39 protein-coding genes, 1 tRNA gene and 1 pseudogene are annotated in these 43,419 nt (G+C 69.5%); 15 read left to right on the top strand and 26 right to left on the bottom strand.

Annotation, left to right across the window (positions count from 1 at the left end):
* Nucleotides 1-155: 155 nt before the first annotated feature.
* The 3 genes from AB0395_RS37675 to AB0395_RS37665 form a co-directional block, all read right to left on the bottom strand.
* On the bottom strand, nucleotides 156-1,946 hold the full coding sequence (locus AB0395_RS37675) for a DUF4082 domain-containing protein (protein WP_366289561.1): 1,791 nt from the start codon (nucleotides 1,944-1,946) through the stop codon (nucleotides 156-158).
* 301 nt (nucleotides 1,947-2,247) lie between these two features.
* Nucleotides 2,248-3,132: a right-handed parallel beta-helix repeat-containing protein gene (locus AB0395_RS37670; protein ID WP_366289558.1), complete on the bottom strand. Its 885-nt coding sequence runs from the start codon at nucleotides 3,130-3,132 to the stop codon at nucleotides 2,248-2,250.
* Between the two features lie 6 nt (nucleotides 3,133-3,138).
* Nucleotides 3,139-3,714 (bottom strand): dTDP-4-dehydrorhamnose 3,5-epimerase family protein, encoded by a 576-nt coding sequence (locus tag AB0395_RS37665; RefSeq protein ID WP_366289555.1) that lies wholly within the window; start codon nucleotides 3,712-3,714, stop codon nucleotides 3,139-3,141.
* A gap of 35 nt (nucleotides 3,715-3,749) precedes the next feature.
* On the opposite strand from AB0395_RS37665, the gene AB0395_RS37660 reads away from it, so the two are divergent.
* Nucleotides 3,750-4,655, top strand: a complete 906-nt coding sequence (locus AB0395_RS37660; protein WP_366289552.1) for a glycosyltransferase family 2 protein — start codon at nucleotides 3,750-3,752, stop codon at nucleotides 4,653-4,655.
* A 58-nt stretch (nucleotides 4,656-4,713) separates the two neighbouring features.
* On the opposite strand, the gene AB0395_RS37655 is transcribed toward AB0395_RS37660, so the two are convergent.
* The 11 genes from AB0395_RS37655 to AB0395_RS37605 form a co-directional block, all read right to left on the bottom strand.
* Nucleotides 4,714-5,493 carry a methyltransferase domain-containing protein gene (locus AB0395_RS37655; RefSeq protein ID WP_366289549.1) on the bottom strand — a complete coding sequence of 260 codons (780 nt, stop codon included), beginning with the start codon at nucleotides 5,491-5,493 and terminating at the stop codon, nucleotides 4,714-4,716.
* Nucleotides 5,494-5,536: 43 nt separating this feature from the next.
* Nucleotides 5,537-6,724: a glycosyltransferase family 4 protein gene (locus AB0395_RS37650; protein ID WP_366289546.1), complete on the bottom strand. Its 1,188-nt coding sequence runs from the start codon at nucleotides 6,722-6,724 to the stop codon at nucleotides 5,537-5,539.
* The gene (locus AB0395_RS37645; protein WP_366289543.1) at nucleotides 6,705-8,021 is read right to left on the bottom strand and encodes a nucleotide sugar dehydrogenase; all 1,317 of its coding nucleotides are present in this window, start codon (nucleotides 8,019-8,021) and stop codon (nucleotides 6,705-6,707) included. Before AB0395_RS37645 ends, AB0395_RS37650 begins: the two co-directional genes overlap by 20 nt.
* Nucleotides 8,022-8,171: 150 nt before the next feature.
* A complete protein-coding gene (locus AB0395_RS37640) occupies nucleotides 8,172-9,296 on the bottom strand; it encodes a GNAT family N-acetyltransferase (RefSeq protein ID WP_366289541.1) in 1,125 nt (374 codons plus the stop codon).
* Nucleotides 9,297-9,320: 24 nt separating this feature from the next.
* On the bottom strand, nucleotides 9,321-10,244 hold the full coding sequence (locus AB0395_RS37635; protein ID WP_366289538.1) for a glycosyltransferase family 2 protein: 924 nt from the start codon (nucleotides 10,242-10,244) through the stop codon (nucleotides 9,321-9,323).
* Nucleotides 10,245-10,371: 127 nt separating this feature from the next.
* A complete protein-coding gene (locus AB0395_RS37630; protein WP_366289535.1) occupies nucleotides 10,372-11,037 on the bottom strand; it encodes a polysaccharide deacetylase family protein in 666 nt (221 codons plus the stop codon).
* A 93-nt stretch (nucleotides 11,038-11,130) separates the two neighbouring features.
* The gene (locus tag AB0395_RS37625; protein WP_366289532.1) at nucleotides 11,131-12,093 is read right to left on the bottom strand and encodes an SDR family NAD(P)-dependent oxidoreductase; all 963 of its coding nucleotides are present in this window, start codon (nucleotides 12,091-12,093) and stop codon (nucleotides 11,131-11,133) included.
* A 263-nt stretch (nucleotides 12,094-12,356) separates the two neighbouring features.
* On the bottom strand, nucleotides 12,357-13,403 hold the full coding sequence (locus tag AB0395_RS37620; RefSeq protein WP_366289529.1) for a 2-oxoacid:ferredoxin oxidoreductase subunit beta: 1,047 nt from the start codon (nucleotides 13,401-13,403) through the stop codon (nucleotides 12,357-12,359).
* On the bottom strand, nucleotides 13,396-15,249 hold the full coding sequence (locus AB0395_RS37615) for a 2-oxoacid:acceptor oxidoreductase subunit alpha (protein ID WP_366289526.1): 1,854 nt from the start codon (nucleotides 15,247-15,249) through the stop codon (nucleotides 13,396-13,398). The genes AB0395_RS37620 and AB0395_RS37615 overlap by 8 nt, the downstream gene beginning before the upstream one ends.
* A 214-nt stretch (nucleotides 15,250-15,463) precedes the next feature.
* Nucleotides 15,464-15,553, bottom strand: a complete 90-nt coding sequence (locus tag AB0395_RS37610) for a putative leader peptide (RefSeq protein ID WP_366289523.1) — start codon at nucleotides 15,551-15,553, stop codon at nucleotides 15,464-15,466.
* Between the two features lie 69 nt (nucleotides 15,554-15,622).
* Nucleotides 15,623-17,044 carry a polysaccharide deacetylase family protein gene (locus AB0395_RS37605; protein WP_366289520.1) on the bottom strand — a complete coding sequence of 474 codons (1,422 nt, stop codon included), beginning with the start codon at nucleotides 17,042-17,044 and terminating at the stop codon, nucleotides 15,623-15,625.
* A 339-nt stretch (nucleotides 17,045-17,383) separates the two neighbouring features.
* On the opposite strand from AB0395_RS37605, the gene AB0395_RS37600 reads away from it, so the two are divergent.
* The 5 genes from AB0395_RS37600 (at nucleotide 17,384) to AB0395_RS37580 (ending at nucleotide 20,838) form a co-directional block, all read left to right on the top strand.
* Nucleotides 17,384-17,755, top strand: coding sequence for an NADH-quinone oxidoreductase subunit A (locus AB0395_RS37600; protein WP_366289517.1), 372 nt, complete (start codon nucleotides 17,384-17,386; stop codon nucleotides 17,753-17,755).
* A 113-nt stretch (nucleotides 17,756-17,868) separates the two neighbouring features.
* Nucleotides 17,869-18,309: an NADH-quinone oxidoreductase subunit B family protein gene (locus tag AB0395_RS37595; RefSeq protein ID WP_344915582.1), complete on the top strand. Its 441-nt coding sequence runs from the start codon at nucleotides 17,869-17,871 to the stop codon at nucleotides 18,307-18,309.
* Nucleotides 18,302-18,868, top strand: a complete 567-nt coding sequence (locus AB0395_RS37590; RefSeq protein WP_366289514.1) for an NADH-quinone oxidoreductase subunit C — start codon at nucleotides 18,302-18,304, stop codon at nucleotides 18,866-18,868. The genes AB0395_RS37595 and AB0395_RS37590 overlap by 8 nt, the downstream gene beginning before the upstream one ends.
* 53 nt (nucleotides 18,869-18,921) lie before the next feature.
* Complete coding sequence (nuoH, locus tag AB0395_RS37585; RefSeq protein ID WP_366289511.1) at nucleotides 18,922-19,875, top strand: NADH-quinone oxidoreductase subunit NuoH; 954 nt, start codon at nucleotides 18,922-18,924, stop codon at nucleotides 19,873-19,875.
* Between the two features lie 24 nt (nucleotides 19,876-19,899).
* Complete coding sequence (locus AB0395_RS37580; protein ID WP_366289508.1) at nucleotides 19,900-20,838, top strand: hypothetical protein; 939 nt, start codon at nucleotides 19,900-19,902, stop codon at nucleotides 20,836-20,838.
* Nucleotides 20,839-21,042: 204 nt separating this feature from the next.
* On the opposite strand, the gene AB0395_RS37575 is transcribed toward AB0395_RS37580, so the two are convergent.
* Nucleotides 21,043-22,371, bottom strand: coding sequence for a serine/threonine-protein kinase (locus tag AB0395_RS37575; RefSeq protein WP_366289506.1), 1,329 nt, complete (start codon nucleotides 22,369-22,371; stop codon nucleotides 21,043-21,045).
* Between the two features lie 271 nt (nucleotides 22,372-22,642).
* Here AB0395_RS37575 and AB0395_RS37570 point away from each other — a divergent pair, with 271 nt between their 5' ends.
* The 7 genes and pseudogenes from AB0395_RS37570 (at nucleotide 22,643) to htpX (ending at nucleotide 31,338) form a co-directional block, all read left to right on the top strand.
* The gene (locus AB0395_RS37570) at nucleotides 22,643-23,842 is read left to right on the top strand and encodes a 4Fe-4S binding protein (RefSeq protein ID WP_366289503.1); all 1,200 of its coding nucleotides are present in this window, start codon (nucleotides 22,643-22,645) and stop codon (nucleotides 23,840-23,842) included.
* Complete coding sequence (locus AB0395_RS37565; RefSeq protein WP_366289500.1) at nucleotides 23,839-24,375, top strand: NADH-quinone oxidoreductase subunit J; 537 nt, start codon at nucleotides 23,839-23,841, stop codon at nucleotides 24,373-24,375. Before AB0395_RS37570 ends, AB0395_RS37565 begins: the two co-directional genes overlap by 4 nt.
* A gap of 1 nt (nucleotide 24,376) precedes the next feature.
* Nucleotides 24,377-24,661, top strand: a pseudogene (nuoK, locus tag AB0395_RS37560) (NADH-quinone oxidoreductase subunit NuoK); the annotation flags it as partial.
* A 278-nt stretch (nucleotides 24,662-24,939) separates the two neighbouring features.
* Complete coding sequence (locus AB0395_RS37555) at nucleotides 24,940-26,877, top strand: NADH-quinone oxidoreductase subunit L (RefSeq protein ID WP_366289498.1); 1,938 nt, start codon at nucleotides 24,940-24,942, stop codon at nucleotides 26,875-26,877.
* A 64-nt stretch (nucleotides 26,878-26,941) separates the two neighbouring features.
* Nucleotides 26,942-28,726, top strand: coding sequence for an NADH-quinone oxidoreductase subunit M (locus AB0395_RS37550; RefSeq protein WP_366289496.1), 1,785 nt, complete (start codon nucleotides 26,942-26,944; stop codon nucleotides 28,724-28,726).
* Nucleotides 28,723-30,411: an NADH-quinone oxidoreductase subunit N gene (locus AB0395_RS37545; RefSeq protein WP_366289493.1), complete on the top strand. Its 1,689-nt coding sequence runs from the start codon at nucleotides 28,723-28,725 to the stop codon at nucleotides 30,409-30,411. Before AB0395_RS37550 ends, AB0395_RS37545 begins: the two co-directional genes overlap by 4 nt.
* A gap of 75 nt (nucleotides 30,412-30,486) precedes the next feature.
* Nucleotides 30,487-31,338, top strand: coding sequence for a zinc metalloprotease HtpX (gene htpX, locus AB0395_RS37540; RefSeq protein WP_366289490.1), 852 nt, complete (start codon nucleotides 30,487-30,489; stop codon nucleotides 31,336-31,338).
* Between the two features lie 38 nt (nucleotides 31,339-31,376).
* On the opposite strand, the gene AB0395_RS37535 is transcribed toward htpX, so the two are convergent.
* Complete coding sequence (locus tag AB0395_RS37535; RefSeq protein WP_366289487.1) at nucleotides 31,377-32,648, bottom strand: MFS transporter; 1,272 nt, start codon at nucleotides 32,646-32,648, stop codon at nucleotides 31,377-31,379.
* 13 nt (nucleotides 32,649-32,661) lie between these two features.
* Entirely contained in the window at nucleotides 32,662-33,384 is a 723-nt protein-coding gene (locus tag AB0395_RS37530; RefSeq protein ID WP_366289485.1) for a tyrosine-protein phosphatase, read from the bottom strand.
* Between the two features lie 132 nt (nucleotides 33,385-33,516).
* Here AB0395_RS37530 and AB0395_RS37525 point away from each other — a divergent pair, with 132 nt between their 5' ends.
* Complete coding sequence (locus tag AB0395_RS37525) at nucleotides 33,517-34,224, top strand: GntR family transcriptional regulator (RefSeq protein ID WP_366289482.1); 708 nt, start codon at nucleotides 33,517-33,519, stop codon at nucleotides 34,222-34,224.
* On the opposite strand, the gene AB0395_RS37520 is transcribed toward AB0395_RS37525, so the two are convergent.
* The 4 genes from AB0395_RS37520 to AB0395_RS37505 all read right to left on the bottom strand — a co-directional run bounded on the left by AB0395_RS37520 (nucleotide 34,208) and on the right by AB0395_RS37505 (nucleotide 38,276).
* On the bottom strand, nucleotides 34,208-35,044 hold the full coding sequence (locus tag AB0395_RS37520; RefSeq protein ID WP_366289480.1) for a metallophosphoesterase: 837 nt from the start codon (nucleotides 35,042-35,044) through the stop codon (nucleotides 34,208-34,210). The two genes, AB0395_RS37525 and AB0395_RS37520, sit on opposite strands and share 17 nt — an antisense overlap.
* Nucleotides 35,045-35,541: 497 nt before the next feature.
* On the bottom strand, nucleotides 35,542-36,117 hold the full coding sequence (locus AB0395_RS37515) for a pyridoxamine 5'-phosphate oxidase family protein (protein ID WP_366289478.1): 576 nt from the start codon (nucleotides 36,115-36,117) through the stop codon (nucleotides 35,542-35,544).
* 20 nt (nucleotides 36,118-36,137) lie between these two features.
* Nucleotides 36,138-37,145, bottom strand: coding sequence for a hypothetical protein (locus AB0395_RS37510; RefSeq protein ID WP_366289476.1), 1,008 nt, complete (start codon nucleotides 37,143-37,145; stop codon nucleotides 36,138-36,140).
* Between the two features lie 636 nt (nucleotides 37,146-37,781).
* Nucleotides 37,782-38,276: a YajQ family cyclic di-GMP-binding protein gene (locus AB0395_RS37505; RefSeq protein WP_366289473.1), complete on the bottom strand. Its 495-nt coding sequence runs from the start codon at nucleotides 38,274-38,276 to the stop codon at nucleotides 37,782-37,784.
* A 421-nt stretch (nucleotides 38,277-38,697) separates the two neighbouring features.
* Here AB0395_RS37505 and AB0395_RS37500 point away from each other — a divergent pair.
* Nucleotides 38,698-38,779: transfer RNA gene (locus AB0395_RS37500), tRNA-Tyr, on the top strand.
* Nucleotides 38,780-38,902: 123 nt separating this feature from the next.
* Here the strand turns inward: AB0395_RS37500 and AB0395_RS37495 are convergent.
* From AB0395_RS37495 to AB0395_RS37475, 5 genes are all read right to left on the bottom strand, one after another.
* Nucleotides 38,903-40,279, bottom strand: a complete 1,377-nt coding sequence (locus tag AB0395_RS37495; RefSeq protein ID WP_366289564.1) for a tyrosine-type recombinase/integrase — start codon at nucleotides 40,277-40,279, stop codon at nucleotides 38,903-38,905.
* Nucleotides 40,279-40,470 carry a helix-turn-helix domain-containing protein gene (locus AB0395_RS37490; RefSeq protein WP_366289470.1) on the bottom strand — a complete coding sequence of 64 codons (192 nt, stop codon included), beginning with the start codon at nucleotides 40,468-40,470 and terminating at the stop codon, nucleotides 40,279-40,281. Before AB0395_RS37490 ends, AB0395_RS37495 begins: the two co-directional genes overlap by 1 nt.
* 157 nt (nucleotides 40,471-40,627) lie before the next feature.
* On the bottom strand, nucleotides 40,628-41,851 hold the full coding sequence (locus AB0395_RS37485) for a DUF3631 domain-containing protein (RefSeq protein WP_366289468.1): 1,224 nt from the start codon (nucleotides 41,849-41,851) through the stop codon (nucleotides 40,628-40,630).
* On the bottom strand, nucleotides 41,848-42,759 hold the full coding sequence (locus tag AB0395_RS37480; protein ID WP_366289466.1) for a bifunctional DNA primase/polymerase: 912 nt from the start codon (nucleotides 42,757-42,759) through the stop codon (nucleotides 41,848-41,850). The genes AB0395_RS37485 and AB0395_RS37480 overlap by 4 nt, the downstream gene beginning before the upstream one ends.
* Nucleotides 42,756-43,061: a hypothetical protein gene (locus tag AB0395_RS37475; RefSeq protein WP_366289464.1), complete on the bottom strand. Its 306-nt coding sequence runs from the start codon at nucleotides 43,059-43,061 to the stop codon at nucleotides 42,756-42,758. Before AB0395_RS37475 ends, AB0395_RS37480 begins: the two co-directional genes overlap by 4 nt.
* Nucleotides 43,062-43,419: the final 358 nt, after the last annotated feature.

The raw sequence follows: 43,419 nt of genomic DNA, 5'->3' as shown, positions 1-43,419 counted from the left end.
GCGGTCACCTCGATCGAGGTCGACCCGGTCGTGGGCGGGCGCGGCCCCCCCCCGCCGACCCCCCCCCGCGCCCCAACGCCCCCCCGGGGGGGGGGGGGGTTTCCCCCCCCCCCCCCCGCCGGATCATCGTCTTCTTCAGCCCCTGAGGGCCTGTGTCACTTCGCGCAGGGCAATGGGCCGACGGTCGAGGTGACGTTGTAGTTCCTGTCGATCGTCACGATCGAGTTGTCCGACCAGTCGATCTTGTCGCAGTCGGCCTCGACCGGCTCGTACTCCCAGGTCTTGTCGACGATCTTGTTTCCCCGTACGACCAGGCTGCCGCGCGCGTTCTTCAGCTGGATGCTGTAGGTGCCGCCCATGACGAGGTTGTTGGTCACGGAGACGTCCACGATCTGCGGGTCGGTCAGGAAGATCGGGGCGGTGATGTCCTCGACGCCGCGCTGGTCGACGGTGTTGTGGTCGAAGGTCAGCCCCCTGCCGGTGTAGTAGGTCTGGATGCCGTCCGAGTGGTCGCCCGGGTTCGAGCACAGGTCGACGAACGAGTCCCGGATGACGATGTCGTCGCCCGAGGCCCGGAAGCCGTCGCCGTGGTTCCTGATGAGCACGCGTTCGGCCGTGAACTTGCTCTCCCCGATGCCGGGCAGGCTCTGGCACCTGTCCGCGACACCGACGGTCGAGTCATAGATCTTGAAGCTGTAGGTGTTGGGGCCCAGCTCATTGATGACGAGCCCGTCGATCTGGCTGTTCTTGACCGTCACGTTGTTGGCGGTGATCAGCAGGTCGCCGGGGATGTGCACGGCGTTCAGCACGGCTCCCGGGGTGGTGACCCGGTAGGCGCCGTCGTCGTTCAGCCGCTTTTCCGTCAGCTTCGTGCCGGGCGGGACGCCGGTGCAGGCGGGAGTCGGGAAGTCGACGCAGGTACGGCCTCCGGGGCCGGGGTTGTCCGTCGGCTCAGGGGACAGCGTCGGCTCGGGGGTCGGGGTGTGGGTGCGGGTCGGAGTCGGGGTCGGGGTGTGGGTCCTGGTGGGACGCGGGGTCGGCCAGCGGGTCCACGTGGGGGTGGGACGCGAGGTCGGCCAGCGGGTCCACGTGGGAGTGGGACGCGAGGTCGGCCAGCGACTCCCCGTGGGAGTGGGACGCGGGGTCGGGCTGACCGTCACGGTTGAGCCCGTGGTCGGGCTGATCGTCACCGTGGGATCGGTGCTCGGGCTCGGGCTGCCGGTCGAGGTGGGGTTGATCGTCCCGCTCGGACCCGTGGTCGGGGTCGGGAGACCGGTCTGGCTCGCGGTCACGGTCACGGTCGGCCGGGGTGAGTGCGTGCCGCCCGGCCTCGGCCGGCGGTTGCCCCAGCTGAAGACGACGTCGACCCAGTAGTTGTAGCCCTTGGGGTTGGACTGCTTGGGGAAGGCGTTGCCGCCGTACCCGAACACTCCGGAGTTCCGCGACGTCGTGCTCAGCGGACCGGACCTGGTGGGGACGGAGCCCTGGGTGCCCACGTACGTGCCGTTCGTGGAGTGGTAGGAGACCGTGTAGATCTGCTTCGCCTCAAGGCGCACCGGTGAGGAGAAGCTGGCTTCCTGCCAGCCGGAGGGGCTCTCTCCCGCGAACGTGACCTGCGCGAGGCGGTGTCCCTTCGCGTCCCAGAGGCTGCCGGTGTGCTTGCCCTTCTCGCCGGGGGCCTTGTAGAAGCGCACTCCCGTCACCGAGCCGCTCTTGGCGGCGGTGAAACGCGTGCCCAGCTCGACAGGGGCGCGGTCGGCGTGCGTCGAGGCTTTGACCTCGGTGCTCGACGACCAGAAGCTGGTCTCCTGCGGCTTCTCCGGTTCCTCCTGGGCCACGGGCTTGGCCTCCGCCACGGGCTTGATGGTGACATCGCCGCTGTTGCGGGTGATGACCCAGACAGCCGGGACGGATATCGCCACCAGGGCGACGATCAGGATCGCCACCAGGCCGGGCCGTGATCGCTTACGACGGGGTAAGTCGCTCTGGGGTTCCCCACCCCGGCGTGGGGGGTGTGTACTGGCCATTTCTCTGACCTCCGCGCCGACTCAGAGCCGGCTCGACAACATGTCTGTTTGGTCCTCGTACAGGGGCCATTGTTGCGACTGAGGTCACAGATACGCATTACTTTCCGACTATTACTCTAAGTGTTATGGCATATCGGTCTGATGACCGTGCGAAGATCCAGTTCTTCGTGTAGGGGGTGCGGTCGCCGGGTCCGCCGCCCTCCCGAAGACCGCGAGCGGCTCAGCCTACGCAGTTCAGCGGGCCGACGGTCGAGGTGACGCGGTAGTTCTCGTCAATCGTGACCAGCGTGTTGTCCGCCCAGTCGATCTTTCCGCAGTCGGAATCAACCGGCCCGTAAACCCAGGACTTGTCGACCAGTTTGTTGCCTCGCATGACAAGTTTTCCCCGTCCGTTCCTCAGCTGGATGCTGTAGGTGCCCCCCATGACGAGGTTGTTGGTGACGACGGCGTTCTCGATCCGCGGGTCGGTCAGGAAGATCGGCGCGGTGATGTCCTTGACGCCGCGCTGGTCGACGGTGTTGTGGTTGAAGATCAGTCCCTTGCCGCCGCCGTAGGTCTGGATGCCATCCGAGTGGTCGTCGGGGTTCGAGCACAGGCGGACGAACGAGTCGTGGATCACGACGTTGTCGCCCCCGACCCTGAAGCCGTCGCCGTGGTTGCGGATGTGGAGCCGGATGGCGGTGTACTTGTCCTGCCCGACGCCGGGGAGGGACTGGCAGCCGGTCGCCGGGCCGATGGTCGAGTCGGCGATGGTGTACCGGAAGGTCCTCGGGCCGAGCGCGTTGATGACGAGCCCGTCGATCTGGCTGTTCCTGATCGTCACGTCGTCGGCGGCGACGAGCAGGTCACCGGCGATGTGCACGCCGTCCAGCACGTCCCCCGGCTTGGTGACGCGGTAGGCGCCCGCCTCGGTCAGGGGCGTTTCGACCAGCTTCGTGCCCGGCGGCACGCCGGTGCAGGCAGGGGTCGGGTTGCCGGGGCAGCGGACGGCGACGCGGCTGGGCGAGACGCTGGGCGTCGGTGTGATGGCCCCCGAGGGGCTGCACGCCGTCAGGAACGCGAGCGCGACGGCTGCCAGGACACCAAGCGGGATGAGCCGTCGCATCGTCGTTCACTCCGTCACGCTAGGGGCCACGTCCAGGCCGATGAGCCGCCGCTGCAATTGTGCCCACGATCCTGCGGAAAGGTCTCGCTCACTGATCGAAGAGACCGGAAGCGGCCAGTGAATACCTAGTTTGGGATCGTCGTAACGGACCGACAGGTCTTCGTCGGGGTCGTGCTCCCTGTCGATGCGGTAGCAGACGTCTGTCTGCTCGGTCAGGGCCTGGAAACCGTGCAGCATGCCCGGCGGTACGTAGAGGGTGACGAACGCCTCGTCGTCGAGCAGCACCGAGATCTGCTGGCCGAAGGTGGGCGAGTCGGGGCGGGCGTCGACGAGGACGTCGTGCACCGCTCCACGGGCGCAGCGCACCAGCTTCGCCTCACCCCGGCCCGAGCGGCCGTGCATCCCGCGGATCGTTCCGCGCCGCGAGCGGGACTGGCTGTCCTGCACGAAGCGCGCCGGGTCCAGTCCGGCCTTCTCCGCCGTCGCGGTGTCGAAGGTCCGGGTGAACAATCCCCGGTCGTCACGGTGCGGCGTCGGTATGAACAACAACACCCCGTCGATGGCGGTTCGTTCTACTCTCATGCTGTGATTCCTTTCAAGAGGTGGAAGGCGGGCCGGTGAGCGGCACCACCGATGAGGACGTCCCGCGGCGGCCGGAGCCGTCCGGCGAGCGGTACCCCGTGGTCAGTGTCGTCGTGCCCGCGCACAACGAGGAGGCGGTCCTCGCGGGCAACCTCGACCGGCTGCTCGCGGGCACCGAGCCCGGTGAGTTCGATGTGATCGTGGTCCCCAACGCGTGCTCCGACCGCACCGCCGAGGTCGCGAGGCGGCCGGGTGTGCGCGTCCTGGAGACGCCGGTGCCGGGCAAGGCCAACGCGCTGCGTCTCGGCGACGAGATCTGCGCGACCTTTCCCCGGGTGTACCTGGACGCCGACGTCGAGCTGAGCGCGGAGTCCGTGCGCGCGCTCGTCGCCGCCGTTGCCCGTCCCGGCGTGCTCGCCTGCGCTCCCGTGCCGGTGTGGGACATGGAGGGGGTGAGCTGGGTCGCCAGGCGCATGCACAAGGTCCACAACGAGCTGGTCGCCCCATTCAGGGCACTGGCCGGGGTCGGCGTCTACGTCCTCACCGAGGAGGGACACGCCAAGGTCTTCCCCATACCGGACGTGCTGTCCGACGACGGCTGGGCGCACGGCAGCTTCGCGGTCCACGAGCGGGTGGTCGTGCCGCAGGCCCAGTCGCTGGTTCGTCCGGCGAGGACCGTCTCCGCGCACCTCAACCGGCGAGTGCGGGTGCGCCTCGGTAACCGCCAGCTCGCGGCCCTCGGCCGCTCCGCCCCCGAGGGCCGCCTGCGCCTCGGCTCTCTTGGAGCGCTCCTGAGCGGCGGGAAGGTGAACCTCCTCGATGCGGGCTGCTATCTCGCCGTCCTGCTCATGGACCGGACCCTGACCCGGCTGCGCACCTCGCGGGGCGCCCAGGTCCAGTGGGGCACGGACGCCAGCAGCCGGTCCGAGGCGGGCGGATAGCCGGCGCGGGCCCGCCGTACGGCCGGGCCCGGCGGCCCGGCCCCGGTGGTCGAGCCCGTCAGGCACCGGCCCGCTCGGTGATCGTGTATATCCTGATCGAACCGAAGGGGCCGTCCTGCGGGCTCTTGCGTCCTCGGGTGACCGTCCGGAGATGGCGGAAGCGGCCGGTGCTCGTCAGGAACTCGTCCTCCGTGGGGTTGAAGTAGATCACCGTGACCCGCCGCGGGTTCCGGTCCACGGTGGCGATCAGCTTCCTCATCACGGCCGCGAAGGTCTCGCCCCTGAAGGGGTTGTTGAGGAACACGACCGTGACGTCCTCGGGGATCTCGTAGTCGAGCACGTCCGACTGGACGAGCTCGACGTCCTTGCAGCGCAGGCGCAGGCGGGTGCCCGCGACGTTCTGCCGCGCGATCTCGCTGAGCTGGGCGGACAGCTCGACCCCGATCACCTTCCTGAAGGGGTAGCGCCACGCCGCCTCGAGCACCATGCGCCCCATGCCGGAGCCGAGGTCGACGAACACGTCGTTCTCGCCGACGTCCTCGCGGGGAAGTGTGCGCCGCAGGGTCTGCCAGTTCGCCGCCGAGTAGTAGACCCGTTCGTCGTTGGCGAGCCCGAACTCCTCGAGGCTCACGACGTCGGAGGTCCGCACGCCGTACCTGCGTTCGAAGATCAGCCGTACGGCGCCGCGGCGCAGCCACAGGTAGGGGCGTCGCAGTCCTCCCGCGACTCCGCCGAGGGCGGTGGCTCCCGCCTCGACGGCGACCTCGAGGACGTCGGCGGCGGCCTCCATGAAGGAGGTCATCTCGCCGGTGGTGACGCTCAGCAGAAGCTCGCTCATCGCGATCGTTCCCTTCTCGTTGGAACGCCGGGGATTTTCGACATCAGGAAACGGCGGCTTCGTACGCGGCCAGAAGCGCCTTCTTCGACTGCTCCCAGGACAGCGGGCCGCTGACACGGGCCTTGCCGATCTCTCCCATCCGCCTGCGCTCCTCGGGATCGTCGAGCAGGAGGGCGATCAGCTTGGCGAACTCGGACTCGTCGTTCGCGGGGGCGTAGAGCGCGGCGTCCCCCGCCGAGACCCTGGCCTCCCGCAGGTCGAAGGAGACGATCGGGCGGGACATCGCCATGTACTCCATGATCTTGTTCATGGTGGACACGTCGTTGAGGGGGTTGAGCGGGTCCGGCGCCAGGCACACGTCCGCCGCGGACAGGTAGCGCACCAGATCCTCGTCCGAGACCCGCCCGGTGAACTCGACGCGGTCGGACAGGCCGAGCTTGTGGGAGAGCGCGACCATGTCGTCGAAGGTGTCGCCGCCGCCGAGGAACACCGCGTGCCAATCTGTGCGGTCCAGCTCGTCGCGGAGCTTGGCCAGTGACCGCAGCGCGTAGTCCACGCCGTCCTGCGGGCCCATCACGCCCAGGTAGCACAGCAGGTGCGGCTTGCCCTTCTTGAACTCCTCCTCGACGGGGACCTGGCGGAAGCGCTCGACCGCGGGCGCGCTGCGCACCACGAACACCTCCTCGGGCCGCTTGCCGCCCCTGCTGACCGCGACGTCGCGGTAGCTCTCGTTGGTGGCGATCACCACGTCGGCCGCCCGGTAGGTGAGCCGTTCGAGCCTGCACACCGCCCGGTAGAGAAAGTCCTCACCCCGGTCGAAACGGGACAGGTAGAGCTCGGGCACCAGGTCGTGCTGGTCGAACACGAACCGGGCACCGCGCCGCTTGAGCTTCTTCGCGACGAGGTACAGCAGGTCCGGCGGGTTGCACGCGTGCACCACGTCGACACGGCCGACCCGCTTCGCCAGTCTGAAGGTGTGCCACAGCGCGGAGCCGTACTCCTGGACGTAGCCGAGCGGGCCGCCGGTCGCCGCGCGCAGGGGATAACGGTGGATCTTCACCCCCTCTATCTCGACGTACGGCTCGGTGTCCCGCTTCGTGCCGCGGGGACAGATGACGTGCACGTCCCATCCGGCGTCGCGCAGCGTGGTGCTCTCCTGCCACACCCGTCTGTCGAACGGGACGGAGAGGTTCTCAACGAGGATGAGTGCTTTACCAGCCAAGGCCCACATATCCAGGGTGTGCCCGGCGCGTTTCGGCGTCGGGAAGGCGGACGAGGTCGATGATCGTACGGTCTCCCGCTCCTTCGAGCGCGCTCAGCACCGCGGGGTCCTTGCAACCGACGACGCAGACGTCGGCGTGTGCGAGCACGTCGTCGACGGAGTTGGTCAGCAGGTCGCCCAGGTGCGGCAGCCTGCTCTCGATGTAGTCCCTGTTGGCGCCCATGAGACGGGACAGGGAGACGTTCGCGTCGTAGATGCGCAGGTCGTAGCCCTTGCCGAGAAGGCGTTCCGCCAGCTCGACCAGCGGGCTCTCCCGCAGGTCGTCCGTGCCCGGCTTGAAGGAGAGCCCGAACAGCCCGATCTTGCGGCTGCCCGAGGCGGCCACGAGGTCGAAGGCGCGTCGCAGGTGGTCGTCGTTCGAGGGCAGGACGTGCGACAGCAGCGGCACGGAGACGTCGGCCCGCCTGGCCGCGTAGACCAGGCCGCGCAGGTCCTTGGGCAGGCACGAGCCGCCGAAGGCGAAACCGGGGCGCAGGTAGGCCGTGCTGATGTTGAGCTTGCGGTCGGCGAGGAAGACGTCCATGACCCGGTGGGAGTCGAGGCCGAGCGCCTGGCAGATCGCGCCGATCTCGTTGGCGAAGCTGATCTTCAGGCCGTGGAAGGCGTTGTCCGCGTACTTCGTCATCTCGGCGACCGCGACGGGAACCCGGAAGACCTCGCCGGGAAGCCCCTCGTACAGCGCGGCGACCGCGTCGCCGCTCGCGGCGTCGAACTCGCCGATGACGGTCTTCGGCGGCTCGAAGAAGTCACGCACGCTCGTTCCCTCGCGCAGGAACTCCGGGTTGACCGCGACGCCGAAGTCGATTCCGGCCCGATATCCGGACGCCTTCTCGAGGATCGGGACGAGCAGGTCGGCGCAGGTGCCGGGCAGCATGGTGCTGCGGAAGACGACCGTGTGCCGCCCGCTCTTGGCCGTCAGGGCCTGGCCGATCTCCTCGGCGACCCGCTCCAGGTAGACGGTGGACAGGCTGCCGTTCTGGGCCGACGGCGTGCCCACGCAGACCAGCGAGATCTCGGTCATGCCGACGGCCTCCGCGACGTCGGTGGTCGCCCGTAGCTTGCCGCTCCGTACCACCTCCGCGGTCAGCTCGCCGATCCGTTCCTCGACGACCGGTGCCTGTCCACGGGAGATGAGGTCGACCTTCACGGGGTTGACGTCGACACCGATCACCTCGTGCCCGCTGGCCGCGAGACAGGCCGCGGAGACGCAACCGACATAGCCGAGCCCGAACACGCTGATTCTCATTTGTGCGCTGCCTCCATCGCGTCATGTGCCGACCGGTCGCGAGGCAGGAGGCGTTTTTCCCAAGCCTCGCCCGACTCACCCGACGGCCGGATGTTTTTTGCGGTCATTACGTTTTCGAGAAGTGTTCGCCGCAGGGAATCCCGGATGCGGTCAACGGTTCAAGTTCCGGAACCCTCGGACGATCTTTCGCAGGCCGGGGCCGAGCGCGGACGACTTCGCCGTCTCGACCACGGAGTCGCGAGCCCTCCGCAGTGCCTGCCGGGCCGAGCTACGCGTCACTATCCCCTGGCATACCAGTGTTTCGCCGGTTTTCGCACGCCTTTTGTACTCGTCGTCACCCCGTCCGAGGTCGATGCGTGTGATTCCGAGCGCCGGAGCGGCGCAGACGAGCTCGCGCAGCAGCATCCAGCCGGGTGCGAGGCTCGAGAAAGCGGGGTCGTAGACCGGGAACCACCAGTGCAGCACCGCGCCGGAACGTATCCCGAAGTGCGCCGCCAGCAGGTGCGGGCCCGCGTGCAGCGTGGACAGCACGCCTCCGAAGGAGGAGTCACGGGTGTGCAGCAGCCGGGTCATCAGGTCATGGCGGTCGGGCGTGGCGAAGTAGTCCTTGGCGCCGGTGGCGGCGTACTGCGCGCGTTTGAGCTCGATCACCTGGGCCAGGGCCTCCTGGTCGAGGCTGTCGGCGACGAACCGCACCGCGCCGTGGGTCCGCTCGGCCTTGGCGGCGCGGCGGCGGGCCTGGCCCATGTTGTCCTTGCCGCTGCGCGACGCGCGTCCCAGGTATCCGTCAAGGCCGCCGGAGACGTCGAGGAACGGCGAGGGACGCCGCGAGACGATCCACGGCTCGAAGTCCGCGCAGTCCTCGATGAGATGGTCGAACTCGAAGCTGCGGACGCCGCCGGTGAGCAGGTCCAGCGGGGAGAGACGGGAGCCGGGGGCGAGTACGGGCCCCTGGAAGTCCGCGGCGGGCCAGCCCGCGGGCCTGATCAGCGACCGCTCGCGGTGGTGGGGCAGGAATGCTCTGACCTCACCCGCGCTGTCCCTGCCCACGGCTACCCGTACCTCGCGCCCGCTGGCGTGTACGGCCGCGGCGAACCCGGGATGGAAATAGGGGCTGTCCAGTGCCGGGTTGGCCGCCCGCAGCAGGTGCCAGGCCTCCAGTTCCTCCGCGGTGAGCGCGTCGATCCCGGCCGTCCGCACCGTGTGCACCGTCGCGGGCTTGGCGAAGCCCGCCGTTTCCCGCCCGTCGGGAGCCGTGCTCGCGGACATGCTCATCGTTGTCTCTCCTCGGTGCCCGGGTCAGTCCGCGAGCTTCTTGATGCGGCGTGAAGGGCGCAGGAGCGCTACGAGCGAGGCCTTGGAGACGCGGCGCCCCATGAGCGCGCGAAGCGCCTCGCCGAGAACGACCGCGAGGTAGTAGGCGAGGGAGGCCGGAGCACTCCTGCGCCTGCGGAAGAGCGTCACCTTGTTCACGATGAGCAGGGAGGCCAGCATGGGGTTGATCGCGGAGTCGCCGCCGATGTGCTCGACCACCGATGACGGCTCGTACCAGGTCGCCCAGCCCTGGTCCCGGGCACGCAACGAGAACTCGGTCTCCTCGCTGTAGAGCAGGAACGACTCGTCCCACGCGCCGATCTTCCTGATGACGTCGGTCGAGATGAGCAGGGCCGCGCCGGTTGCCCAGGCCACCTCGCCCGCCTTCTCGTACTCCCGCGGATCGGTGACCATCTCGCCCAGGGTGCCGATCCGGCCCGCGAGGTTCCCGCCGATCACCGCCTCGACCAGGGCCCTGCCCACGGCGGGCATCCTGCGCAGCGAGGGTTGCAGGCTGCCGTCCGGGTTGACCAGGAGCGGCGCGCTGATGCCGTACCCGGGCCGCTGCAGCGCCTCCGCGAGCGGCAGGAGAGCGCCGGGGCGCAGCCTGCAGTCGGGGTTGACCACGAAGACGGCGTCGAGGTCGTCGATGTCCATGACCTCGATACCCGCGTTGATCGCCGCGGCGTAACCGGCGTTGCGCCCGAGCTGGACGATCTGCACGGGAAGGTCCGTGACCTCTCCGACGATCTTGAGGGAGTCGTCCTTCGAGGCGTTGTCGGCCACGACCACGTGCGCGAGATGGACGCCTCGGGCGCCGTCACGGAGAGAACGCAGACAGCCTTCGAGTACCTCCGCACTGTTGTACGTGACGATCACTATGGCGATCCGGGGGGTACCAGGCGTCATATATGGGTCATCGTTATCCGGCATGGTGCCGTTACTACGTTCCAAAGCGCGCTCCCAGCATGATCAGACACCTGCTCCGCCCGCCGGGCGCCCGCTCGCTCGCTTTGGCGGCGGGGCGCCCGGCGGCTCAGCCGCGGACGCGCTTGAACGTCCGCGAGGCGATTCGGCGGGCGCGAAGCGGCAGCGGCGGGGTCCCGTCCATGACCCGGTTGGCCCAGGTGGCGTCGATGTCGTGGCGCAGGCTGTTGCGGGGCTGGAGCCAGGAGCCGGGCTTGGCCCGGCCTCCGTCGCTGGTGTAGGCACGTGTCACCTTCGCCTGCCTCAGCCTGCCGAGCACGTGCCTGTCGTAGGAGCCGAACGGGATGGCGACCCTCGACACCGGTTGCCCGGTGAGCTCACCCAGGAACCGGTTGGCGTCGACGATCTCCTGGACCGCCTGCTCCGTGTCCATCTTCCGCCAGTCGCGGTGCGCCCAGCCGTGTGAGCCGATCCGCATACCCGCCGACAGCAACTGCCGTACCCCGCTCTCCTCCAGCCTTCCCGGCTGGCCGAGCAGCCCGGCCAGCACGAAGAACTCCGCGGTGAGCCCGCGTTCGAGCAGCCGGGGGAGGGCGATCTCCAGGTCCGACGCGTTGCCGTCGTCGAAGGTGATGCGGACGTCCTGACGGCCGACCACGGCGTCGAGCACCTGCTCGAACTGTTCGACGCTGACCCAGGTCGTGTCCTCGCCGGGGTCGAGTTCACGGTTGGTCGGGCCGATGCCGTGTACCGTGAGGTTGACGACCGAATGCACCAACTTCCTCGTTTCTGATCCAGCACCCTGATCGTGGAGCGGTGCTATCTGATGTCCGGTCTCTGGTGAGATATCGGGTTTCCGGATGGACCGTTACAGATGTTCCGCGTACCAGCCGACGGTCTGTCTGAGACCCTCTTCGAGCTCGATGGCGGGGCGCCAGCCGAGTGCCTCACCGGTCGGGGCGATGTCGGCGATTCGGGCACTGTCCAGCGGGCGGTCGGCGATCGCGCCGTATCGGGGGCGCAGCGGGCTGTCGGCGACCCGCACGATGAGTTCGACGGTCTCGCGGATGGACGTGCGCGTCCCGGTGCCCACGTCGAGGCTCAGGCCCGCGGCTCCCGGGCTCCTGCCCGCGGCGAGGAACGCGGCGACCACGTCGTCCACGTGGATCCAGTCGATCAGACGCGTTCCGCTGCCGATCTCGGGCTCCTCGCCCCGCAGCAGCGAGAGCGTGACGTAGGGGACCAGCCTCTTGAGGTTCATGTCGCCGGGCCCGTAGACCATTCCGACGCGCAGGGTGGTCGCGTGCACGTCCCACAGCTGGTGGAACATCCGCGCGTAGCCGTTGGCCGCCCACTTGGCGACCGCGTACGGCGAGGACGGGGCCCGCTCGCCCTCGTCCGGCCTGAGCTCCTCGAGCGAGCCGGCCAGCACCACCCGGGTCTCCCGGCTCTCCTCGGCGACCGCCGTCAGGAGGTTGACCACGCTGGCGAGATTGCTGTCCAGCATCGTTCGCACGAGCCGGGGGGCCCTGGTGCCCGCCACCTCGCTGGCGAGGTGGAAGACGACGGCGGGGCGGAGGGAGGCGACGAGCTTCTCGACCGCCTCCGCGTCTCCGACGTCGGCGACGTGCCAGGTCTCCGGCCCGTCCGTGTCCTGCCGGGGGGTGCGGCTGACGGCGTGCACCCGCGCGCCCAGCGCGCTCAGGCGCCGCACCAGGTGGACCCCGATGAATCCGGTCGCGCCTGTCACCAGGACGTGCGACCCGCGGTACTGGCTGAGATCTTCCTGCTCAGAGGTGAGACGGTCTCCGGATGCCGGCACCGTAAGCATGGGCGTTCTCCTCGTATGGGACGAGTTCCGTCGGATGCTTTTTCATAAGACCCTGCCAGACGGGGTGTGTCGCCGCGTGGCGGTGGCACGATTTGCGGTCCCCCGTTTTTCATGAATTGTCTGACCAACAAATGTCGGCGACATCAACTTTCCCTGCAAAGTAACCCGGATTCCGGGAAAAGCAAACGGGACCGCTCAAAACGAGCGGTCCCGTCATTGTTCCTCACGATCGACCGGTCCAGGGTGGAGGCCGGTCGTGCCGGTCAGCCGATGCGCCAGGTGTCTCCGGAGAGCAGCAGGTCGTCCAGGTCGCCGGGGCCGCTCCTGCCGACGGCCTCGGTCAGCTGATCGGCCATCAGCTCGTCGTACGAGGGGCGGTCCACGTTGCGGAAGACGCCGATCGGGACGTGCTCGAATGCGGGCTCGTCGAGGCGGGACAGCGCGAAGGCCAGCGACGGGTCGGCGCGGCGCGCGTCGTGGACGAGGATCTCCTCCTCGCTCACCTCGGAGCGCGGGACCACCTCGATGCCGCCGTCGGCCGCGCGCCGTACCGCCTTCGAGGCGGAGACGATCGGCCGGCCGTGCTCCAGGCGCAGCGTGATGTCGTCACGCTGCTCCGGGTCCTTCAGCTGCTCGAAGGCGTTGTCGTTGAAGATGTTGCAGTTCTGGTAGATCTCGACCAGCGAGGTGCCCCGGTGCTCGGCGGCCTCGCGCAGCACCGACTGCAGGTGCTTGCGGTCGGAGTCGATGGTCCTGGCCACGAAGGAGGCCTCGGCGCCGATGGCCAGCGAGATCGGGTTGAACGGCTTGTCCAGCGAGCCCATCGGGGTGGACTTGGTGATCTTGCCGACCTCGGAGGTCGGGGAGTACTGGCCCTTGGTCAGACCGTAGATCCTGTTGTTGAACAGCAGGATGTTCAGGTTGACGTTGCGGCGCAGCGCGTGGATCAGGTGGTTGCCGCCGATGGACAGCGCGTCGCCGTCACCGGTGATCACCCACACCGACAGGTCGGGCCTCGAGGAGGCCAGGCCGGTCGCGATCGCCGGGGCGCGGCCGTGGATCGAGTGGAACCCGTAGGTGTTCATGTAGTACGGGAACCGGGACGAGCAGCCGATGCCGGAGACGAACACCATGTTCTCGCGCTTGAGGCCCAGCTCGGGAACGAACGACTGGACCGCCGCCAGGATGGCGTAGTCACCGCATCCGGGGCACCAGCGGACCTCCTGGTCGGACTTGAAGTCCTTCATGCCCAGCTTGACGTCGGACTTCGGCACCAGGGACAGGCCCCTGCCGTTCTGGATCTCACTCACTGTCGATCACGTCCTGGATCACGCCGGCCAGTTCCTCGGCCTTGAACGGAAGCCCGCGCACGCGGTTGTAGCTGATGATGTCGACCAGGAAGCGGGCGCGGAGCAGCAGCGCGAGCTGGCCGAGGTTGATCTCGGGGAGCAGCACCTTGTCGTAGGAGCGCAGGACCTCGCCGGTGTTGACGGGCAGCGGGTTGAGGTGCCGCAGATGGGCCTGGGCGACCTTGCCCCCCGACTTCCTGATCCGCCGTACGGCAGCCGCGATCGGGCCGTAGGTCGAGCCCCAGCCGATGACCAGCACCCGCGCGTCGCCGTCAGGGTCGTCGACCTCGAGCGGCGGGATGTCCCGGGCGATCCCATCGATCTTGGCCTGGCGGAGCCTGACCATCTTGTCGTGGTTGCCGGGGTCGTAGGAGATGTTGCCGGTGCCGTCGGCCTTCTCGATGCCGCCGATCCGGTGCTCCAGACCCGCGGTGCCCGGGATGGCCCAGGGGCGGGCGAGGGTCTCGGCGTCACGACTGAACGGCAGGAAGGTCACGCCGTCCTCGCCGTTCGGCGCGGTGGCGAACTCGGTGGAGATGTCCGGCAGCTCGGCCGCGCTGGGCACCTTCCACGGCTCGGAGCCGTTCGCCAGGTAGCCGTCGGACAGCAGCATGACCGGCGTGCGGTACTTCACCGCGAGGCGGGTGGCCTCGATCGCCGCGTCGAAGCAGTCGGACGGGGTCGCGGGCGCGACGATGGGCAGCGGCGACTCGCCGTTGCGGCCGTACATGGCCATGAGGAGGTCGGTCTGCTCGGTCTTGGTCGGCATGCCGGTGCTCGGTCCGGCGCGCTGCACGTCGACCACGATCAGCGGCAGCTCGGTGGTCACCGCGAGGCCGACGGTCTCCGCCTTCAGCGCGACGCCGGGGCCCGAGGTCGTGGTGACGCCGAGCGCTCCGCCGAACGCGGCCCCGAGTGCCGCGCCGACGCCGGCGATCTCGTCCTCCGCCTGGAAGGTACGGATGCCGAACCGCTTGTGCTTGGACAGCTCGTGCAGGATGTCGCTGGCCGGGGTGATCGGGTAGGACCCGAGGAACAGCGGCAGTTTCGACTGCACGGAGGCGGCGATCAGACCGTAGGCGAGCGCCTGGTTGCCGGAGATGTTGCGGTAGACGCCCGGGGGCAGCTTGGCGGGCTTGACCTCGTAGGAGACCGAGAAGGACTCGGTGGTCTCGCCGTAGTTCCAGCCGGCCTGGAAGGCCGCGATGTTGGCCTTCGCGATGTCGGGCCTCTTGGCGAACTTGTTCTCGAGGAACTTGATCGTCGTCTCGGTCGGCCGGTGGTAGAGCCAGCTCAGCAGACCGAGGGCGAACATGTTCTTCGAGCGCTCCGCGTCCTTCTTGGACAGGTCGAAGCCCTCGAGCGCCCTGACCGTCAGCGAGGTCAGCGGAACCTGGTGGACACGCCACTCGGCGAGCGAGTCGTCCTCGAGCGGGCTGACGTCGTAGCCGACCTTCTGCAGGTTGCGCTTGGTGAACTCGTCGGTGTTGGCGATGATGTCGGCCCCGCGCGGCAGGTCACCGAGGTTGGCCTTCAGCGCGGCGGGGTTCATCGCGACCAGGACGTTCGGCGCGTCACCCGGGGTGAGGATGTCGTGGTCGGCGAAGTGAAGCTGGAAGCTCGACACACCCGGCAGGGTTCCTGCGGGGGCGCGGATCTCCGCGGGGAAGTTGGGAAGGGTCGACAGGTCGTTGCCGAACTCAGCCGTTCCCGACGTGAAGCGATCACCGGTCAGCTGCATGCCGTCGCCGGAGTCTCCGGCAAACCGGATGATGACGCGGTCGAGTTGCTGAACCTGCTTGGTCACAGCTCAGTCCTCCTCGACGCGAAAGGGCGCCGTTGATGGTGGCACGTTCTCAGTTCCATGCTAGATCCCTCGGAGTAACGCGGTGTGTTTTCGCGTTCCACTCGGCGGAGGAGTGTGACATATGTCGCAGATCCTCGGCAGCCGCTGAGTTGGAGGTCGACTCGGGCGTTGCGCGTTGGCGGTGGGGCCGGATGGGACACGGCCCGCGCGGGGGTCACGATCGCGAACGGTTGGCCCGACACAGCCCAGCGGCGAGCCGGCACAGATCCACGTGCAGGCGGCCGAAGAGGACGGTTAGGGTCACGATGCCTAACTATATGCGTCGCATGGAAAACAGCCTCATCACCTCTGGCTATGTACTCATAGCCTCCGGCTATGGCGTGGTGGGCCGCTGCAGGGGCGCCTGGGTGTCGCCGGAGGACTTCGGGCCGCCGAGATCGTTCCAGCCCGTCGAGTCGCCGGAATTGTAGGTGCCGCCGGGCAGCATCCCCAGCGAGCCGTACAGCTCGGGGACGGTGACGAAGGTGTATCCCTTCTCCCGCAGCCGCCGCAGGATCTCGGGCGTCGCGTCGACGGTCGGGCGATAGACGTCGTGCATGAGGATGATCGCGCCGGGCTTCGCCTCCGCGACGACCCTCTTCGCGATGACCTTGGGGTCGGCGGTGCGCAGGTCCCTGCTGTCGGCGCTCCAGCGGACCACCGCGAGGCCGCGCCCGGCCGCGATGGAGGCGATCCTGTCGTCGGTCGCGCCGTACGGCGGGCGCAGCAGGGCGGGGACCTGCCCGATCGTCTGGGTGATCGCGTACTGGGCGCGGTTGAGCTGGTCGGTGATCCTGTTGTCGGTGAGGGCCGTCAGGTCCCGGTGGGACCAGGTGTGGTTGGCCACCAGGTGCCCCTCCCGCATCATCCGCTTGAGCGGCTCGGGACGGGCGGAGGCGTTGGCGCCGAGACTGAAGAAGGTGGCCCTGGCGTGATCCGCGCCGAGGAGGTCCAGCAGCCGCCCGGTGTCCGGGCCGGGCCCGTCGTCGTAGGTGAGCGCGACGCACTTGGCCTTCGCGCAGTCCACGCTGCCGGTCTGGGAGCTCGCCGCGGGGGGCTTGGCGGTGCCCGCCTCCGCGATGAACTCCTTCCACAGCTTGGATCCCGGCTCGCTCGTCGTCTTCAGGGCGGCCCGCTGGGCCCGCGCCCCGGTCGCGGACAGCAGGGGCTCGGCCTCGGAGGCCGGGACCGCGACCGCGACCCGGCCGAGGGACGCCGCCCCCACCTGGTTGTCGTCGAACTCGACGACGAGGTCGCCGCGCGGGTTGAAGCCCAGGGAGTCGAAGAGCCCGGGATCGGCCTTGACCGTGCGCGAACTCGTCTCGCGCCGCGGGCCTGCCAGCCGGTCCCTGACGATCGAGGCCAGCTCCTCGAGCGCGGGACGGTCCTTGAGCAGGGCCGCCGAGTCCAGAACGCGGCTGTCGGTGCGGTCATACCAGACGGTGGTCCTGGACTCGGACCAGCCGGCGCCGACGGATTCGCCGATGCGCAGCCGTACGCCGATCACCTGGTCGGACGCCGCGGCGAGCTGCCAGTCGATGTTGAACTCGCGGTGGGGGAGGTCGGCGTCCCGCGAGGCGTCGCGCCCGAAGCGGTCGAGCTGCTCCTTCACCGTCTTGAGGAGCTTCTCGTTGAGGCGGGGCGCGTCGTCGATCGAGGGGTACGCGGCGTACATGTGCGGGTCGGCGGAGTCGCCCGCGGCCACGGTGCGCACGTTCAGCCCGTGGACCCCCGAGGGGTCCACATAGTTGATCATCGTAGGCTCCGACGGGAAAGAGTTTTCCACATCGGGGGACGCGGTGACGGAGCCGCACCCGGCGACGGCTGCGGCGAGGAGCGCGACCCCTGCGACGAATCGCATTTTGGGCATGAAAACCACACTAAATGGATGAAATGGGTTTTTACTCTTCCTTGGGATTAATGGTGCATAGGCTTTGGCCCTATCGGGTTTGCCCGCTCCACTGCGTGACGGAGAGGGCGGATCCTGCTATAGCTGGTCAGAGAGGGCCGTTTGCCCTGCGCCGCCGGACCTTGGCGCCAGCATGGCCGCAAGGGCCGCCGGTGGCCCTGGAGGACCTCTGGAAGGGGGAGATCCGTGGACGGATACTTCGGCTCCTACGCGGTGGTCCTCGTGCTGTTCGCGATCGGGGCGGTGATCGTGACCGGGGCGCTGACGGTGAACCGGCTGCTGCGTCCCACCCGCCCGACCCCCGAAAAGCTGCTGACCTACGAGTGCGGCGTCGACCCGGTCGGCGAGGGCTGGGCCCAGTCGCAGGTCCGCTACTACGTCTTCACCTATCTCTACGTGGTGTTCGCGGTCGACGCCGTCTTCCTCTTCCCATGGGCGACGGTCTTCGCCGCCCCCGGCTTCGGGATGACCACGCTGGTCGAGATGTTCGTCTTCCTGGGCTTCATCGCGCTCGGGATCCTGTACGCCTGGCGCAAGCGCGTGCTCGTCTGGGCCTGACGGCCGGGCGGGCGTCCCGGCGGTGCCGCTGACGGCACTGGAGGAGAATGAGTGGCATGGCGGATCTTCCGATGCCCACCGTTGGACCGGTCTCCCGGCTGGCCCCGAAACCCATGCGCTTCATCCTCAACTGGGGGCGCCGCTACTCGCTGTGGGCCTTCAACTTCGGGCTGGCCTGTTGCGCGATCGAGTTCATCGCGACCTCGATGAGCCGCCACGACTTCATCAGATTCGGGGTCATCCCGTTCGCCAACGGTCCCCGGCAGGCCGACCTGATGATCGTCTCGGGCACGGTGACCGACAAGATGGCCCCGGCGGTCAAGCGGTTGTACGAGCAGATGCCCGACCCCAAGTACGTGATCTCCTTCGGCGCCTGCTCGAACTCCGGCGGTCCCTACTGGGACTCCTACTGCGTGACCAAGGGAGTCGACCAGATCATCCCGGTGGACGTCTACGTGCCGGGCTGCCCGCCTCGCCCGGAGGCGCTGCTCCACGGCATCATGATGCTCCAGGAGAAGATCGCCGCGGAGAACCTGGGTGACCGCTATGTCTGACCTCGCGCGCGACCCGCGGCGGGCTCCCGCCGTGCTCATGGAGCGGTACGGCCCACGCGTCCAGGTGTCGGAGTCCTCCGGAGAGGTCACCGCGGACGTCCAGGCGGCCGACTGGATCGACCTGCTCGGGTTCGCCCGTTCCACGGGCTACGAGTTCTTCGACTGGCTCACCGCGGTCGACGACCCGCCCGACGGGTTCCAGGTCGTCGCCCACGTGTTCGACCCCGTCTCGCGGGAACGCCTGCTGCTGCGCACCCGCGTGTCCCGCGCCGACCCCAGGCTGCCCAGCGCGGTCGGCGTCTTCAGGGGCGCCGACTGGCACGAACGCGAGACCTTCGAGATGTTCGGAGTGATCTTCGAGGGGCACCCGAACCTGGTCCCGCTGCTGCTGCCCGAGGGCTTCGAGGGCCACCCGCTGCGCAAGGACTTCGTGCTGGCCGCCAGGGTCGCCAAGGCGTGGCCGGGAGCCAAGGAGCCCGGCGAGTCAGAGCACGGCTCGCCGAGCCGCCGCAAGACGCTCCCGCCCGGCGTGCCCGCTGACTGGGGGCGCGATGGCTGAGAAGTCCCGCGCCCGGGGCGCGGCGACCAAGGGATCGCCTGACTGGAGGCGCGATGACTGAGGTGCTCGAGGTCGCCGTCAGGCTCGTCGCGATCGTCGCGGCCTTCCTGGTGCTGCCGCTGGTCGCGGGCCAGGCCGAGCACAAGGCCATGGCGCACATGCAGGCCAGGCTCGGCCCGATGTACGCCGGGGGCTTCCACGGCTGGGCCCAGCTGATCGCCGACGGCGTCAAGTTCGTCCAGAAGGAGGATGTGATCCCGGCCGCGGCCGATCGCAGGGTCTTCGCCCTCGCGCCCGCGGTCGCGCTGATCCCCTACCTCGTCGTGATGGTCGTCCTGCCCATCGGCCCCGGCCTGGTGGGAGTCGACCTGGACGTCGGCCTGTTCTTCGTCCTGGCCGTGCTGGGGGTCGGCGTGCTCGGCTCGATCATGGCCGGGTGGTCGTCGGGGAACAAGTACTCCCTCCTCGGCGGGATGCGCTCCGCCGCCCAGCTCATGGCCTACGAGCTGCCGCTGGTCCTGGCCGCCTCCAGCGTCGCGATGGCCGCGGGCACGCTCTCCCTGCCGGGCATCCTCGCCGCCTGGCAGTGGTGGTGGCTGCCCTGGCAGGCGATCGGCGCAGTGGTCTTCTTCACGGCGGGGCTCGCCGAGCTGCGCCGCCCGCCGTTCGACATGCCGATCGCGGACTCCGAGATCATCATGGGGCCGATGACCGAATACACCGGCATCAGGTTCGCGCTGTTCATGCTGGCCGAGTACGCCGGGATCATCGTGATCTCCGCGCTCACCAGCGTGCTGTTCCTCGGCGGCTGGCACGGTCCCGTGCTGCCGGGGCCGGTGTGGATGCTCCTGAAGGTGGCCGTCCTGGTGTTCGTGGTGATCTGGGTCCGCGTGAGCTACCCCCGGCTCCGTGAGGACCAGCTCCAGCGGCTCGCCTGGGTCGGGCTCGTGCCGCTGGCACTGCTCCAGCTCGCGCTGACGGGCGTGGTCAGGGTCCTCGCCGGCTGAGACCACAGGCCAGGGAGGAGCCGCATGACCCTCGCGCTCGCCGTGGAGAACGACGATCTGGTCGTCGACGTGCCGGAGCACCCCTCGGTACGGCTGCCGCTCACGGGCCGGGACAGGGCGAGCACGCTGCTGCTGTTCGGCTACCCGGGCCGGGGCAGGACGAGGTACGGCCTGGCGGTGCTGGACGAGTCCGGCCTGGTGATGCTGCAGGCGCCCGGGTCCCGCTCCCGCCGCGAGATAGAGGCGTTCGCCGGGGACAGCGGCCTGGGGTTCGAGATCAGGAAGTTCACCACGGGGGAGGAGGCCCGTACGGCGCTCGCCCGCAGGTCACCGGCGTGGCGGGCGGTGACGTGGCGCAGGCCGCCCCCGCCCCTGCCCCGGCTGCGCGTGCCCGGGGTGAGGAGTCTGATGCCGCCCAAGGGCTCGCCGAGGATCTGGTGGCGCGAGCAGCTCCTCTTCTGGCTCATGTGGCTGGTGCTCGCCTACGGCGCCGCCTTCGTGACGCTGGTCGTCCTCACCATGGCCAACCCCGGCGGGGACCTTCGCAGGAGTATGGGCCCGCTGGGGGTCGCGGCCCTGGTGTTGGCCGTGCTGACCGTGGTGGGCGCCGTCGTCGTGGTCGGGGCCGGCAGGCGGCGGGTCCGCAGGCGCGGTGCGCGCGGCCGTGTCCTCACGCGGCACGGCGAGCCCCCGTGCCGCCTGGTCGTCGTCCACGGCAGGCTGCTGCTGGAGACCGCGCGCAGGACCCGTGAGATCGACGCCTCCAGGCTGCTGCTGTACTCGGCGGAGTCCGGGGTCACCGGGCTGGTCGTCGGGGACGGGCTGCTTCACCTGCCGGGCCGCTGGGATCCGCAGGAGGCGGAGCGCTTCGCCGTACGCAACGGTTTCGAGCTGGAGACCAGGACGCTGAGCCGTCAGGAGTACCTCGACCTGACGGCCGGGGCGCGGGACGCGGTGCCTTGATCTCCAGGGCCGTCGGCACGACTACCAGGCGCGCTCCCAGAGAGCGGGCGTGTTGGCCGGGTCGAAACCGGGCCCGCGGAAGCCGCGCCTGGCCCGGTAGGGGCATAGACGATCTCCCCTTGCCGGTAGCAGGCCCAGCCACCGGTGAGATCGGCGGTGGAGGTGGAGCGTCGCTCGGTAAGGAGTCACCGGCCGTCGCGCGGCCTACTGCACGATCCGCAGCATGATGTCGGCCGCGGTCGGCCGGTTGGCCGCCTGCTTGTCCAGGCAGGCTGCGGCCAGTGGGCGCAGGGACTGGGGCAGGGCCGACAGGTCGGGATGCTGGTTGATCACCCGGTTGAGGATGGCGGGGATGGTGTCCTCACCGAAGGCGGCGCGTCCTGAGGCGGAGAAGATCATGGTGGCCGCCCAGCTGAACACGTCCGACTCGGGACCGACGGCCCCTCCGGCGAGTTGCTCGGGGGACATGTAGGCGGGGGTGCCCATGATGTTGCCCGATGTCGCGGTGACCTGGTCGAGGGCGCGGGCGATGCCGAAGTCGATCACACGTGGCCCGTCGGCGCCGATCAGCACGTTGGCGGGCTTGAAGTCCCGGTGCACGACGCCCGCTTTGTGGATCGCGGCCAGCGCGCCCGCCGTGGCCAGGGCCAGCCGGGTCAGGCCGTCCTCGGTGCGGGGCCCCTGCTCGCGGACGAGCTGTTCCAGCGAGACGCCGTCCACGTACTCGCTGACGATGTAGGCCTGGTCGTCGTTGATGTTCACGTCGAGCACCCTGGCCGTCGAGAAGGTCGCGACCTTGCGCGTCGCCTCCACCTCGCGCAGGAAACGCTCCCTGACCATCTGGTTGCCGGTGAGGTGCTGGTGCAGCACCTTGATCGCCACCTTCTGTCCCTGCGGTGTGAGGGCGAGGTGGACCGTTCCCTGACCGCCCTTCCCCAGGTCGCCGATCAGCCGGTACGGCCCGAGCCAGCCCTGGGGTCCGTGCTGCTGCTGGGTGTGCTGGGGCTGCGGATGGGACACGCGGGTGTGGGCGTGGGGATGGGGCCGGTGGACGGGCGGGTGCATGTTCGTCGGTGGGTTCGAGGTCATGTTCGAGGGCAGGGTCGGTGCGACCGGGTACGGCACGGCCGGGACCGCGGGCCGTACAGGGGGCGGCATCTGGGGCGGCGGCCTGTGGAGGGCCGGCGCGCCCTGCCAGAAGACCGATCCCCTGATGATCAGCGCGTGCCCCAGTCCGCCGAGCCAGCTCCCGAAGAGTCCGACCGTCATGATGGCGTTCAGCCAGCCCGGGATCAGGTCGGTGTCGTCGTAGGACACGATTCCGATGACGAAGACCCCGATGCCCAGGGCGTAGAGGGCCGCCGACAGGGCCAGGAGCGGGCTCCGCAGCCTGCGGGCGGCGTAGGCCATGATGAAGGGCGTCCCCATGCCACAGGTGAACAGGGGGACCAACGTCCACACCACACTCAGCCCCGTGTTGGATCGCTGGGGCGGCGGCTGGTTGTGCCAGGAGGCACCGTACTGGTGGGACATGTGGCGAAGAATACGTATTTCTGAGGTCTCTTGCAGTCCTCTTCCAGAGTGATTCTGTGGCGGAAGACGACAGCCGAACACACAGACTGTGGATAACTGTTGTGGATAACTTGGGGTGTCTGGGGATCGTCCCTGCCCCGAGCCGCTTTCCCGAGGGCTCTACCGGGCACCGCCGCATTCCCGGGCGGGGGCTCATGCGTCATGATGTTGAGTTGTGGCACGGATACCAGGAGTGGGGCTGGCGAAAGGGCTCTCCGTCACCCTTCGCCACATGCTGAGCAGGTCGGTGACTCAGCAGTACCCCGAAGTCCAGCCGGAACTGCCTCCCCGCAGCAGGGGGGTGATCGGCCTGGTCGAGGAGAACTGCACGGTGTGCATGCTCTGTGCCCGTGAGTGTCCCGACTGGTGCATCTACATCGACTCCCACAAGGAGACCCTCCCCGCCCCCGAGGGGGGCCGTCCCCGCGCCCGCAACGTGCTCGACCGCTTCGCGATCGACTTCTCCCTGTGCATGTACTGCGGGATCTGCATCGAGGCCTGCCCCTTCGACGCCCTGTTCTGGTCTCCCGAGTTCGAGTACGCCGAGGGCGACATCCGCAACCTCCTCCATGAGAAGGACAAGCTGGCCGCGTGGGCCGCGACCGTGCCCCCGCCGCCCGCGCACGAGCCGAACGCCGACCCGCCGAAGGAACTGGCCGCCACCTCCCGCCCCGTCCCGTCTCGCGCTGGTCCCGGTGTCGTCCGTCCCGGTGGGGAAGGGGCGGGCGCTCCCCCCGGCACGACGGTCACCCCCTCGCCTGTGGCGTCGGGACCCCCGGGATCGGGAGCCGGGGGGCGCGCGGCTGCGGGCCGTGCGTCTGGCGGCCCCGGGGCGGGCGGCCGTACGGCGGGCAGAGGTGACGCTGCGGACCGTGCGGCGGCCGGGGCTGACACGGCCGGCACAGTTGAGCCCGGCAGGCCCGCCGGGCCGGTCGAGGCGGTTGCGCCGGCCGGCACAGTCGAGCCCGCCGAGCCGGTTGAGGCGGTTGCACCGGTCGAGCCGGTCGGGCCGGTCGGGCCGGTTGAGCCGGTGTCCGGCGCGGCGCCGGGGCCCTCCGGCCAGGAAACCCGTCCAACCGGCCCGGTGCCCGGGGCTCCCGACGAGGGCGAGTCCGCCGCCACGGCGGGCTCCGGTACGGCCGCCCCTTCTTCTACGGAGCCTCCTTCCCCCTCATCTCCGGCACCCGCCCCGACCGGACGGGGACCGGAGAGGCCTGCGCGGCGCGCCTCCGCCGGACACGCGAGCGTCCGGGCCATCAGGCCGCCCGGGGCACTTCCCAAGAAGGACGCCCCATCCACGGGTGAGTCATCCACAGGCGGCCCGTCCGCCGAGAAGTTATCCACAGGTGAGGGTGGCGTCCCCCCGGCAACGGGTACGCCAGAGCAGACTTCTGCCACGGACCCGAGTGGAGAGCCCGAGGAGGAGACGTGACCGAGGTGCCGTCCTACCTGTCACCGACCGGGCAGGAGATCGTCCTCCTGCTGCTGGGCGCGGTGGCCGTCGGGGCGGCGCTGCTCGTGGTGACCACCAGACAGCTCGTTCACGCCGCCCTGTGGCTGGTGGTCTGCTTCGGAGCCCTCGCCGGGAGCTATCTCGTCCTGACGGCCGAGTTCGTCGCGTGGGTCCAGGTGCTGATCTATGTCGGCGCGATCGTGGTCCTGCTGCTGTTCGGCATCATGCTCACCCGTGCCCCGATCGGCAGGGCCGCCGACCTCGACAGCCGGAACAGGCCCGCCGCCGTGCTCGTCGCGACGGCCACCGCGGTGGTGCTGGTCACCGTGATCGTCGACGGCTTCCGCACGGCCTACGCTCCCCTGGAGCCGGGCGCGGGATCGGCCAAGGAGATCGGCTCCAGCGTCTTCCGCAACTGGGTGCTTCCCTTCGAGGTGCTCTCGGTCCTCCTGCTGGCGGCCCTCATCGGTGCCATCGTCCTGTCCCGCACCGACATCCGCGGGAGGGAATGACGTGCACGTCGTCTATCCGGCGATCGTCTCCGCGCTGCTGTTCTCCATCGGGGTGTACGGCGTGCTCGCCCGCCGCAACACGATCCTCGTCCTGATGTCCGTCGAGCTCATGCTCAACGCGGTCAACCTCAACCTCGTCACGTTCGACGTGTGGTTGCGTGACCGGCTGCACAGCGGCCAGGTCCTCACGCTGTTCGTCATAGTGATCGCCGCAGCCGAGGTGGGCCTCGGTCTCGCGATCATCCTCGCTCTCTACCGCAACCGCCAGACCGTGGACCTCGACCGGCTCCGCGCCCTGGCCGAGCCCGTCGACACCGAGGCAGCCCCCACCGGCGGCACCGATACCGCCGCCGGTAGGCGCACCGGCACGCGCGCCGCAGGAGACGGGAACGGCGACGAGGAACGGGCCCGGAGTGAGGACGGCGACGAGGAGCGGGCCCGCAGCGGGGACCGGATCCGGAGTGAGCGCCACGTCCGAAGTCGGGACCCCGCCCGGTCGCCCGGCGCCGCGTCCGGTCCCGCGGCCCCTTTGCCGGGCCAGGCCGACAGGGCGGGGGAGATACCGTGATCACCGTCGCCGCCGTCGTCATTCTGCTTCCGTTCATCGCCGCGGCCGTCGGGCTTCTGGGCTCACGGTTCCCCCGGGGCGCCCGGGGCGGACCCGCCGATCTGGCCGCGAACCGCAGGGCCGCCTGGATCGCGGTCGTCCCCACCGCGATCTCCACGGTGCTCGCGATCTGGCTGGTCTACGCCGACTGGACCGGCACGGACGGGCGGCGAGGCGGGCCGTTCTCCGGAACGGGTGCCTCCACGGGCCCGTCGGCGATCGACGGCGTCACCGGGACGCTCGACGTCATTCACACGGGCTCGCTGCCGATCTCGGTCGGCCTGCTCGTCGACGTCCTCGCCGCGTCGATCGCGGTGCTGGTGACCGTGGTCGCGCTGGCCGTGCAGGTCTACTCGGTCGGTTACCTGGCCGCCGACCGCCGCTACCCGTCCTACAGCGCGTTCATCAGCCTGTTCACCAGTGCCATGCTCCTGGTCGTCTACGCGGCGGACCTCCTCGTCCTCTACGTGGGCTGGGAGATCATGGGTCTGTGCTCCTACCTGCTGATCGGCCACTGGTGGGAGGACCGCGCCAACTCCCGGGCGGCGGTCAAGGCCTTCCTGGTCACCCGGGTCGGTGACGTCGGGTTCCTGTTCGGCGTCTTCGTCCTCGGCACGGCGGCCGGAAGCTTCAGGATCGCCGACGTCGTCGCCAAGGTCCCGGAGATGTCCTCCGGGACGATCGTCACCGCGACCATGCTGCTGCTCGCGGGGGTCGCGGGAAAGAGCGCCCAGGTGCCGCTGCACACCTGGCTCCCCGACGCGATGGCGGGCCCGACCCCGATCAGCGCGCTCATCCACGCCGCAACCATGGTCGCGGCCGGTATCTTCCTCGTCGCCCGCCTCTACCCCGTCTTCATCCAGGCGGGTCCGACCCTGGACGTGCTCGCGGTCGTCGCCGCGCTCGGCATGCTCGGCGCCGCGCTGGCCGCCCTGGCACAGGACGACCTCAAACGAGTCCTCGCCTACTCCACGATCAGCCAGCTCGCCTACATGGCCGGTGCCCTGGCCGCGGGCTCGGAGAGCGCCGCGATCTTCCATCTGATCACGCACGGGGCCTTCAAGGCGCTGCTCTTCCTCTGCGCGGGAGCCGTCATCCACGCGGTCGGCTCCAATCTCATGAGCGCGATGGGCGGCCTTCGCAGGGAGCTTCCCGTCACCTTCGTCGCGATGACCATCGGTTTCGCCGCCCTGATGGGCCTTCCCCCGGCCAGCGGCTTCTTCAGCAAGGACGAGGTGCTGGTGAGCATGGAGCGGGCCCTGGCCACAGGATCGCTCACCGACGCGGCGGCCCTGCTCCTGTACGGCTGCGCGCTGGCCACGGTCGCGGTGACCGGTGCCTACGCCACCCGGGCGTGGCTGCGGACCTTCTTCGGGGAACGCCCCGCCGTCGCGCTCCCCAAGCCCGAGCCCGGCACGGCCCACGTCCTCGACGCCCGTGAGGCTCCGGCGACCATGTTCTGGCCGATCACGGTCCTCGCGGTGCCCGCACTGCTCCTGGGCTTCGCGGGCATCGCCGACATTCACTGGGGCACCGCCGCCCTCGGCGTCGTGCTGGCACTGCTCGGAGCCGGTGTGGTCTACGTCGTCTGGCGTGGCGACCCTCTGAGCGATCCGGCCCGTGTGCTCGGCCCCTTCCGTGCTCCGTTCGAGCAGGCCTTCTATGTCGACTCCGCCTACCGTGTGCTGTTCGTCCTGCCGGTGCTGCGGCTCGCCCGCCTGGTCGCCCGCGCCGACGACCGCGTGGTCGACGGCGCTGTGCGCGGTTCCGGCAGGGTGACCCTGAGCCTGGCCGGTCTGACACGCCTCGCGCAGAACGGCAACGCGCAGCTCTACGTCACCGGCCTCCTCGCCGGAGTCCTCCTGCTCGCGGTAGGGGCGGTGATCTTCGGATGAGTTCCCCGATCTCCCTCACCCCCCTACCGGACCTGATCTCGACGTGGGGCGGGGTGATCGAGCCGTGAGCTGGGTGTTGATCGCACTGCTCGGGGTGCCGCTGGCCGGAGCCGCCGTGTTGCTCGTGCCGTCCCGGGCGGACGCCGCCGCCGGAGGGCGGCTGCTCAGGACGCACGCCCTGGTGGTCTCCGGGGTCACGTTCGCGCTCTCCCTGGTGCCGGTCGCCGTGTTCGGCGGCGGCGACACGACGGGTGGGCGGTTCTCGACGAACCTGGCCTGGGTGCCCGGTCTCGACCTCAGGTTCCACCTCGGCGTGGACGGCGTCTCCCTGCCGCTGGTCGTGCTGACCACGCTGCTGACGTTCCTCTGTTTCGTCTACCTGTGCTGGGGCCGTGCCGACGGGCCGGGACAGTTGTTGCGGCCGAAGCCCGAAGGGGGACGGCCCAGGGCGCTGGTGTTCACGCTGCTGATCCTCGAAGTGGGCATGATCGGCACGTTCCTCGCGCTCGACCTGCTGCTGTTCTTCGTGTTCTTCGAGGTCGTCCTCATCCCGATGTACTTCGTGATCGCCATCTGGGGCGGGCGCGCCCGGCGGGCGGCGGCGATCAAGTTCATCCTCTACACGCTGCTCGGCTCGGTCGTCCTCCTGCTCGGGCTGCTGTTCGTCTGGGCGCAGACCGGCACCCTGGACATGGTCGCTCTCGCCAGGGCACACGGGGCGGGCATGTCCCGCTCGGCGCAGATCCTCGCCTTCGTGGCCGTCGGCGCCGGGCTCGCGGTCAAGACCCCGATGTGGCCCCTGCACACCTGGCTGCCCGCCGCCCACACCGAGGCGCCCACCGTCGGCTCGGTGCTCCTCGCGGGTGTCCTGCTCAAGATGGGCACCTACGGCTTCGCCCGCATCGCCATCCCGATCCTGCCCGAGGGCGCCGCGGTCGTGGCCCCCTGGCTCGGCGCCTTCGCGGTGATCGGCATCATCTACGGTTCTCTCGCCTGCCTCGCCCAGCGCGACCTCAAGCGGATGATCGCCTACTCCTCGATAGGCCACATGGGGTTCGTGCTCCTGGGCTTCGCCACGCTCACCCCGGTCGGTGTCAACGCCGCACTGTTCGGCAACATCGCCCACGGCCTGATCACCGCGCTGCTCTTCTTCGTGGTCGGCGCGATCAAGGAGCGCTACGGCACCGCCGACATCCCGGCGCTCGGCGGCGGGATGCTGTCTCGCCTGCCACGTCTCGCCTCCCTGCTCACCTTCGCCTGCGTGGCCTCTCTCGGGCTGCCCGGTCTTGCGGGCTTCTGGGGGGAGATGCTGGCACTCCTGGGCGCCTTCGAACCGGCGACGGGCCTTCCTCGCCCGCTCTACCTGGTCTTCATGGCCATCGGAGGGATCGGCACCGTCCTGACCGCCGCCTACTTCCTGGTCATGCTGTCCCGGGTCACCCACGGCCGCCCGACCGTGACCGTCCACGCCCCGCTGCTCGCCTCGGTGGGCGGCCCGGGGGAGGGGACCGGGGCGAAGGCCGTCGTCGGGGAGGCGGCAGAGGACATCCGCGCAGGCGGAGGAGGCTCCACGACGGGCAGGGGAGACGTCACGGCGGGCGAAGGAGGTTCCACGGCGGGCGAAGGAGACGTGACAACGGGTGGAGAAGGCTCCACGGCGGGAGGGGGAGACGGTGGCCCGCTCGCCGCGCCGGCGAACGCCGGGGCCGGGCGGATGCGAGACGTCACCGGCTATGAGCTGGCCGCCTGGGTTCCGCTGGTCGTTCTGATCGTGTTGCTCGGCCTCTGGCCGAAGGTGCTCCTTTCCATCACCGACCCGGTGGTCCAGAGCCTGCTGGGGGCACCGTGATCCAGTCGATCGACTACTACGCGGTCGCGCCGCTGCTGGTCCTCGCGCTCACCGGCGGTCTGGTGCTGCTCCTGGACGCCTTCCTGCCACGCGGGCCGTACGCCCGGCCTGCGCTCGGCGTGGTCACCCTGGCCGGGGTGCTCGGGGCGCTCGGCTTCGTGATCTCGCAGGCGTCGCGCGCGGGAGGGCCCATGCGGACCTTCTGCGTGCCCGGTGGGCTCTCGAACGCGGTCCCGGGCGCGCCTCCCGGATCGGGGACGGGTGGTGCGGGCGCGTCGCCGTGCTCGTTCGTGGTCGACGACTTCACCCTGATCTTCGCGGGGCTGGCCCTGGCCGCCGGGGTCGTCGTGGTGCTGCTGTCCATGGCCCAGCTCTCCTCGGGAGAGATCCCCGTCGGCGAGTGGTACTTCCTGCTGCTCTGCACGCTGACGGGCGCCGTCGCCCTGCCCGCCTCCCGAGACCTGATCATGCTGGTCGTCGCGCTTGAGCTGGTCTCGCTGCCGGTCTTCGCGCTCACCGCGCTCAGACGATACGACGGCCGGAGCTCGGAGGCGGCGGTCAAGCTCTTCCTGGTCTCCGTGGTCTCCACCGCGGTGATGCTCTTCGGAGTGTCCCTGCTGTACGGCACGACGGGAACCGTCTATCTCGATCGCCTGGCCCAGGTCCTGCGCGAACGCATGGCCGGGCCCGCGGCGCCAGGCCCTGGCCAGGCCCTTCAGGGCGCCGGGACGTCCGGCGGGATCCAGGCCTCCCAGGCCTCCGAGGCCTACGTCTCCTCACTCCACATCGCCTACGACCCGCCGCCGGTCGACCTGTCGCCCCTGCTCACCGTGGCCGTCGTCCTGGTGCTGGCCGGGTTCGCCTTCAAGGTCGCGGCGGTGCCGTTCCACGCGTGGGCGGGCGACGTCTACCAGGGAGCTCCGGTGCCGGTCGCCGCGCTGCTCTCGGTGATCTCCAAGGCGGCCGGGTTCGCCGGGCTGATCCTCATCCTCGTGGCGGCCCTGGGCAGCCAGTCGGGCACCTGGACCCCACTGGTCGCGATCATCGCCGCGCTGACCATGACGGTCGGCAACCTCCTGGCCCTGCGGCAGCGCCACGCCGTACGCCTGCTGGCCTGGTCCTCGGTCGCCCAGTCGGGATACATCCTCGCTCCCCTCGGCGTCCACGACGACGAGGCGACGAGCGCGTCGATCGCCTACCTGGTGTTCTACGCGGCGATGAACCTCGGGGCGTTCGCGGTGGTCATGCTGGTCTCGCGGCGTCACCCCCGCAACGAACTGGACGACTACCGGGGGCTGGCGTTCCGCAGTCCGGCGGCCGGGCTGGCGCTGGTGTTCTTCCTGATCTGCCTGGCGGGTCTGCCGCCGGGGCTGGCGGGGATGTTCGCCAAGATCGTGGTGTTCCGGGAGCTCGTCGGAGGGGGCGGGACCTGGCTGGCCGTGGTGATGGCCGTCAACACGGTCATCGGCCTCTACTACTACGTGGCCTGGGCCGCGCGGATCCTCACCCCGGTTCCGGTCATCGCGGAGAGCGAGGCAGAGGGGCCCTCCGCGGGCGGTAGCCGTACCGGATGGGTGCCGGTCGGGATCGCCGTCGCCCTGGCCGGAGCCGTCGCGCTGGTGTTCTCGGTCGCCCCGCAGGTGGTGCTCGACCTCCTCCCCGAAGTCCTCGTCGCCGCGAGGTGAACATCTCCGGGAACGTTCGGCCAGGCCGGAGACGTTGGGACTGGTGAACCAGCATCAACCGACAAGGGGGGTGTAGTGCATCACAACGGTCTGCGTACAGCCGTCCTCCTTGGCGCACTGTCCGCGGGGATCATCGCGGTCGGGGCATGGCTGGGTGGTGGCGCCGGCGTGCGGCTCGCGGTTCTGGTCGCCCTGGTGACCAACGGCGTCGCCTACTTCTTCTCCGACCGGATCGCCCTGTCCGCGATGCGTGCCCGCCCGGTGAGTGAGGTCGAGCAGCCGACCCTCTACCGGATCGTGCGCGAGCTCTCCACCGAGGCACGCCAGCCCATGCCCAGGCTGTACGTCTCGCCGACCATGCAGCCCAACGCCTTCGCCACCGGCCGCAACCCCCGCAACGCCGCGGTCTGCGTGACCTACGGCATCACCCAGCTTCTCGACGAGCCCGAGCTGCGCGGGGTCATCGGGCACGAGCTGTCCCACGTCTACAACCGCGACATCCTGATCTCGTCCGTGGCCGGGGCGCTCGCCACGATGATCACCTATCTCGGTTACGTCGGTCTGTTCTTCGGCGGAGGAGATGACGACGAGGGGCCCGGTTTCATCGGCGCCCTGCTCATGATCGTGCTCGGCCCCGTCGCCGCCGGGATGATCCAGATGGCTGTCTCGCGTTCCCGGGAGTACCAGGCGGACGAATGCGGGGCCCGGCTGACCGGAGACCCGCTGGCCCTGGCCTCCGCGTTGCGGAAGATAGAGATGGGAGCCCGGCAACGGCCCCTTCCGGAGAACGCCCGCCTCGCCTCCGCCTCCCACCTCATGATCGCCAATCCTTTCCGGGGCGCGGGCATCGGTCGGTTGTTCTCCACCCACCCGCCGACCGCGGAGCGCGTCGCCCGCCTTGAGCGGATGGCCGGCTACCGCCGCTGACTCCTGGCGGGCAGGCGGCGGTCGCCGGTCTCCGGCGGTCACCGCACGTGGCGCAGCAGGCTGACCAGCGGGGTGGCGGCGAGCGTCAGCAGGCCGCAGGCCAGGAAGAGCGCGAAGTAGTTCGGGCCCTCCGCGAAGGGGTCTGCACCGATGCCGAGCAGGACCGGTGCGACCGCGGGGGCCACCGCACTGGGCAGGTGCTTGGCCATCGCGAAGGCACCGAGATAGCGGCCCGCGTCACGCTCGTCGGGAAGCACCTGGGTGACCAGGCCGAGGTCAACGGCGTAGTAGACGCCGGTGGCCGCCCCGCTGACGATCGCGACGGCGATCACGACGCCGACGCTGGCGGTCACCGCCTTCAGCAGCAGCATCGCGGCCAGGGTCGCCGTGGCCCACAGCACGAACGGACGTCCCCTGCCGATCCTGGCCGACCAGCGCCCGCCGAGGTAGGCGAAAAGACCGGACAGCAGGGTGCTGGCGATGGTGGTCAGGCCCACCAGCGCGACGGCGTCCGCGGTGGGCACGCCGACACGGCTCTGCAGGTAGTAGAGCGAGTAGGACGCGATCAGCGCGAAGCCGATGCTGACGAGCAGTCGCTGGATCCACAGCAGCCGGTAGTCACGGGCGTGCCGCGGCAGTACGAGCAGCGCCGCGGCGAGGCTGCCGACGCTCACCGGGCGCCGGTCCGCCGGATCGAGACGACGGTCGGGCAGCACCGCGCAGAGCACGCCCGCGGCGGTCACCGCGAGCCCGCCACAGATCGTGAACTGCAGCAGCAACTCGCCCTTGAAGACCTGGGACAGCACCATGGCCGGGACCACGCCGAGCATGTTGCACATCGAGAACACGCCCGCCATGCGAACACGGCGTTCCACGGGAAACTGGTCGACGACCGTGGCGGTCAGCCCGGCGACCATGGCCTGGTATCCGGTGACCGCGACCATCCAGCCGACCGCCACCAGGGCGATCGACCCGGCGAGCGCGAGGATGAGCAGTCCGGCCAGGCCCACCAGCGAGCCGCCCAGGATCCACGGCCTGCGCATGCCGTACCGGCCGGTGGTGCGGTCCGACAGATGGCCGCTCAGCGGGTTGGAGATCACGGTGGCCACTCCGCCGAGCGCCGCGACGATCCCGAGGACGGTCTCCTTGTTCGTGGGCGCGATCTCCTGGACCTTGAGACCGAGGCCGAGGATCAGCGGCAGGGCTCCGGCCGCCGCGTAGAAGAGCTCGGCGAAGCCGATGGCGGCGACCAGCCCGCGTCTGGGCGCGGGCCGGGACGTGCCGGTTTCCTGGGACAGAGTGAGGGACACGGTCGTCTCCGGATCAGCCGATGAGGGCGGCGCGGAGCCGCTGGACGTGGCCCGCGGTCAGACCGTTGGCCATGAGCAGCCGCTCGGCGCCTCCGCGGGCGTCGAGGGCGGCAAGGAAGGTGCGCATGGCGGCCTCAGGAGCGTCGAGCAGTCCGGAAACCGCCCCGGTGACGTCGGCCAGGTGAGCCGGTACGGCCCGCGCGCCGGAGCCCAGGCCGAGCATCGCCATGATCCGGGGGAGGTGTTCCCCGGTCGCCGCGTAGTCACGGACGATCACCTCGTGGTCGACCCCGACCAGATCGAGGATCAGCGCCACGACCAGCCCGGTGCGGTCTTTGCCCGCCGCGCAGTGCACCAGGGCGGGCAGTCCATCGGCGATCTCCGCCACGACGGAGGCGAACCAGGCGGTCCGGTGGTCGAGCATCAGGACGTAGAGGTCGCCGAGGTCGACTCCCGGTGGCAGCGCGGACAGATCGGCGGGGGAGCCAGAGGTGCCGAGTCTGGCGACCCTGACACCGTGCTCGGCCAGGAGGGTCCAGTCGTTCTCGGCGCGTTCGTTCTCGCCGCGCAGGTCCGCGACGAGCCGTAGTCCTTCGAGCGGGCCGCCGAGAAGGCCCGCGAGCAGGTCGGCATCGGCGAGGGTCAGAGCCTGGGGCTGGGCCGAGCGCAGCAGCATCCCGGTGCGAAGGGGAGCTCCGGCGCCTTCGGCGACGTCACGGAGGTTCAAGAGAGGCATGAGTCATATATATGACTGGCTCACCTGCGGGAACGCGGCAGAAAAATGGACAAGGAGTGAACGGGCCGACAATCTTCCCGTTCCTATGGATCGTCGGCGGGGCTCGCCGGGCGGGAGCCGTACAGTAACCAGATGCCCAGAGAAGCCCGCTACCGCGCGATCGCTCGTGAGCTCGGGCGGCGCATCGAGTCCGGTGAGCTGCCGCCGGGTGAGCGGCTGCCCACCGAGGACGCGCTCGCCGAGCGGTTCGGCGTGCACCGCCTCACCGCCAGGCAGGCCATGGTCGAGCTGCGCAAGGCGGGGCTGGTCGAGACGCGGCACGGGCTGGGCAGTTTCGTCCGGCGCGCGCCACGTCGGATCGAGGTGTCCATCGACCCCATCACTCGCAGGCACCGCCAGGCGGACCTGGAGGGGCTGGCCACGACCTTCGCCGGAGGAGAGGAGATCCTCGGCAGGGGATTCGCCGAGCATCCGGCGAGCGCGCGGCACCTCGGGGTACCCGGCAGTGAGGTCTACGAGATCACCACCCTGCTCAGGTCGGGCGGCGCACCGTGCGTGCTGAACCGCTACCGGCTCCATCCGGGGCAGGCGGACCTCGTCTACGATCCGAGGCTCGGCGTGCTCGGCTCACTGGAGGCGGGCGGGACGGCCTATCGCTACACCTGGCACGCGATCTCGGCGGATCTCGCCGATCTCGTCGACCAGGCCGTGCTCGCGGTCGACGCGGGCGCCGCCGTACTCGTGCGCGAGGGGCTCGTCATGCACGGCGACGAGCCCCTGTGCCACGTCGAGCGGCGGTGCCGAGGAGATCTCATCTCCTTCGTCACCCGCTATGACTAGCCAGGTGGTCGAGGAGCACCTCGGTGTCCAGCTCGTACACCGCGGGAGCGGATGACAGCGGGACCACCGTGGTGATCACGCCGTCCTCGGTGATGTCCACCCTGCTGAAGGCCTGGAACGGTATCCCCCTGGTCTTGCCGGCGGACGCCATGGTGTCGGCGCCGTAGGCGCTGCCGGGGCCGACCCAGACGGGGATTCCAGCAAGTGTGCCCGCCGACGCGCTGTGGGTGTGCCCGGCGAGGATCAGCCGCACGTCGGAACCGGTCAGCACCTCGGCCAGCTTCTCCGGGGCGCGCAGGCCGATCCCGTTCATCAGCGGCAGCACGCTGGGGATGGGCGGATGGTGGAGCACCAGCACGCTTCCGTCAGGCGCAGGCTCGGCCAGCGTCGAGGCCAGCCACTCCAACTGGTCGGCGGAGAGCTCACCGTGGTGCGCGCCGGGCACGGTGCTGTCGAGGGTCACGATGCGCAGGCCGCCGACCCGGGTCACGACGTCGTACGGCTCGCCGCCGGGCTCGGTGCCGACGAGCGCCGAACGGAAGGCGTGACGCTCGTCATGGTTGCCCATAGCGACCACGACGGCCGCGCCGAGCCCGTCGGCGGCGGACTCGAGTGCCTCAGCGACCAGCCGGTACGAGGCCTCGTCCCCCTGGTCGGCGATGTCGCCGGACAGGATGATCGCGTCCACGGGCTGACCCGCGGCGGCCACGGTGTCCAGCGCGGTCCTGAAAGCCGCTGTCGAGTCGACAGAGCCGTGGAGCAGGCCTTCGGCGACGGCGTGGACATCGGTGAGATGGATGAGTGTGTAGCTCTTTGCCATGATGTCAACAGTCCTCTGCGTCACTGAACGTGATTAGTCATCTATATGAATTGCGGCAGTACGGCTCGCGCCGAGACACGCATGCCGAGTGGCCGGCGAGCAGGATCAAGCGGTGAAGGGGAATCCCGGGTGGAGCCGAGGCGGTCGGCCCCGGGATATGCGGTCATGACGTTCGGCCGTGCCGTTCGCTGGTCGGGAAGGCATGGGCAGAGCGGAGGCGGGGCGCAGGTGGGGCGGAGGCAGGGCGCAGGTGGGGCGGCGGCGGTGGGGGTGACCGCGCTTGGGGAGCCGTCGCGCTGCCCGGATGCCGCGGTGGGTGCGCCGCTTGCTTCCGGGGGCGAGCCGTACCGTCCCACGCGAAGATGAGTCGCACCCTCCGCGTGTTGGAGCGGGCCGTGCCGTACGCGCGCTGGAGTGGGCGGCGTCGTACCGGCGTGTCGTACCGGCACGTTGTACCCGACAGGTCGTATCGGGCACATCATGTCGGTGGCGCCGGTTCAGGAGCGCTGGGAGACCGGGTCCGTCTCATCCGACGACAGGCCGGGAAGGCCGTCGATGCTCTCCCGGTTGTTCTTCGCCCGGTAGGCACGTCGCTGCTGGACGTCCTTGCGCTCCGCCCACTCGTCCAGCAGGGGCCGGTCCTTGTCGAAGGACATGAATGGCACCGAGAAGCCGCAGGAGTCGGAGATGCGGTCGCAGTCGACGACGATGATCGACCGAACACCGGGATGCGGGCCGAACTTCTTGATCAGCTCTGGGAATTCGGGGTCCTCGGGGACGACGACCCGGCCGGTGCCGTACAGGCGAAGAATGTTGGGGGGACCGGAGAAGGCGCAGAACATGACCGTGATGCGCCCGTTCTGGCGGAGATGGGAGATGGTCTCGACACCGCTGCCGTCCAGGTCGAGGTAGGCCACCGTGGTGTCGTCGATGATGTGGAAGGTGTTGGCGTATCCCTTGGGGGAGACGTTGACGTGACCGCCCTGTTCGGGAGCGGTCGCGATGAAATAGACCGGCTGCGCTTCGATGAACTCGCGCAGCCGGTCGTTGAGTCTGTCGTGAATTTTCCCCATAAAGGGACGATAGGTGGTTATCACTCGCCGGGCAGCCACCAGGTCCACGGGGAGTTCTTGATCGTGAAGGAGTCCAGCTTGCGCGTTGAGCCGGTCTCGGCGTTCACCGTCCGCTTCACGGCCGAGGTAACCTCCCCTTCACCGCTGCCACGCCCCGTCCAGAGCGTGAGCGTGCCCGCCGGATCCCAGTAGAGGCGCTGCGAGCTCTCGTTCTTGGGGATGCCGAGCGGGACCGCGTCGGAGACGGTGTCCGACGCCAGGTCGTAGGTGCGCAGACGGACTTTGTTCGACGAGCCGGTGATGACGAGCGCCACCGTGGATCCGTCGTCCGCCAGTGCGATCGGCGAGTTGTTGGACACGATCTGCGGCACGACCTGGCTCTCGCTCTCCTTGCCGTCGGCGTCGAAGACCACGAACTCGGTGATGTTGTCGTCGGTGTAGCGGCCGGTGAGCAGGTGCTGGCCGTCAGGACTGAAGCTCAGCACGTTGTTCTTCGACGGCAGCTTGATCGTCTTTCCACTTTTGAGGTTGACGATCAGGGTCGGCAACTTCTCCGCGTCGTCGAAGTAGTCGACCACGACGATCGAGCCGTCGGGGGAGAACATGGTGTCCACGTCGCTCTGGCCGAGCCCCTTGGGCAGCACGGCTGCCTTGCCGGGCAGCGGGCGGACCTTCCCGCTGTTCACGTCGCGGACGACGAGCTTGTCGCCCCTGAAGTAGTTCACGAACCGGCCGTCACCGCTGACCGCGAAGGTCGTGCTGGCGTCCTTGTCCACCTTGCCGTTGGCCTGCCGGGGGTTGACCCGTGCGTCGGCGAGCTTGACGGTCTTGCCGCTGCGCAGTGTCAGCGTCCACTTGCCGCAGGGAACCGTGTAGTCCTTCTTGGGGCAGCCCTTGATCCATGCGTACCGGACCGAGTCGTCGGATGCGGCTCCCGTTTTCGCCTCCGCCGGGGATACGGTCATGGTCATGGTGGTGGCTGCCACGGTGGCGAGCGCGAGTGCGGCGAGGCCGCGTGTTGGGGTCATCGCTTTTCCTTTCGTCACGTGGGTAGATGCAGTCGTGAGGCGAAAGGTTGCATCACGAATCAGCCACGCCGCGCGGGGCGCCACCCGCTCGTGACGCCGGGCGAACACCCTTCTCGGTGCGGGTCTCGGTGCGGGTCTCGGTGCGGGTCCCGATGCGGGGGAAAGCGGCGGCCGGTCCGACAGTCGGGACGATGGGGAACGCATACGAGCCGTCTGCGGCCGGGACGCCAAGGCGGACGCGAATGAGCTTGCCCGAAGGGTGTGGGACAGGCGGCGGTCTCCTGGCGAACCGGCTGCGGCCTACGGTGACGAAGTTCGGCCGTGCCCCTCGAAGGCGTCTGCCCAAGAGCATGACGCGGCCCGTATGCGAGCACGAACACGGCAAACCCGTGTTCGCTGTCACCGACCGTGTCGAGCCGTCGCGCCACCCCCGGCGCGGGCCCACTGCCCCGCACGCCGCAGAAGCCCTATACGGTCACAGGACCTGCTCTTCCCGGTTCTCGGCGTTCGTCCTCGGAGCTTCGCAGGGCAGGGCACAGGCGAAGTGAAGCACCTTCGGCCATGTGCCCCGGACGCGCCCTCTCTGAAGCAGACCTGGCCCTGAAGATGCAGGTCAGGGCCTTGGGTGTGTGTCTGCTACCGGTAGTTCGTGAACTGGAGCGCGATCTCCAGGTCCTTGCCCTTCAGCAAGGCGATGACCTCCTGGAGCTCATCCCTCTTCTTGGAGCTCACCCGCAGTTCCTCGCCCTGGATCTGAGCCTTGACCCCCTTGGGCCCCTCATCCCGGATGATCTTCGAGATCTTCCTGGCGTTCTCCTGGTCGATGCCCTCCTTGAGGGTGACCACGAGCCGGTACTCCTTACCTGACAGCTTCGGCTCGCCGGCGTCCAGAACCTTGAGCGAGAGTCCCCGCTTGATCAGCTTGTCCTTGAACACATCAAGGACGGCGTTGGCGCGTTCCTCGCTGTTGGCCTTGATCTCGACGGCCTTCTGCCCACCTGACCAGGCGATGCTCGCGCCGGTGCCCTTGAAGTCAAATCGGTGCCCGACCTCCTTGACCGTCTGGTTCAGCGCGTTGTCGGCCTCCTGGTGGTCGATCTTGCTGACGATGTCAAAACTGCTGTCGGCCATGCGTTGACTATCCTCTCTAACTCTCGTGTCGACCCTAGCGCTTCACCTGTCGGCTCAGGATGAACGTGACCTTCAACATCGAGACGACGGTGTCGAAAGCCGGGCAGGGAAGCCCCTGAGGCCGGGCCCCAGACCGTCCGCCCCCCTGGGGTGGGCCCCAACGCACTTCACTCCGTGAAGCCGCCTTCCCTGCCCCAGAAGCAGACCTCAAGCAGGCCGTCCCCGGATGTGCACAACTCCACCACCGAACCCACCAGCCCCGGCAGCCCTCGCCGAGCCGCCGCCTTCACCCCGCGCCGCCACAGCACAAGCCGCAAAAGTCCCAGTACGGCGGGCTATCGGTGGGCGGTCTCCATCGATGTCACGTCACACCCGGAAGTCCGCTATTCTTCTTCCTGTCGCCGCCTCGAGCGGAAGACGCGGCAGGTTGCCCGAGTGGTCAAAGGGAGCGGTCTGTAAAACCGTCGGCTCAGCCTACGCAGGTTCAAGTCCTGCACCTGCCACACCAGCAGAAAGAGGCCCCTCACCAGCGCAAACGCGGTGAAGGGCCTCTTCTCGTATGTCCGACTGTCTACGGCTCTCCCCGACCGTCTACGGGTGCCCGTGCCGAATACGTGCCGAAGTTTTCAGGCCCTGGTCGCCTCCCAGATACGGCGCATGGCCTCGCCCTGCTGGCCGTGGATGCACTTGGCGTAGACCCGCAGCAGGACGTCAACGCTGTGCCCGGCCCACTCGGCGACCTGGGGCGCCGGCACTCCGGCGTTGAGCCACGTCGACACGGCCGCGTGTCGAAGCGCGTACGGCACCTCCATCAGCGGTGAGGCTGCTTCCTCCGAGGTGAACGCCTGTTTCCTGGCCTCGTGGAAGACCTTCAGGTAAGCCCGATCGGTCATCAGTCCACCCCGAGGGCCGATGAAGACGCGACCCTCGGGGCCGGTACCGAACCGATCGAGGTGCGCCCGCAGCAGCGCGACCAGCTCGGGGTGAATGGGCACCGATCGCGTGTCACCCTCGGCGCGGTGCTTCAGACCCCGGCGCTCCCGCGGCTTCCCGCTGTTCGTCCATCGACTCCCGGCGCGCGGCTCGGCGTTGGTCAGCCGCATCTCTCCCCAACCCTCCTCCGGCAGGCTGTGAAGATGCACCCGCCGTAGATCGACCACTTCTTCCGGCCGTAGTGCCGCGTAGTACATGCAGCCGAAGAACGCCTCCATCCGCTCGCCACGCTGGCTGTTCCGCCGTACGGCCGCCAGGAATCGCCTGGCCTGCTCGATGTTGATGACCGTGCGCGGGTCCACCGTGCTCAAGGTCTTGGGCTTGGTCCACTTCACGGCCTTGAACGGATTCCCGGTCAGCAGCCCGATTTCCTGGCCGTACTCCATCGCATTGTTGAGCACCATCCGCTTGCGGTTGGCTGTGTTCGCCGCGGCGGTTTTCCCGTCCAGGGTCTGGCTGATCCTGGTGAGTACGGCTCGCGCCAGAATCGCGCCTCTGCCCTGCTCGTTGAAGTCTTGAACATGGACAGTGTTCTCGTCGAGCCACCGAAGGACCTTTTCCAGGTCGGCGGGCGGCTTTTCGTCGTCACGGACGCGAGTGCTGTAAGCCCAGCGAAGCGCAGTACGGCGAGCGTCCCGCGAGGGGGCGCCTGCCTCGGTGGCCAACAGCGCCTCGGTCGCGTCGACCAGCGCTTCCGCGATTCCCCGCCGATGGTTCGGCGAGGCATGCGGCCATTTCGCGTCCACGAACGCCAGCGTGAAGCCGTACCAGCTCAGCACGCTTTCCTGCCGTTTCCACGAGGCCGGGCGGCCGGTGCTGAGGCTAAATGCCTCACCCCGGCGAGCGGCGGTCACCAACTCGGAGCGGAAGACGTCGGCCTGGGCGGCATTGCGGTACGGCTCCTTCCACGCCTTCCCATCGGTGTTCCACCGCACGTAGTACGTCGTGACCTTCTTGCCCTTGTAGACCTCCGTCTTGTAGACGCGCACGTTGTAGGTGATGTCCTGCATCAAGAGCCGTCCTCCAGGGCGGTCAGCCAGCGGTCATAGTCGGTGCGGCGGATGCGGAGATCGCCGTTGGGCAGCTTCAAACAGCGCGGGGCACGGCCCTTGGCGCGCCAGTCGTAGAAGGTAGATCGGGAGATGCCGAGCTCGGTGCAGAACTCGGCGACGGTCAGCGGCTTGCCGGTGGCGGTGGCCATGGCGCGCGTGTCCTTCCGGGGTCTGGGATCGATCGCGGGGCGGCGTGGTCGAGGCTGTTTCGGAGGAGCCCAGTCACTTTTGAGGGGGGTAGCCGTCCCAGCCGTCCCAGCCTCATTTGTGCTGGTCAGGCTGGGACGGCTTGTTGCGCTGGGACGGCTAAGCCGTCCCACGGTCAGAAGCCGTCCCACGCTGACCTGCGATGACGAGGCTGGGACGGCTGGGACGGCTACCCCCGTCGAACAGCGGGATCTCGCTGCTTGACGGGACGTCCGGGGTGCTCGGGAGGGGGCAATAGCGTGCCCAGGCGTCAAGGAAATCGGCGCGCTGGTAGCCCTTGGCCTGGGTGCCATCGGTGAAGCGGATGTTGGCCGAACGGATCTCGTATTCGCGCAGGACAGCGCCGAGCTTCATCGCGGTCAGCCCGGCGGGGCCGTAGTTGGCCCAGGGGGCTTCCGGGTCGGCCTTGAGCCGCTCCAGCAGGACGGCGGTGGGCAGGGCGGGGTCGGTATCGAAGGCGGCGCGGCAGTCGGCCAGTAGCCGGACCCGGGTGGAGGGCTGGCCGGACTCGTCGGCCTCGGCGGTCAGGGCCAGCACCGCGGCGCGGGCACGCTCGGGCCAGTGGCCTCCGGCGTGGTCGGCGACGGCGACCAGGGGTTCCCAGGTGTCGGCGGCGCGGTCTTCGACGGGCATGGCGGGTTCGGCCTGCTCCAGGGTGGCCAGGTCGGCGCGCAGCCAGGCCGACAGGTCGGCGGCCAGCTGGCGCAGCGGCGGCCGGTCCCGGCGGTGCCGGTAGGGGGCGACCGTCTCACCGGGGCCACGGCGGCGCATGCGGACCACGACCGCGCGGTCTTCGATGGTGTCGGGCATGGCGCCGATCCCGGCGAGCGCCGCCATGGCGAACGTCGGTATGGACTCCACCCGGCCGGTGTTGGCGTCGTAGCGCTTGGCGGGCCGGTTGCGCTGATGTCCGGCATTCAGCAGCCCGCGCAGGTCCTCGTTGCCGTCGGCTTTCGGCCCGAAGATGGTGTCGGCCTCGTCGACCAGCATGGTCGGCGGGTCGTCGGAGATGGACCGGTAGACGGCGGCGCTGCTGCTGTTGACGGTGATGAACGGTTCGTGGCAGGTGGCCTCAACCACGTCCAGCAACCTGCTCTTGCCGCAGCGCTTTTCCGGAGCACGGATCACCAGCCGCGGCGCGTGCGCCCAGGCCGGTTGGGCGTGGCTGGCGGCGATCCACAACGTGACCGCGTGCGCGGCCTCCTCGGTCGGCAGGATCACGTAGCGGGTCAGCGCGGCCAGCAGGGCGTCCAGCAGCAACGTGCCATCGGTGACGGGTTCGGGCATTCGATCAGCTCCGGTGTGGGTCGTGGTGGTGGTCATGCGGCCACCGTGCGGGGCCGCTTGGCTCCGGCACGCAGGCCAGAGGCGATGGTGCGGCGGACTTCGGCGGGGCTCAGCCCGGCGTCGCCCCCCTCCTGTTCCAGCAAGGTCGTGACCTCGCTCTCGCCGAGCGCGCCCCCGGCGACCAGCTGGCCCAGGGCGATGGCGGCCAGGTACAGCGAGCCGTTGCGCTGGCCGTGCGGCGCGGAGGCGACTCGGTCGAGTTCGCGGGTGATGGCCGCGCGCAGGTACGCGCCGCGCCGGTCCTCGGGCAGGGCCAGGCGCACCGGCTCGCGCACCGGTCGGGGCGGGGGAACAAGCTGCTGAAACAGGAAGGGGGGCAGCGGGGCCGGGGGCACGTTGTGGATCACCTCGTAGGTTCCGGTGCCGTCGGGCCGGTCGACGAAACTGCCGGGCCCGAGCACGTAGCCGCCGTGGGCGCGGGTGTCGATCAGCCAGCCGAGCCCGGTGCCCTTGTCGCCCTCGGTGTTACCGAGCCGGATGCCGTCAGGGGCGGTGTAGTACAGGTGGGTTCCACCCCGGCGGGTACGCACGGTGAACGTCTCAAATGGCAGGGGCTGTCCGGCGCGTTCGCAGATGACGGCCAGCACGTCGGCGCCATCGGTGACCCCCGGCAGGTCCCAGGGGGGCGGGGGGCGAAGCCCCTCCTTCCCGGGTTTGGGGGTGTCCAGGTCGACCACCACCAGCCCAGACGGGCCACAAGCGATGCCGACATTCCACGGCGCCCGTGTCCACCACCGGCGGATGATGGCCAGGTCGGTAGTGGCGTTGGACTCCCAATCGGCAAAGCCGCGGGCGGGGGGCTTGTCGCCGACGGCGACGGGGAAGACCGCCCAGCCGCGGGCAGCGGCGGCCAGGGCGTAGCGGAGCTGGTCGGGCCTGTTCATGCCGCGCGCCCCGTTCCACCGCAAGCGCGGCAGTCGCGGTGCTTCCAGGCCTGCCACAGCGACGGCGTGACGGCCTGGGCGTCCCAGCACGCCGAAGGGTGAGCCAGCACGGCCAGCCGTTCCCAGCCGAGCGGCACGGCCAGCAGATCCGGGGAGACTGGCAGCGGGCGCGCGGCGATAGTGAGGGTGCCGTAGCCGCGGACGCGGATCGACATGCCCGGCGCCAGGTCGGCGGTGGTCATCTCGCTGGGCACGAGGGTGTGACCGGGCGGCAGGGGCATGGCGGCAGGGATTTGAGGCATGGTGAACGAACCTCCGTATCACGGTGAGTGACAGCCGGGGGAAGGCAGATGGTCGGACGGGAGCGGAACCGGCGGGCCGGGGTGTGTGGGGTGTGCGGGGCCGACAGGAGGGGCTCCGGCAGGCTTCAGAGCCGGAAACCAGGGGGTCTTTCCGGCCCCGCACACCCCCCACACACCCAGCGTTTTGCCTGCTCAGATGGGTGTGTGGGCCGCACGTGCGGGGGTGTGCGGGGTGGGGTGGGGCCCCGGGGGGGCCCCACAACCCACCCGCCGGGCCCGCGGCCCCCCCCGGCGGGCCCGGCCCCCCCCCCCCCCCGGGTACCCCCCCCCCCCCCCCCAGAAGGCGGGGCGGCGAACC

Source organism: Streptosporangium sp. NPDC051023 (assembly GCF_040689595.1).
In the GTDB taxonomy this organism is placed as follows: domain Bacteria; phylum Actinomycetota; class Actinomycetes; order Streptosporangiales; family Streptosporangiaceae; genus Streptosporangium.
This window is presented reverse-complemented; position numbering and strand designations above follow the sequence as displayed.

What these genes read in the sequence shown, in the direction of transcription:
- AB0395_RS37480 (WP_366289466.1), bottom strand. Translation starts at nt 42,759, where the DNA reads ATGAACAGGCCCGACCAGCTCCGCTACGCCCTGGCCGCCGCTGCCCGC.
- AB0395_RS37520 (WP_366289480.1), bottom strand. Translation starts at nt 35,044, where the DNA reads ATGGCAAAGAGCTACACACTCATCCATCTCACCGATGTCCACGCCGTC.
- AB0395_RS37670 (WP_366289558.1), bottom strand. Translation starts at nt 3,132, where the DNA reads ATGCGACGGCTCATCCCGCTTGGTGTCCTGGCAGCCGTCGCGCTCGCG.
- AB0395_RS37590 (WP_366289514.1), top strand. Translation starts at nt 18,302, where the DNA reads ATGTCTGACCTCGCGCGCGACCCGCGGCGGGCTCCCGCCGTGCTCATG.
- AB0395_RS37595 (WP_344915582.1), top strand. Translation starts at nt 17,869, where the DNA reads ATGCGCTTCATCCTCAACTGGGGGCGCCGCTACTCGCTGTGGGCCTTC.
- AB0395_RS37655 (WP_366289549.1), bottom strand. Translation starts at nt 5,493, where the DNA reads ATGAGCGAGCTTCTGCTGAGCGTCACCACCGGCGAGATGACCTCCTTC.
- AB0395_RS37640 (WP_366289541.1), bottom strand. Translation starts at nt 9,296, where the DNA reads ATGAGCATGTCCGCGAGCACGGCTCCCGACGGGCGGGAAACGGCGGGC.
- AB0395_RS37485 (WP_366289468.1), bottom strand. Translation starts at nt 41,851, where the DNA reads ATGACCACCACCACGACCCACACCGGAGCTGATCGAATGCCCGAACCC.
- AB0395_RS37605 (WP_366289520.1), bottom strand. Translation starts at nt 17,044, where the DNA reads ATGATCAACTATGTGGACCCCTCGGGGGTCCACGGGCTGAACGTGCGC.
- AB0395_RS37515 (WP_366289478.1), bottom strand. Translation starts at nt 36,117, where the DNA reads ATGGGGAAAATTCACGACAGACTCAACGACCGGCTGCGCGAGTTCATC.
- AB0395_RS37580 (WP_366289508.1), top strand. Translation starts at nt 19,900, where the DNA reads ATGACCCTCGCGCTCGCCGTGGAGAACGACGATCTGGTCGTCGACGTG.
- AB0395_RS37530 (WP_366289485.1), bottom strand. Translation starts at nt 33,384, where the DNA reads ATGCCTCTCTTGAACCTCCGTGACGTCGCCGAAGGCGCCGGAGCTCCC.
- AB0395_RS37570 (WP_366289503.1), top strand. Translation starts at nt 22,643, where the DNA reads ATGCTGAGCAGGTCGGTGACTCAGCAGTACCCCGAAGTCCAGCCGGAA.
- AB0395_RS37625 (WP_366289532.1), bottom strand. Translation starts at nt 12,093, where the DNA reads ATGCTTACGGTGCCGGCATCCGGAGACCGTCTCACCTCTGAGCAGGAA.
- AB0395_RS37645 (WP_366289543.1), bottom strand. Translation starts at nt 8,021, where the DNA reads ATGAGAATCAGCGTGTTCGGGCTCGGCTATGTCGGTTGCGTCTCCGCG.
- AB0395_RS37650 (WP_366289546.1), bottom strand. Translation starts at nt 6,724, where the DNA reads ATGTGGGCCTTGGCTGGTAAAGCACTCATCCTCGTTGAGAACCTCTCC.
- nuoH (WP_366289511.1), top strand. Translation starts at nt 18,922, where the DNA reads ATGACTGAGGTGCTCGAGGTCGCCGTCAGGCTCGTCGCGATCGTCGCG.
- AB0395_RS37495 (WP_366289564.1), bottom strand. Translation starts at nt 40,279, where the DNA reads ATGCAGGACATCACCTACAACGTGCGCGTCTACAAGACGGAGGTCTAC.
- AB0395_RS37510 (WP_366289476.1), bottom strand. Translation starts at nt 37,145, where the DNA reads ATGACCCCAACACGCGGCCTCGCCGCACTCGCGCTCGCCACCGTGGCA.
- AB0395_RS37505 (WP_366289473.1), bottom strand. Translation starts at nt 38,276, where the DNA reads ATGGCCGACAGCAGTTTTGACATCGTCAGCAAGATCGACCACCAGGAG.
- AB0395_RS37475 (WP_366289464.1), bottom strand. Translation starts at nt 43,061, where the DNA reads ATGCCTCAAATCCCTGCCGCCATGCCCCTGCCGCCCGGTCACACCCTC.
- AB0395_RS37575 (WP_366289506.1), bottom strand. Translation starts at nt 22,371, where the DNA reads ATGTCCCACCAGTACGGTGCCTCCTGGCACAACCAGCCGCCGCCCCAG.
- AB0395_RS37490 (WP_366289470.1), bottom strand. Translation starts at nt 40,470, where the DNA reads ATGGCCACCGCCACCGGCAAGCCGCTGACCGTCGCCGAGTTCTGCACC.
- AB0395_RS37635 (WP_366289538.1), bottom strand. Translation starts at nt 10,244, where the DNA reads ATGACGCCTGGTACCCCCCGGATCGCCATAGTGATCGTCACGTACAAC.
- AB0395_RS37525 (WP_366289482.1), top strand. Translation starts at nt 33,517, where the DNA reads ATGCCCAGAGAAGCCCGCTACCGCGCGATCGCTCGTGAGCTCGGGCGG.
- AB0395_RS37665 (WP_366289555.1), bottom strand. Translation starts at nt 3,714, where the DNA reads ATGAGAGTAGAACGAACCGCCATCGACGGGGTGTTGTTGTTCATACCG.